This window comes from Nocardia sp. NPDC055165, from assembly GCF_053606985.1.
Map to the genome: position 1 here is coordinate 1 of NZ_JBSGSS010000024.1, position 57671 is coordinate 57671.

54 protein-coding genes and 2 tRNA genes (1 of these 56 running past the window's edge) are annotated in these 57671 nt (G+C 67.1%); 24 read left to right on the forward strand and 32 right to left on the reverse strand.

Going from position 1 to position 57671, the window contains the following annotated elements; genetic code table 11:
- Window positions 1-387: 387 nt before the first annotated feature.
- From murA to argS, 24 genes are all read right to left on the reverse strand, one after another.
- Window positions 388-1668: a UDP-N-acetylglucosamine 1-carboxyvinyltransferase gene (murA, locus tag ACWFRF_RS32545; RefSeq protein ID WP_452453939.1), complete on the reverse strand. Its 1281-nt coding sequence runs from the start codon at window positions 1666-1668 to the stop codon at window positions 388-390.
- A 91-nt stretch (window positions 1669-1759) separates the two neighbouring features.
- Window positions 1760-2338 carry a cob(I)yrinic acid a,c-diamide adenosyltransferase gene (locus tag ACWFRF_RS32550; protein ID WP_062984468.1) on the reverse strand — a complete coding sequence of 193 codons (579 nt, stop codon included), beginning with the start codon at window positions 2336-2338 and terminating at the stop codon, window positions 1760-1762.
- The gene (locus ACWFRF_RS32555) at window positions 2335-2763 is read right to left on the reverse strand and encodes a DUF2550 domain-containing protein (protein ID WP_378639396.1); all 429 of its coding nucleotides are present in this window, start codon (window positions 2761-2763) and stop codon (window positions 2335-2337) included. The genes ACWFRF_RS32550 and ACWFRF_RS32555 overlap by 4 nt, the downstream gene beginning before the upstream one ends.
- Before the next feature lie 186 nt (window positions 2764-2949).
- The gene (locus ACWFRF_RS32560; RefSeq protein ID WP_378963587.1) at window positions 2950-3327 is read right to left on the reverse strand and encodes a F0F1 ATP synthase subunit epsilon; all 378 of its coding nucleotides are present in this window, start codon (window positions 3325-3327) and stop codon (window positions 2950-2952) included.
- 6 nt (window positions 3328-3333) lie between these two features.
- Entirely contained in the window at window positions 3334-4782 is a 1449-nt protein-coding gene (gene atpD / locus ACWFRF_RS32565; protein ID WP_056817894.1) for a F0F1 ATP synthase subunit beta, read from the reverse strand.
- 25 nt (window positions 4783-4807) lie between these two features.
- On the reverse strand, window positions 4808-5779 hold the full coding sequence (locus ACWFRF_RS32570) for a F0F1 ATP synthase subunit gamma (RefSeq protein WP_379314655.1): 972 nt from the start codon (window positions 5777-5779) through the stop codon (window positions 4808-4810).
- A gap of 58 nt (window positions 5780-5837) precedes the next feature.
- Window positions 5838-7478: a F0F1 ATP synthase subunit alpha gene (atpA, locus tag ACWFRF_RS32575; protein ID WP_378996162.1), complete on the reverse strand. Its 1641-nt coding sequence runs from the start codon at window positions 7476-7478 to the stop codon at window positions 5838-5840.
- Window positions 7479-7545: 67 nt separating this feature from the next.
- Window positions 7546-8358, reverse strand: a complete 813-nt coding sequence (locus ACWFRF_RS32580; RefSeq protein WP_378996164.1) for a F0F1 ATP synthase subunit delta — start codon at window positions 8356-8358, stop codon at window positions 7546-7548.
- Window positions 8359-8377: 19 nt separating this feature from the next.
- Window positions 8378-8935 (reverse strand): F0F1 ATP synthase subunit B, encoded by a 558-nt coding sequence (locus ACWFRF_RS32585; protein ID WP_378996166.1) that lies wholly within the window; start codon window positions 8933-8935, stop codon window positions 8378-8380.
- 5 nt (window positions 8936-8940) lie between these two features.
- Window positions 8941-9189, reverse strand: a complete 249-nt coding sequence (locus ACWFRF_RS32590; RefSeq protein WP_056817903.1) for an ATP synthase F0 subunit C — start codon at window positions 9187-9189, stop codon at window positions 8941-8943.
- A gap of 72 nt (window positions 9190-9261) precedes the next feature.
- Entirely contained in the window at window positions 9262-10116 is an 855-nt protein-coding gene (gene atpB / locus ACWFRF_RS32595; RefSeq protein ID WP_452453943.1) for a F0F1 ATP synthase subunit A, read from the reverse strand.
- A 286-nt stretch (window positions 10117-10402) separates the two neighbouring features.
- Entirely contained in the window at window positions 10403-10861 is a 459-nt protein-coding gene (locus ACWFRF_RS32600; protein WP_378996170.1) for a hypothetical protein, read from the reverse strand.
- A 28-nt stretch (window positions 10862-10889) separates the two neighbouring features.
- Complete coding sequence (locus ACWFRF_RS32605) at window positions 10890-12023, reverse strand: MraY family glycosyltransferase (protein ID WP_452453945.1); 1134 nt, start codon at window positions 12021-12023, stop codon at window positions 10890-10892.
- A gap of 13 nt (window positions 12024-12036) precedes the next feature.
- Window positions 12037-12699 (reverse strand): L-threonylcarbamoyladenylate synthase, encoded by a 663-nt coding sequence (locus ACWFRF_RS32610; RefSeq protein ID WP_452453947.1) that lies wholly within the window; start codon window positions 12697-12699, stop codon window positions 12037-12039.
- A 252-nt stretch (window positions 12700-12951) separates the two neighbouring features.
- Window positions 12952-13386 carry a hypothetical protein gene (locus ACWFRF_RS32615; protein ID WP_452453949.1) on the reverse strand — a complete coding sequence of 145 codons (435 nt, stop codon included), beginning with the start codon at window positions 13384-13386 and terminating at the stop codon, window positions 12952-12954.
- 46 nt (window positions 13387-13432) lie between these two features.
- Window positions 13433-14305 carry a peptide chain release factor N(5)-glutamine methyltransferase gene (gene prmC, locus ACWFRF_RS32620; protein WP_452453951.1) on the reverse strand — a complete coding sequence of 291 codons (873 nt, stop codon included), beginning with the start codon at window positions 14303-14305 and terminating at the stop codon, window positions 13433-13435.
- Between the two features lie 4 nt (window positions 14306-14309).
- Window positions 14310-15380 (reverse strand): peptide chain release factor 1, encoded by a 1071-nt coding sequence (prfA, locus tag ACWFRF_RS32625; protein WP_062984459.1) that lies wholly within the window; start codon window positions 15378-15380, stop codon window positions 14310-14312.
- Window positions 15381-15475: 95 nt separating this feature from the next.
- Window positions 15476-15712: a 50S ribosomal protein L31 gene (gene rpmE, locus ACWFRF_RS32630; protein ID WP_067447685.1), complete on the reverse strand. Its 237-nt coding sequence runs from the start codon at window positions 15710-15712 to the stop codon at window positions 15476-15478.
- Window positions 15713-15966: 254 nt separating this feature from the next.
- On the reverse strand, window positions 15967-18108 hold the full coding sequence (gene rho, locus ACWFRF_RS32635; RefSeq protein WP_452453953.1) for a transcription termination factor Rho: 2142 nt from the start codon (window positions 18106-18108) through the stop codon (window positions 15967-15969).
- A 268-nt stretch (window positions 18109-18376) separates the two neighbouring features.
- Complete coding sequence (gene thrB, locus ACWFRF_RS32640) at window positions 18377-19303, reverse strand: homoserine kinase (protein WP_378996181.1); 927 nt, start codon at window positions 19301-19303, stop codon at window positions 18377-18379.
- Window positions 19304-19328: 25 nt separating this feature from the next.
- Entirely contained in the window at window positions 19329-20420 is a 1092-nt protein-coding gene (gene thrC / locus ACWFRF_RS32645) for a threonine synthase (protein WP_378635756.1), read from the reverse strand.
- On the reverse strand, window positions 20417-21757 hold the full coding sequence (locus ACWFRF_RS32650) for a homoserine dehydrogenase (protein ID WP_387447956.1): 1341 nt from the start codon (window positions 21755-21757) through the stop codon (window positions 20417-20419). Before ACWFRF_RS32650 ends, thrC begins: the two co-directional genes overlap by 4 nt.
- Entirely contained in the window at window positions 21754-23175 is a 1422-nt protein-coding gene (gene lysA, locus ACWFRF_RS32655; RefSeq protein WP_378996185.1) for a diaminopimelate decarboxylase, read from the reverse strand. The genes ACWFRF_RS32650 and lysA overlap by 4 nt, the downstream gene beginning before the upstream one ends.
- Before the next feature lie 34 nt (window positions 23176-23209).
- A complete protein-coding gene (gene argS, locus ACWFRF_RS32660) occupies window positions 23210-24871 on the reverse strand; it encodes an arginine--tRNA ligase (protein WP_379313086.1) in 1662 nt (553 codons plus the stop codon).
- A gap of 89 nt (window positions 24872-24960) precedes the next feature.
- On the opposite strand from argS, the gene ACWFRF_RS32665 reads away from it, so the two are divergent.
- The 3 genes from ACWFRF_RS32665 (at window position 24961) to ACWFRF_RS32675 (ending at window position 26756) form a co-directional block, all read left to right on the forward strand.
- The gene (locus tag ACWFRF_RS32665; protein ID WP_378996189.1) at window positions 24961-25848 is read left to right on the forward strand and encodes a DUF3105 domain-containing protein; all 888 of its coding nucleotides are present in this window, start codon (window positions 24961-24963) and stop codon (window positions 25846-25848) included.
- A complete protein-coding gene (locus tag ACWFRF_RS32670) occupies window positions 25848-26570 on the forward strand; it encodes a DUF305 domain-containing protein (protein WP_452453957.1) in 723 nt (240 codons plus the stop codon). The genes ACWFRF_RS32665 and ACWFRF_RS32670 overlap by 1 nt, the downstream gene beginning before the upstream one ends.
- 113 nt (window positions 26571-26683) lie before the next feature.
- Window positions 26684-26756, forward strand: a tRNA-Arg gene (locus ACWFRF_RS32675).
- An 84-nt stretch (window positions 26757-26840) separates the two neighbouring features.
- Here the strand turns inward: ACWFRF_RS32675 and ACWFRF_RS32680 are convergent.
- Window positions 26841-27170 carry an antibiotic biosynthesis monooxygenase family protein gene (locus ACWFRF_RS32680; protein WP_452453959.1) on the reverse strand — a complete coding sequence of 110 codons (330 nt, stop codon included), beginning with the start codon at window positions 27168-27170 and terminating at the stop codon, window positions 26841-26843.
- A 224-nt stretch (window positions 27171-27394) separates the two neighbouring features.
- On the opposite strand from ACWFRF_RS32680, the gene ACWFRF_RS32685 reads away from it, so the two are divergent.
- The 8 genes from ACWFRF_RS32685 (at window position 27395) to ACWFRF_RS32720 (ending at window position 34998) form a co-directional block, all read left to right on the forward strand.
- Window positions 27395-28021, forward strand: a complete 627-nt coding sequence (locus ACWFRF_RS32685; protein ID WP_378996193.1) for an Rv0361 family membrane protein — start codon at window positions 27395-27397, stop codon at window positions 28019-28021.
- A gap of 57 nt (window positions 28022-28078) precedes the next feature.
- Window positions 28079-29434, forward strand: a complete 1356-nt coding sequence (locus ACWFRF_RS32690) for a metallophosphoesterase (protein WP_452453961.1) — start codon at window positions 28079-28081, stop codon at window positions 29432-29434.
- 91 nt (window positions 29435-29525) lie between these two features.
- Complete coding sequence (locus ACWFRF_RS32695; protein ID WP_378663182.1) at window positions 29526-30548, forward strand: iron ABC transporter substrate-binding protein; 1023 nt, start codon at window positions 29526-29528, stop codon at window positions 30546-30548.
- 15 nt (window positions 30549-30563) lie between these two features.
- On the forward strand, window positions 30564-32102 hold the full coding sequence (locus tag ACWFRF_RS32700; protein ID WP_452453963.1) for an ABC transporter permease: 1539 nt from the start codon (window positions 30564-30566) through the stop codon (window positions 32100-32102).
- Complete coding sequence (locus ACWFRF_RS32705) at window positions 32099-33157, forward strand: ABC transporter ATP-binding protein (RefSeq protein WP_387447970.1); 1059 nt, start codon at window positions 32099-32101, stop codon at window positions 33155-33157. The genes ACWFRF_RS32700 and ACWFRF_RS32705 overlap by 4 nt, the downstream gene beginning before the upstream one ends.
- A 65-nt stretch (window positions 33158-33222) precedes the next feature.
- Window positions 33223-33294, forward strand: a tRNA-Cys gene (locus ACWFRF_RS32710).
- 38 nt (window positions 33295-33332) lie between these two features.
- Complete coding sequence (locus ACWFRF_RS32715; protein WP_379316391.1) at window positions 33333-33920, forward strand: MarR family winged helix-turn-helix transcriptional regulator; 588 nt, start codon at window positions 33333-33335, stop codon at window positions 33918-33920.
- A gap of 25 nt (window positions 33921-33945) precedes the next feature.
- Window positions 33946-34998, forward strand: coding sequence for a hypothetical protein (locus tag ACWFRF_RS32720; protein WP_452453966.1), 1053 nt, complete (start codon window positions 33946-33948; stop codon window positions 34996-34998).
- Here the strand turns inward: ACWFRF_RS32720 and ACWFRF_RS32725 are convergent.
- Entirely contained in the window at window positions 34995-35789 is a 795-nt protein-coding gene (locus ACWFRF_RS32725; protein ID WP_452453968.1) for an enoyl-CoA hydratase, read from the reverse strand. The genes ACWFRF_RS32720 and ACWFRF_RS32725 overlap by 4 nt on opposite strands.
- Window positions 35790-35929: 140 nt before the next feature.
- Between ACWFRF_RS32725 and ACWFRF_RS32730 the strand changes: the two genes are divergently transcribed.
- Entirely contained in the window at window positions 35930-36481 is a 552-nt protein-coding gene (locus tag ACWFRF_RS32730; RefSeq protein ID WP_378996206.1) for a hypothetical protein, read from the forward strand.
- 32 nt (window positions 36482-36513) lie between these two features.
- Here the strand turns inward: ACWFRF_RS32730 and ACWFRF_RS32735 are convergent, their stop codons facing one another.
- Window positions 36514-37473: a DUF2157 domain-containing protein gene (locus ACWFRF_RS32735; RefSeq protein WP_452453970.1), complete on the reverse strand. Its 960-nt coding sequence runs from the start codon at window positions 37471-37473 to the stop codon at window positions 36514-36516.
- Between the two features lie 135 nt (window positions 37474-37608).
- On the opposite strand from ACWFRF_RS32735, the gene icmF reads away from it, so the two are divergent.
- From icmF to ACWFRF_RS32750, 3 genes are all read left to right on the forward strand, one after another.
- A complete protein-coding gene (icmF, locus tag ACWFRF_RS32740) occupies window positions 37609-40818 on the forward strand; it encodes a fused isobutyryl-CoA mutase/GTPase IcmF (protein ID WP_452453972.1) in 3210 nt (1069 codons plus the stop codon).
- 81 nt (window positions 40819-40899) lie between these two features.
- Window positions 40900-41967, forward strand: a complete 1068-nt coding sequence (locus ACWFRF_RS32745; protein WP_452453974.1) for an amidohydrolase family protein — start codon at window positions 40900-40902, stop codon at window positions 41965-41967.
- A gap of 53 nt (window positions 41968-42020) precedes the next feature.
- Window positions 42021-42428: a DUF3224 domain-containing protein gene (locus ACWFRF_RS32750; RefSeq protein ID WP_378996216.1), complete on the forward strand. Its 408-nt coding sequence runs from the start codon at window positions 42021-42023 to the stop codon at window positions 42426-42428.
- Between the two features lie 37 nt (window positions 42429-42465).
- On the opposite strand, the gene ACWFRF_RS32755 is transcribed toward ACWFRF_RS32750, so the two are convergent.
- Together ACWFRF_RS32755 and ACWFRF_RS32760 are read right to left on the reverse strand one after the other, a co-directional pair.
- On the reverse strand, window positions 42466-43215 hold the full coding sequence (locus tag ACWFRF_RS32755) for an SWIM zinc finger family protein (RefSeq protein WP_378996218.1): 750 nt from the start codon (window positions 43213-43215) through the stop codon (window positions 42466-42468).
- Window positions 43216-46089: an SNF2-related protein gene (locus ACWFRF_RS32760; protein WP_452453977.1), complete on the reverse strand. Its 2874-nt coding sequence runs from the start codon at window positions 46087-46089 to the stop codon at window positions 43216-43218.
- Between the two features lie 198 nt (window positions 46090-46287).
- Between ACWFRF_RS32760 and ACWFRF_RS32765 the strand changes: the two genes are divergently transcribed.
- The 3 genes from ACWFRF_RS32765 to ACWFRF_RS32775 all read left to right on the forward strand — a co-directional run bounded on the left by ACWFRF_RS32765 (window position 46288) and on the right by ACWFRF_RS32775 (window position 48236).
- Window positions 46288-46650, forward strand: coding sequence for a hypothetical protein (locus ACWFRF_RS32765; protein ID WP_378996222.1), 363 nt, complete (start codon window positions 46288-46290; stop codon window positions 46648-46650).
- Window positions 46651-47104: 454 nt separating this feature from the next.
- Entirely contained in the window at window positions 47105-47521 is a 417-nt protein-coding gene (locus tag ACWFRF_RS32770; protein ID WP_452453979.1) for a thermonuclease family protein, read from the forward strand.
- 361 nt (window positions 47522-47882) lie between these two features.
- Window positions 47883-48236, forward strand: coding sequence for a hypothetical protein (locus ACWFRF_RS32775; protein ID WP_379312074.1), 354 nt, complete (start codon window positions 47883-47885; stop codon window positions 48234-48236).
- 242 nt (window positions 48237-48478) lie between these two features.
- Here the strand turns inward: ACWFRF_RS32775 and ACWFRF_RS32780 are convergent, their stop codons facing one another.
- Window positions 48479-49639 carry a hypothetical protein gene (locus ACWFRF_RS32780; RefSeq protein WP_452453982.1) on the reverse strand — a complete coding sequence of 387 codons (1161 nt, stop codon included), beginning with the start codon at window positions 49637-49639 and terminating at the stop codon, window positions 48479-48481.
- Between the two features lie 376 nt (window positions 49640-50015).
- Complete coding sequence (locus ACWFRF_RS32785; protein ID WP_452453984.1) at window positions 50016-50834, reverse strand: sulfurtransferase; 819 nt, start codon at window positions 50832-50834, stop codon at window positions 50016-50018.
- A gap of 276 nt (window positions 50835-51110) precedes the next feature.
- On the opposite strand from ACWFRF_RS32785, the gene ACWFRF_RS32790 reads away from it, so the two are divergent.
- The gene (locus ACWFRF_RS32790; RefSeq protein WP_452453986.1) at window positions 51111-52313 is read left to right on the forward strand and encodes a benzoate/H(+) symporter BenE family transporter; all 1203 of its coding nucleotides are present in this window, start codon (window positions 51111-51113) and stop codon (window positions 52311-52313) included.
- Between the two features lie 22 nt (window positions 52314-52335).
- Here ACWFRF_RS32790 and ACWFRF_RS32795 read toward each other — a convergent pair whose 3' ends face one another.
- Entirely contained in the window at window positions 52336-52827 is a 492-nt protein-coding gene (locus ACWFRF_RS32795) for an Lrp/AsnC family transcriptional regulator (protein WP_379312069.1), read from the reverse strand.
- Between the two features lie 171 nt (window positions 52828-52998).
- On the opposite strand from ACWFRF_RS32795, the gene pdhA reads away from it, so the two are divergent.
- The 5 genes from pdhA to ACWFRF_RS32820 all read left to right on the forward strand — a co-directional run.
- The gene (gene pdhA, locus ACWFRF_RS32800) at window positions 52999-54081 is read left to right on the forward strand and encodes a pyruvate dehydrogenase (acetyl-transferring) E1 component subunit alpha (RefSeq protein ID WP_452453988.1); all 1083 of its coding nucleotides are present in this window, start codon (window positions 52999-53001) and stop codon (window positions 54079-54081) included.
- On the forward strand, window positions 54078-55052 hold the full coding sequence (locus ACWFRF_RS32805; RefSeq protein WP_449972230.1) for an alpha-ketoacid dehydrogenase subunit beta: 975 nt from the start codon (window positions 54078-54080) through the stop codon (window positions 55050-55052). The genes pdhA and ACWFRF_RS32805 overlap by 4 nt, the downstream gene beginning before the upstream one ends.
- Window positions 55052-56386: a dihydrolipoamide acetyltransferase family protein gene (locus ACWFRF_RS32810; RefSeq protein WP_452453994.1), complete on the forward strand. Its 1335-nt coding sequence runs from the start codon at window positions 55052-55054 to the stop codon at window positions 56384-56386. Before ACWFRF_RS32805 ends, ACWFRF_RS32810 begins: the two co-directional genes overlap by 1 nt.
- A gap of 107 nt (window positions 56387-56493) precedes the next feature.
- A complete protein-coding gene (locus tag ACWFRF_RS32815) occupies window positions 56494-57192 on the forward strand; it encodes a hypothetical protein (RefSeq protein ID WP_452453990.1) in 699 nt (232 codons plus the stop codon).
- Window positions 57193-57277: 85 nt separating this feature from the next.
- On the forward strand, window positions 57278-57671 hold the 5' portion of the coding sequence (locus ACWFRF_RS32820; protein ID WP_452453992.1) for a nucleobase:cation symporter-2 family protein. The gene runs 998 nt beyond the window's last position; the window shows 394 of its 1392 coding nt (coding positions 1-394); the start codon lies at window positions 57278-57280; the stop codon falls past the right edge of the window.

Below are 57671 nucleotides of genomic sequence, written 5' to 3' on the forward strand. Positions count from 1 at the left end.
CCTAGCAAAGCGAACACCAGCAAAAAGATTCGCTGTTGTTCAATGTCCAACCTCCCACGACCGGGGGGTACATGAAAGATTGGAACCAATAATAATTATTGGCACTGACATTCATCGACACACTATTGAGTTCTCAAAGAACACACGCACACACTTCTACCCACAAATTCTCGAAGGGGTTTCGGTGAGGCAAGGGTTCAAACCTAGCTCAGACAACCGGCCGGAAGCAAATCCGTACCGAGACCCTCTGAACACGCAGTCAGTCAGGCGCTCATCGTCCTACCTCGTGTCTCGGCCGCTGGGCGGCTGAGTCGGTGTCCGTGTCGCTCTGACTGGAATAAAGTTACGTGCCGACAAACACGAAGTCAAATCGGCTGGTCAGGGGCCCTATTTCGGTGCATCTATCCGTTCGACCTGTCCGCCGAGCGCCTGCATCTGCTCGACGAATCGGGGGTAGCCGCGGTCGATGTGATAGACGTCGTGCACTTCGGTGACGCCATCAGCGACGAGGCCGGCGAGCACCAGGCCCGCACCCGCGCGGATGTCGGAGGACCAGACCGGTGCACTCGACAACCGCGGGATTCCACGGACCACCGCATGGTGACCGTCGGTCCGGGCGTCGGAGCCGAGCCGGATCATCTCCTCCACGAAACGGAACCGCGCCTCGAAGACGTTCTCGGTGATCATCGAGGTGCCGTCGGCGATAGCGGCCAGGCCGATGGCCATCGGCTGCAGGTCGGTCGGGAAACCGGGGAACGGCAGCGTCGCGAAGTTCACCGCACGCGGCCGCTCGGCCTGCACGACCCGGAAACCGTTGGGCTCGTAGGAGATTCGCGCGCCGGCCGAACGCAGCTTGTCCAGCACCAGCGCCAGGTGCTTGGGGTTGACGCCGGTGACCCGGACATCGCCGGTGGTCATCGCGGCGGCGATCCCCCAGGTGGCGGCGACGATACGGTCGCCGATCACCCGGTGTGTGGTGGGCGAGAGGCTCTTGACGCCCTGCACGGTGAGCACGGAGGAACCGGCACCGTCGATCTGCGCACCCATCTGTACGAGCATGGTGCACAGGTCGACGATGTCGGGCTCGCGCGCCGCATTGTCGATGACCGTCTCCCCCTCGGCCAGGACCGCGGCCATCAGGATGTTCTCGGTCGCGCCCACCGACGGGAAGTCGAGGCGGATCCGCGCGCCCTGTAACTGTTCGGCCGACGCCACGACGCAACCGTGCTCGATCGCACTGGTCGCACCGAGCAGGCGTAGGCCCGCCTGGTGCATGTCAAGGGGTCGCGAACCGATCGCATCGCCACCGGGCAGCGCCACCACGGCGCGTTTGCAGCGCGCCATCAGCGGACCGAGCACACACACCGAGGCGCGGAACTGGGTCACCGCGGGGAAGTCCGCGTGGTACTTGGGCTCGGCGGGGGTATCGATCGTCACCACCGAGTTGTCGCCGCCGACATCGTCGGAGATCGTCACATCGCAGCCGAGGCCGCGCAGCACCTCCGCCATCAAGGGGACATCGAGGATGTCCGGGCAGTTGGTGATGGTGGTCGTGCCCTCGGCCAGCAACGAGGCAGCCATCAGCTTCAGCACGCTGTTCTTCGCGCCGCCGACCGCGACCTCGCCGACGAGTCGATTGCCGCCGGAGACCAGAAACCGTTCGCTCACCACGCCAGCTTATCGACCGCCACGCGACGACACGCCCCCCTGCCACGAAAGAACAAGAAACCGACCGATTCTCCGCGTCGGAGAGTCGCTTTCAGCGTGGTAGCCCGCCGCCGGGCTGCCACAACACGTCACCGGAAGGATTGGTGGCGCGGCTGAGGATGAACAGCAGGTCCGAGAGTCGATTCAGATATTTCGCAGGCAGCACACTGGTGTCGTCAGGGTGCGTTTCGACAGCGGACCACGCGGATCGCTCGGCGCGCCGCACCACAGTACGGGCTGTGTGCAACAACGCAGCCAACGGCGTGCCGCCGGGCAGGATGAACGAATTCAGCGGTGCCAGACCGTCGTTGAACTCGTCGCACCACTTCTCGAGCCGGTCGATATAGGGCTGGGTGATGCGCAGCGGCGGATACTTCGGTTCGGCGACAACCGGGGTGGACAGATCGGCGCCCGCGTCGAACAGATCGTTCTGGATCTGGCGCAGCACCGTCAGCACAGCGGGTTCGGGCGCACCGAGGGCGACGGCGACACCGAGTGCGGCATTGGCCTCGTCGCAGTCGGCGTAGGCGATCAGCCGGGGATCGTTCTTGGCGACACGGGAGAAATCGCTGAGACCGGTCGTCCCGTCGTCGCCCGTGCGGGTATAGATCCGGGTCAAATGCACGCTCACGACGGGCCTCCACGAGTGCGGCGGGCGCGATCGGACGGTCGCGACTCCACCCAGGACAGAAAAGCCGCCATCGAACCGCGGTCGAGCGCGAGCTCGAATTTGCTGTGCGGATCGGTGACGGCTACCACCACGATGTCATCGCTCATGATGTCGAATTCGTCGCCCTGCGGCGCTCGGCGCTCGACGATCTCGAGGCCCTGCCGATGCACCGTGGAGTCGGGTCCGAATTTCAGGCTGGTCAATTTGAAGAAGACGAGGCGATCCTCGTCGTAGCGAATGAGCCCGTGCCGCCAGCCTTGGCCGCCGCGCGCGGGCAGTGAACGTAGGAGCGCGGCCGTGCCCCCGCGGCGCAACATCACCAGGCGATAGGTCGACGCACCGGCTACGAACACGAGCGTCAGCACCAGAATGATCAGGAGAACCATCCCGGTTTGCAATGCCGTACGCCCTTTCGCTCTAGCCGGTGTCAAAGACACCCCCGCCCAGACATTCAATCACGCCCACTACGCGGCGCTCCGGCCGGATCGTCTATCCCCACGAAAAGGCGGTGCAAACAACTCTGCCGGCGAGGAACCGAAGTTCCTCGCCGGCAGAGAGTCGTACTACTGCGATCAGTCGGTCACGGTCGCTTCGACCGCACGCACCTGGCCCTGGGCCGCGCGCAGCTCCACCTCGGTGGCGCTCGCATCGGCCAGCACCTTGCGTGCCGCGTCGACGTCGACCTCGCCCGCGAGATCCGCGGACTCGGCCAGCACCCGCACGGTGTCGGCGGTGACCGAGAAGAAGCCGCCGTGCACCGCCGCGACGATCCGCTCGCCGTCGGTCGACACGATGGAAACCGTGCCGCCCTCGACGAGCTGACCGAGCAGCGGCTCGTGGCCTGCCATGATGCCGATCTGACCCTCGGTGGTCTGCGCGCTGACGAACGAAGCCTGGCCGGACCAGATCTTGCGCTCGACAGCTACGAGATCAACTGTCATCTCCGCCATAGTGGACTACTTCCCGAGGATCTTCTTCGCGGCTGCCTCGACGTCGTCGAGACCACCGCAGGAGTTGAACGCCTGCTCCGGGTAGTGGTCGAACTCGCCCTTGCAGACACGGTCGAAGTCGTCGATGGTCTGCTCCAGCGGAACGACCGAGCCGACCTGGCCGGTGAACTTCTCGGCGACGATGAAGTTCTGACCGAGGAACTTCTCCAGGCGACGGGCGCGACCGACGAGGACCTTGTCCTCTTCGGAGAGCTCGTCCATGCCGAGGATGGCGATGATGTCCTGCAGTTCCTTGTACTTCTGCAGGATCCGCTTGACCTCGTTGGCAACCCGGAAGTGGCGCTCGCCGACGATCGAAGCCTCGAGGATACGAGAGGTCGAGGTCAGCGGGTCGACGGCCGGGTAGATGCCCTTCTGCGAGATCGGGCGCGAAAGCTCGGTCGTCGCATCCAGGTGGGCGAAGGTGGTCGCCGGCGCCGGGTCGGTGTAGTCGTCGGCGGGGACGTAGATCGCCTGCAGCGAGGTGATCGAGCGACCCTTGGTCGAGGTGATGCGCTCCTGGAGCTGACCCATCTCGTCCGCCAGCGTCGGCTGGTAACCCACGGCCGAAGGCATGCGACCCAGCAGGGTCGAGACCTCGGAACCGGCCTGGGTGAAACGGAAGATGTTGTCGATGAAGAGCAGCACGTCCTGGTGCTGGACATCGCGGAAGTACTCCGCCATGGTCAGCGCCGACAGGGCGACGCGCATACGCGTGCCCGGCGGCTCGTCCATCTGGCCGAAGACCAGGGCGGTATCCGGAAGGACGCCCATCTCTTCCATTTCCAGACGGAGGTCGGTGCCCTCACGAGTACGCTCACCGACGCCCGCGAACACCGAGGTGCCCGAGAACTCGCGAGCGATACGAGTGATCATCTCCTGGATCAGCACGGTCTTGCCGACACCGGCACCACCGAACAGACCGATCTTGCCGCCCTTGACGTACGGGGTCAGCAGGTCGATGACCTTGACGCCGGTCTCGAGGATCTCGGTCTTGCCCTCGAGCTGGTCGAAGCTCGGCGGCTGACGGTGGATGCCCCACTGCTCGCCGTCCCGGCCGAGGCCGGGGGTGTCGAGGCAGTCACCGAGGGCGTTGAACACGTGGCCCTTGACGATGTCGCCGACGGGCACCGAGATCGGCTTGCCGGTGTCGGTGACAGTCGCGCCACGGACCAGGCCGTCGGTCGGCTGCATCGAGATGGTGCGCACGATGTTGTCGCCGAGGTGCTGAGCGACCTCGAGGGTGAGGGTCTTGGCCACCGACGGGAGCTCGATGTCGGAGTTCAGAGCGTTGAACAGCTCGGGGATGGCGCCACGCGGGAACTCGACGTCCACGACGGGGCCGATGACACGGACGACGCGACCAGCGGTTTCGCCCGCCTTCTTCGCGTTGTCCTGAGTGACAGCTGCGGTCATTAGATTGGTTCTCTTCCTGCGCTTCTTAGTCGCGGTCCGAGCTCGACGCCAGCGCATTGACGCCGCCGACGATTTCGCTGATTTCCTGCGTGATCTGGGCCTGACGCACCGAGTTCGCCTCGCGCTGGAGCACATTGGCCAGCTCGTTGGCGTTATCGGTCGCCGCCTTCATTGCGGTGCGCCGAGCCGCGGACTCGGATGCCGCTGCCTCGAGCAACGATGCGTAGATACGCGTGTTGATGTACTTGGGCAGCAGAGCCCCGAGCAGCACATCGGCGTCCGGCTCGAACTCGTACTGCGCCGTGGCCACCGCGTTCGGCGAATCCGACATGATGTCGTCACCGAGCTCGTAGTTCTCGTCGACGTAGCTGACCTGGATCGGCGCCAGGCGGCGCACCTCCGGGTTCTGGGTCAGCATCGAGACGAACTTGGTGTACACGATGTGCAGCTCGTCGACACCCTCGATGGTTCCGGTGCCGTCGAGCGAGGGGACCTCGCTGTCGGAGCCGGCCATGAAGGCCTCGACCAGGTGCTGGCACGCGGCCGAGGCATCGGTGTACTTGGGCTGCTGGGAGAAGCCGAACCACGACGCCTGGAACGGACGGTTGCGGAACTTGTAGTACGTGATGCCCTTGCTGCCCATCACGTACAGAACGGGTTCCTTGCCGTCGCCACGCAGCGTGGTCATGAGCTCTTCGGCACGCTTGAGCACGTTCGAGTTGTAGCCACCGCACATACCGCTGTCACTGGTTATCACCAGGACAGCGGCCCGACGAGCGTTGGGGCGCTCGGTCAGCAGCGGGTGCGACAGGTTCTTCGAAGCGCTCGCCAGTTCGCCGAGGACCTTGGTGATCTCCTCGGCGTACGGCTTGGCAGCCGCAACCCTGGCCTGGGCCTTGGAAATTCGCGAGGTCGCGATCAGTTCCTGAGCCTTGGTGATCTTCTTGATCGAATTCACACCACGAATGCGGGAGCGCAATTCGCGCAAACTTGCCACTAGCGGTTCACACTCCCTTCATTCGCCAGATCGGAAATTGCCGACATCATGACCCGGCTTACTTGTCGACGTGCTTGCGGGTGACCGACAGCGACTCGACCTCTTCGTGGTCCAGCTCGCCCGCGGCAGCCTCGTTCACGATGCGATTGCCGTTCGAATCGAGGAAGCCCTGCTTGAACTTGTCGGTCTCGGCCTTGATCGCGTCGGCGGCCTCGCCGGCGAGCGGCTTCTTGCCACCCTCGAGCGCGTCGAACGAGCTCTGGGTCGCGCCGTGCAGGTACTCGAGCAGCTCGGCGGTGAAGCGACGCACGTCTTCGACGGGCACCGACTCGTAGTAACCGGCGTCGACCAGGAAGATCGAGACGACCTGATCCTCGACCGAGACCGGGGAGTACTGGTCCTGCTTGAGCAGCTCGACCCAGCGGGCGCCACGCTCGAGCTGCGCCAGCGACGCGGCGTCGAGGTCGGAGGCGAAGGCGGAGAACGCCTCCAGCTCGCGGTACTGCGCCATTTCCAGACGCAGCGAACCGGCGACCTTCTTCATGGCCTTGGTCTGGGCGGCGCCACCGACACGGGAGACCGAGGTACCGACGTTGATCGCCGGGCGGACGCCCTTGTTGAACAGGTCGGACTCGAGGAAGACCTGGCCGTCGGTGATGGAGATGACGTTGGTCGGGATGAACGCCGAGACGTCGTTGGCCTTGGTCTCGATGATCGGCAGACCGGTCATCGAGCCGGCGCCCATCTCGTCGGACAGCTTCGCGCAACGCTCCAGCAGACGGGAGTGCAGGTAGAAGACGTCACCGGGGTACGCCTCGCGGCCCGGCGGACGACGCAGCAGCAGCGAGATGGCGCGGTACGCCTCGGCCTGCTTGGTCAGGTCGTCGAACACGATGAGGACGTGCTTGCCCTGGTACATCCAGTGCTGGCCGATGGCCGAACCGGTGTACGGAGCCAGCCACTTGAAGCCGGCGGAATCGGAGGCCGGGGCAGCGACGATGGTGGTGTACTCCATCGCGCCGTGCTCCTCGAGCGCGGTCTTGACGCCCGCGATGGTGGAGCCCTTCTGGCCGATCGCGACGTAGATGCAGCGAACCTGCTTGTCGGCGTCGCCGGTCTCCCAGTTCGCCTTCTGGTTCAGGATCGCGTCGATCGCGACGGCGGTCTTGCCCGTCTTGCGGTCGCCGATGATCAGCTGACGCTGGCCGCGACCGATGGCGGTCAGCGCGTCGATCGCGGTGATGCCGGTGGCCAGCGGCTCCTCGACCGGCTGACGTTCCAGCACAGACGCGGCCTGCAGCTCCAGCACGCGGCGCTCGTCGGCCTCGATCTCGCCCAGGCCGTCGATCGGCTGGCCGAGCGGGTTGACGACGCGACCGAGGAACTTGTCACCCACGGGGACGGAGAGCACGTCGCCGGTGCGACGGACCTGCTGGCCCTCCTCGAGCGAGGCGTACTCGCCGAGGATGACGGCACCGATGTTGGTGTCCTCGAGGTTCAGCGCGACGCCGAGAACCCCGCCGGGGAACTCGAGCAGCTCGTTGGCCATCGCCGAAGGCAGGCCGCTGACGTGCGCGATACCGTCGCCGGTATCGGTCACGATGCCGACTTCTTCGATGGAGGTTTCCGGGGTGTAGCTCTGGGTGTAGCTCTCGATCGCGCTACGGATCTCGTCGGAGGAGATCGTCAGCTCCGCCATGTTGTTCCTGCTCTCGCTGTGGTCTCGAATGTCGGGGATGGGGGAAGTGGAGTCTGGGCCTTGTCGATTACGACAGAGCCCGACGCAGCTTCTCCAGTCGGCCGGTGGCGCTGCCGTCGATCACGTCGTCTCCGACGCGGACGACGACGCCGCTCAGCAGCGTCGGGTCGACCTGCACGTGCACGGTGACCGCCTTGCCGTAGATCCGCCGCAGGGAAGCCGACAGCTTCTCCTTCTGCTGATCGTTCAGCTCGACCGCCGAGTTCACGTGGGCGACGATCTGGTCACGACGGGCCGCCGCCAGATCGGACAGGGCGTCGAAGGCGACGCCGATGTTGTTGGTCCGCAGGCGGGTCACCGCCTGCTCGGCCAGCGCCAGGGTGACCGGCTCGACCTTGCCGTTGAGCAGCCGCTCGACCAGTTCGCGCCGCGCCGAGGCGGGCTTTCCCTGATCGGACAGTGCCTGCTCCAGCTTCGGGTTGTCGGCGATGATGCGTCCGAGCCGGAACAGCTCGTCCTCCACCGCGTCCTGTCGGCCACCGACGGCGGCAGACTCCAGCAGAGCCTCCTGCCCGAGCAGCACCAGGGTGTCGACCAGGTCGCGGGTGCGTGACCAGTCCTGCGCCACCGCGGTGGTCAGCACTGCCTGCGTGGCAATGCTGACCTTGCCGCCGAAGACCCGCTCACTGAGTTCAGCGCGCGCCGAACCCGGCACCGAGGCGTCCGCGAGCGCCACACGCAGCGAACGCTGGTCGTCCAGCACGGCGACAACGGCGAACAGTTCCGACCCCGTTGTGGCCGCAACAGTTTCGCTTCCGGTCAGAGCGACCCGAAGCGCCTCGCGAGACCGGGTACTGGCCTCGCGGCTCGCTGCGTACATGCTTCTCACTTTCGCGTCGCTACCTTCCGACCCCGATGGCGTCGGTGTCGTCGAGTTCACTGAGGAACTTGTCGATCGACGCCGCCTGCTTGGCTTCGTCCGAAACCGACTGACCGATGATCTTCTCGGCCAGGTCGACGGCCGTACGGCCGACCTCGGAACGCAGCTCCGTCAGGATCTGCTGGCGCTGGGCTTCCAGCTGGGAGTGACCGGCGGCGACGATACGGTCGCTTTCGGCCTGGGCATCCGTGCGCATCTGCGCGAGGATCTGCTGACCCTGGGTGCGTGCTTCCTCGCGGATGCGCGCGGCCTCGAGCCGGGCGTCGGCAAGCTGCTGCTGGTACTGCTCCAGCGTGTGCTGTGCCTCGGCCTGGGCTGCTTCGGCCCTGGCGATACCGCCTTCGATCTTGTCTGTGCGCTCTTCGAGTGTCTTGGTCACACGCGGGATCACGTATTTCCAGAAGAGCACGCCGATGATGACGACGCAGACGATCGACCAGACGATGTCGTACGTTTCGGGAACGAGAGGATTCACATCCTCTCCACCCTCAGCTGCGAGCGTGATGAGTTCGCGCATCGGAATCAGAAGATGAAGCCGGCGACGAGGCCGATCAGCGCCAGGGCCTCGGTGAACGCGATGCCGAGGAACATGGTGGTGCGGATCTGGCCGGACAGCTCGGGCTGACGAGCGATGCCCTCGATGGCCTTACCGACGACGATACCCACGCCGATGCCGGGGCCGATCGCGGCCAGACCGTAGCCGATGGCGCCGAAGCCCTTGAAGGTGCTCTCGGTGGTCGCGGCTTCCTGGGCCAGGTAAGCGAGGCTCATGAATCTTTCCCTTTCTGTTGCTCACCCGCCGGTCGGCGTGTGTAGCAGGTTTCCGGTCGTTGGTCAGTCAGGTCAGTGGTCGGCAGCGTGCTGCGACTGGCCGATGTACACGGCAGCCAGCAGCGCGAAAACGTAGGCCTGCAGGAAGATCACCAGCAGCTCGAAGAGCGTGAAGCCGATGCCGGCCAGCAGCGAGAACGGCGAGAAGACCTTCATCCACGCGGTGGCGTCGAACAGGAAGAACCAGGTCGCGCTGAAGAACAGCACCAGCATGATGTGGCCGGCCAGCATGTTGGCCATGAGACGCACGGTGAGCGTGAACGGGCGCAGGATGAACGTCGAGATGAACTCGATCGGGATCAGCAGCACGTGCAGCGCGACCGGCACATCGGGGACGACGATGCTGTGGCGGATGTAGGAGAAGAACCCGTACTTCCGGATACCGACGTAGTTGTACGCGATATAGACGATCGCGGCCAGCACCAGCGGCATGCCGATGCGCGCATTCGACGAGATGTTCAATCCGGGAATCACACCGGAGAAGTTCAGGAACAGAACCGTGAAGAAGATCGTCGCGATGAGCGGGAGGAACTTCTTGCCGGTTTCCTTACCGAGAACCTCGTCAGCGATCTGCTCCTTGACGAAAACCACACCGGCTTCCATCACGTTCTGCAGGCCGCGCGGCACGATCTTCGGCGAGCGGAATGCCAGCACGAAGACGGCCACCAATACGGCGGTCATCAGCAGCCGGACCAGCATCAGGCGATCGAGTTCGAACGGCGTCCCCGCGAACAGCACTGCTGGAGGGTAGAAGTCGGACAGCGATGGCGCGTGAAACTCGCCCGCCGCCAAAGTGATGACGCTCAGCGTTCTCTCCCGTGTTCGGGCCGCAGGTACGACTGTCATTCCCGCGGTTCGATCGGACATTGACGATCAATGGGGTCGACTCTGGTCGGCTCGAAATTCGACAGCGGCTCGTACGGTATAACCCGTATCGGCTGCTGTTCGGGCGTCGGCGACATCGTCGACATGCTTCAACCGGGCACATTCCACCCGGATCGGCAGTAAGCATAGCGGCACCGGGTGGGATCCCGATGATCCCCCCTGGTAACTCGAGGCATAGCCCCGAGTTTGTCGGGCCGGGCCTCTAGCTTGGGTGCTTGCTTACCAACACTTTACCAAGCTATCTACGACAGTGTGTAGCTGGGTGGGATTATTCCTGCTCGGAAGCCGTTTCGCTGTCTCCCGCGCGTGTCGTGACGTACGGAACCTTCTGGCTCACAACGCCGTACGTCTCCGCACCGAGGACGATCAGCAGGGCTCCTACCACCGTAAAGAACAGTGCGGGCCCGCTGTAGAAGTCGAACTGCTTGAGCACCACGATCACCAGCAGCGCCACCAGCAACTTGCCGACCCAGCTGACCAGCATCACCGCACCTGCCATGGTCGGCGGCAGCTTCGCGCCGAGCAGCACCGCGACGACCGTGGTGAGGATGAACCCACCACCGATCGCGGCGCCGAGCAGCGCCCCCCACAGACCGGGCATCCCGGCCACCGCGGAGGCGATCGCCACCGAGACGACGACGAGCACGCCGAGGCCGATCAGGCCGTAGCGCAGCGCGGCGCGCAGAGGGGCGTCAGGGCCTGGCACGGTTTCGGGTGTAAAGCTCACGGCCCGAACTTTACCTTGCGGGCCGAACTCAGTGCTGCGTCGACTCCGACCTGCGCACGGACGGGATCGCGGTCACTACCAGCGCGAACACCAATCCGCCTGCCACCAGCAGGACAACAAGGCGTCTATCCATCAGCGAAGTTCCCACCGCGCCGAACGCGAGAACACCGACCCATAAATAGATCAGCAAGACCACACGACGGTGCGAATGCCCGATCTGGAGCAATCGGTGGTGCAGATGCATTTTGTCCGGTGTGGAGAAACTCACGCCGGCGCGCACCCGGCGCACGATCGCCAGCAACAGGTCGAGCACCGGAATGAACATCACCGCGCCGACCAGCAACAGCGGCGACAGCAAACCGACAATGTCGCGGGGGCCGTAACCCTGGAGCGGAATTCGGCCGGAGGCGCCGGTGGATACCGCGGCCAAGATCAAGCCGATCATCATCGAGCCGGTATCGCCCATAAATATTCTGGCCGGCGAGAAATTGTGCGGCAGAAATCCGAGGCAAGCGCCTGCCAGCGCGGCGGCGAGCAACGCGGGCGGATAGGTGTCGACCGAACCGCCCTGGTCGTAGAGCAGACCCACGGAGAAGACGAAAACCGCCATGGCACAGATCAAACCAAGTCCTGCGGCCAAACCGTCGAGACCGTCGACAAAGTTCATCGCGTTGACCAGGGTTACGGTGATCCCGACGGTAACCAGCCCGCCCAGGAGCGTGTCCAGCACAACCGTGCTGTCATTGAATGGGTCGTAGATCACATACCAGCTCAGACCCATCACGGCCATGACACCCGCCGCCGTCACCTGACCCACGAATTTTGTGAGGGCATCCAAGCCCCACCGGTCGTCGATGATGCCAACCGCCACGATAACCGTCGCGGCGACCAGGACGGCTGGAATATCGGGGCGCGCGTAGTCGAATCCGAGGCGCAACGCCGGCAACTGGTGCGCGAAAAGAACTGCTGCGACCACGCCGACATACATGCCGACACCGCCCATTCGTGGGATCGGCCTCACATGGACGTCGCGCTCACGAGGCACCGCCACCGCGCCGAATCCGATGGCGAGTACCCGCACACCGCCCGTTGCAAGAAAGGTCACTGTGGCCGAGACGAGCAATACGAGCACCAGCTCGCGCAAGGGAACGATGGAACTCATCGGATTCTTGCGATCACCGGTGCACTGAGCTGATCAGCGCATCCGGCTCCATACCGAGCACATCCGCGATATCAGCCACCGACACAGCGCCCTCCCGCAAGACTCGCGGCTGATCGGCAGTGAGATCGATGATTGTCGAGGCGACAGCGCGCTCGGCCGGACCACCGTCGAGATACACGTTCGGCAACGAGCCCAACTGGTCGCGCGCCTGTGCGGCGGTCGTCGCCGGGGGCTGCCCCGACACATTGGCACTGGACACCGCCAGCGGCCCCACCTCACGCAACAGCTCCAGTGCCACCGGATGCAGCGGCATCCGGAGCATCACAGTGCCCCGCGTATCGCCGAGATCCCACGCGAGCGAAGGAGCTGCCTGCACAACAAGACTCAACGCACCAGGCCAGAAAGCGCGGATCAATTCGCGTGCCTGTGGTCGCACGGAGAACACCAGGCCCTCGATGGTGTGCCAGGAACCGACGAGTACCGGGACCGGCATATCGCGGCCGCGCCGCTTCGCCGCAAGCAGGTCACTCACCGCCGAAGAATTGAAGGCATCAGCCGCGAGGCCGTACAAAGTATCAGTCGGCATCACCACGAGCCGACCCGACTTGAGCGCGCTCGTCGCCGCAGTCAGCCCAGCTGCCCGCACATCTGCTCGAGCACAGTCATAGACGGTCAACGCTCTCCCGCCTTTCCGCGAGTGTTACCGGTCGATGGATGCTGGCAGAGTCTACTGCCCGAGCTGGTGTCCGCGTGCGCGGGGAGTTCCCGCACATCCAAGGCGCCGCCCGCCAGCATGTGCGCGGGCGTGACGAGATCTTGCGGCACGGTTATCGGATCCGACCTTCTGGATGCCATCTCGCGAGCATCCGACAGCTGCAAGCCGTATGGTCCGTCACACGATGACGGACCATACGGCTACTGAACTCCGTCAGATATCGACGCAGGCGGTTCCGCGGTTGACCCAGTCTTGCTGCGGCGCATTCTCGGCGTGATTCCACAGCGTCGCACAGACCTGGCCGCTACCACGGCCGAAGGCAGTCGCTACAGGACCATGAGACCAGGCGTTGGCCAGGCTCTCCATTTCTGGTCCGCTGATATCGACGTGCCCGTCCACCCCACCACCACATTGGACCGGAAGTCCAGCCTGTGCACTCCATCCATTTTGCCCACGCTCGGCGCGCAGATACAGGCAGCCATCCGAGGCTTCCTTTGGCCACGCATTCGCCACGCCTGCAGTCGCCACTGACATCACCGCGACCATCAAAGCCGTTGCCATCGCCCGATTCATGATCCCCCCTCGACAAAATTGGTTGAGGTTTAACGATATTCCAACCGTACCCGTCGACAACATGACTTCTGTCACATCGGAAACTGCGTGAAGTCGGACCGCGCCCCGGCTCGATTCGAGATCAGGTCCGGGCTGCAACGACAAACCGAGGCCTACCCGCGAGGTCGGTATGTTCGGTGACGGCAGTCAGGCCGGACGCGTAGACCAAGGCCGCTACTCCCCCGCCGTTGGTGTCGTCGTGTTCGATGCCGGTGGCGCCGCCTCGGCGTAGCAGGCGGGCGATGACCGGGATCATCGCGCGAATGACATCGAGGCCGTCCGGGCCGCCGAAGAGGGCGCGGTGGGGGTCGTGGTCGGCTACCTCGGGGTCGAGGATCGCGGCTTCGGGGATGTAGGGCGGGTTGGAGATGACCAGGTCGACGCGGCCCGTGAGCGGGGTGAGCAAGGTCGGGTCGGTGACGTCGCCGGCGTGCAGGGTGATCGGGGTATCGCCCTCGGCGATGCGGGTGCCGGCGTTGCGGCGGGCCCAGGTGAGGGCGTCGGGGTCGAGTTCGACGGCGTGGACCTCGGCGTCGGGGCGGGCTCGGGCGATAGCCAGGGCCAGGGCGCCCGAGCCGGTGCACAGGTCGACCACGATCGGTGTGTGGTCGCGCGGGAGCGTCTCCAGGTAGGCCAGCGCCCACGCGAACAGCAGTTCGGTCTCCGGGCGCGGGACGAAGACACCGGGGCCGACGGCGAGGTCGATCTCGCCCATCGCGGCCGTTCCGGTCAAGTGCTGCAAAGGAATTCGCGCGGCCCGCTGTTCGATCAACGCGCGGTACCGGTCGGCAACCTCGGGCTCGACCATCGGGATCAGCGCCAGCCGCATGCGCTCGGTGCCGAGCACATGAGCGGCCAGGTTCTCCGCGTCGGGCATCGGCGAACCGACGCCCGCCTCGGCCAGCCGCGCCGCGGCTTCGACGATCAGCGGACGCAACCGGAGCCGTTCGGTCACCGAATTACTCGGCAGCCATTCGGGCGTCGCGGTCGGCCTTGCCGAGCGCGTCGAGCAGCGGGTCGAGATCACCGTCGAGGACGGCATCCAGATTGTGCGATTTGAACCCGATGCGGTGGTCCGCGATCCGGTTCTCCGGGAAGTTATAGGTGCGGATCCGCTCGGAGCGGTCGACCGTGCGGATCTGGCTGGCGCGACCGGCCGCGGCTTCCTGGTCGGCCTGCTCCTCGGCCAGCGCTTGCAGCCGGGCGGCGAGCACCTGCATGGCGCGCGCCTTGTTCTGCAGCTGGGAGCGTTCGTTCTGGCAGGTCACCACGATGCCCGAGGGCAGGTGGGTGATGCGCACCGCGGAGTCGGTGGTGTTGACGCCCTGGCCGCCCTTGCCGGAGGACCGGTAGACGTCGATGCGCAGGTCGGTCTCGTCGATCTGCACCTGCTCGACCTCGTCGGGCTCGGGGTAGATCAGCACGCCCGCGGCCGAGGTGTGAATGCGGCCCTGCGATTCGGTCACCGGCACGCGCTGCACCCGGTGCACCCCGCCCTCGAACTTGAATCGCGACCACACCCCGTCGCGCGCGGCGTCCTTGCTCTTGATCGACAGCGTCGCGTCCTTGTATCCGCCCAGGTCGGAATAGGTGACATCGAGCGTCTCCACCTTCCAGCCGTGCCGCTCGGCGTACCGGATGTACATGCGCGCCAGATCGGCGGCGAACAGCGCGGATTCCTCGCCGCCCTCGCCGGACTTCACCTCGAGCACCACGTCGTCGCCGTCGTGCGGGTCGCGCGGGGCGAGCAAGTCGGCGAGAGCCTGTTCCAGCTCCACCAGCTGTGTCTCCAGCCCCGGCACCTCCGCGGCGAACGAGGCGTCGTCGGAGGCCAGCTCACGGGCGGCCTCCAGATCGTCGCGCACGGTCTCGAGCTTGCGATAGGTGCTCATCACCGGTGCCAGCTCGGCGAACCGCTTACCCACCCGTCGCGCCGCACCCGCGTCGTTGTGCAACGACGGATCGGCGAGCTGCATCTCCAGGCCGGCGTACTCGGCCAGGATGTCGTCGATAGCGGACGGCTGCGTCACAGAGAGTTCCTTATGTGTGGGAAAGCGATGACCTCGGGCAGAGAAACCACCGACGCCCGGCCTGCTGATGCAGTACCGGGCGTCGGGAGAGGTAACTAGGAGGCGTCTTCGGCCTTCTTGGCACCTGCGCGCTTGCCGTAGCGAGCCTCGAAGCGAGCCACGCGGCCGCCGGTGTCGAGGATCTTCTGCTTGCCCGTGTAGAACGGGTGGCACTGCGAGCAGACCTCGACCGAGATCTGGCCGGACTCCTTGGTGGAGCGAGTCTGGAAGGTGTTGCCGCAACCACACACAACGGTGGTCTCGACATACGTGGGGTGGATTCCTGCCTTCATGGGCGTCCTCTCGATAATGGTCGCCGGGTCGTAGCCCCATGGAGTGGAGTACGTGAACCGGAACCGACTAGGCGGGATGTCTGCGAACTCGCAGACACACAGTTGTCCAGTATGCCAGAGCAGACCGCACCCTCTCAGAACACCCCCCACCTCCGCTTTGTTCCCTGTGATATTGCGGCCGGCGCCGCGCGTTCTCGGCCGAGAACGAGCAAGGGCCCCGCCGAAGCGAGGCCCTTGCCGGTGGTTCTAGACGATCACTCGTCGAGAGCGCTCGGTGCGGTCTTGGAGACCGTCATCAAGAACTCGAGGTTGTTCTTGGACTTGCGCAGACGATCCATCAGCAGATCGATCGCCTGGTGCGAGTCCAGACCCGACAGCACGCGCCGCAGCTTGTGCACCACAGCCATCTCGTCGGGCGAGAGCAGCAGCTCGTCGTGGCGGGTGCTCGACGGGTTGATGTCCACCGCGGGGAACACGCGCCGCTCGGCGATCTTGCGGTCGAGCTTGAGCTCGGCGTTGCCGGTGCCCTTGAACTCTTCGAAGATCACCGTGTCGCCGGTGGAACCGGTCTCCACCATCGCCGTGGCGATGATGGTGAGCGAGCCACCGTTCTCGATGTTGCGGGCCGCGCCGAGGAAACGCTTCGGCGGGTACAGCGCGGTCGAGTCGACACCACCGGAGAGGATGCGGCCCGAGGCAGGCGAGGAGTTGTTGTACGCACGGCCCAATCGAGTGATCGAATCGAGCAGCACCACAACGTCTTTGCCCATTTCCACCAGACGCTTGGCACGCTCGATGGCGAGCTCGGCGACGGAGGTGTGGTCACCCGGCGGGCGGTCGAAGGTGGAGGCGATGACCTCACCCTTCACCGAACGCTGCATATCGGTGACCTCTTCGGGACGTTCGTCGACCAGGACAACCATGAGGTAGCACTCGGGGTTGTTGATCGCGATCGCGTTCGCGATGTCCTGCATGATCGTGGTCTTACCCGCCTTGGGCGGAGACACGATCAGCGCACGCTGACCCTTACCGATCGGCATGATCAGGTCGATCACACGCGTGGTGAGCTTGTTCTGCGCGGTTTCCAGGCGCAGCCGCTCGTTCGGGTACAGCGGGGTGAGCTTCTGGAAGTCCGGCCGACGGCGCGCCGCTTCGAGCTCGCCACCGTTCACAGTGTCCAGGCGAACCAGCGGGTCGAACTTCTGCCGCTGGTTGTTCTGCTCGCCGTCGCGCGGGGCGCGCACCGCACCGGTGATCGCGTCACCGCGGCGCAGGCCGTTCTTGCGCACCAGGTTCATCGACACGTACACGTCGTTGGGGCCGGCGAGGTAGCCGGAGGTCCGCACGAACGCGTAGTTGTCGAGGACATCGAGGATGCCCGCGACCGGCTGGAGCACATCGTCTTCGCGAATGTCGTAGTCGCGCGCCTCGGACTGGCCGCCACCGGCGGGACCACCATCGCGGTCACGACCACGACGACGCTCGCGGAATCGACGACCCCGGCGACCGCGGCCGCCTTCCTCGTCGTCACCACCGCGGTCGTCGCGGGGTCCGCGATTGCCGCCGCTGTTGCCGTTCTGGCTCTGGTTCTGGTTGCGCTCGTTCTGATTACGGTCGCCACCGGCGCGCTCGCCACGGTCGTTGCCGTTGCGGTCGCCACCGGTGCGCTCGCCACGCTCGGCGCCGTTGCGGTCGCCACGCTCGCGGCGACGCTCGCCCTGATCGCCACCTTCGGCCTTGTCGGCCTGCTTGGTCTCCTCGGCGCGGTTCTCGGCCGGGGCGCGGTTCTCGGCGGGAGCATTGTCGCCACCACCGGAACGGGCCTGGTCACGTCCACGACGCTGCCGACCGCGGCCACGCTGACCGCCGTCGCGACCGGAATCCTCGCCTGCGTCGGCGGGGGCGTCGGTCTTGACCTGCTCGGTCGCGGCCTGCTCGGCCGGAACCTCGACGGTCTTGGCCTCGGGGGCCTTGACCTCGACGGGAGCCTGCTTCTCGACGGGCGCGGCCTGCTTGTCGGCCTTGGCGGACTTGTCCACCTTCGCGGGCGCTTCGTTCTTGACGGGCGCTTCGGTCTTGACGGGCGCTTCGTTCTTCGCGGGCGCGTCGTTCGCGACGGGCGCGGCGGCGGGCTTGTCCCCCTTGGCGGGCGCTCCGGATTGATTTTCCTTGATAGCGGCGATGAGATCGCCCTTACGCATTCCGGAGGTACCTCGGATACCGAGCTCCCCCGCCAGTGCGCGCAACTGCGGCAACAGCATTCCAGTCAGCCCCGATCGTGCGACGTCGGTTTGTTCGCTCATTTTCGAAATCTGTCCGGATTCACTTTCGCGGCTGCCCGAGTTCGTAGGGTTGGAATCCACCCCGGGTGTCGCGAGCAGGTCCGTTTCTGTCACGGAAGTCCTTTCCTTCCCTCGAATGCCGTGTGCTGATTCGAGGGTTCCGTTCCGTAGACCCGGCAATATATGCCGAGCTCGGATTATGCGTCCATGTTCGACGCCTGTGCCGTACTACCCGCCGCGGGAGGACCGGAGGCCTTCGCCACCAGAAGACAGTGGTGAGGGGAGCGATTGCCCTGATGAAGCACCGGCGTCTGATGCGCACGATGTACGGACTTGCTCAGAATAGCTGCCTATTGCGAACAACGGCAAGGCAGGCACGCCGTCAGTCGATCGATACCCCGTCGGCAATGCCGGGTTCGACCACGCGCAGACCGTCCGATTCGGCCTGTTTGCGCAGGTCATCGGGGAATTCTTCGGTGGTCAGGGCAAGCACGGTCGGGCCGGCGCCCGAGACGGTCGCCGCGATACCCGCGGCGCGCAACAGCTCGATCCACTTCGTGGTGAGCGGTAGCGCGGGGGCACGCTGGGTCTGGTGCAACCGGTCGGCGGTGGCCGACATCAGCAGATCGGGACGTTCGGTCAGCGCGACAACGGCCAGCGCCGCCCGGCTGACGTTGAACGCCGCGTCACCGTGGGGCACCTGCTCGGGCAGCAGCCCGCGGGTGTGCGCCGTGGACGAGCGTTCCTGCGGGATCAGCACCACCGGACGAAGGGCCGATGCCGGAGTGAGCCGCACGGCCCGGTAGGCGCGGGTCTGCGCGGCATCGGTTTCGGTCCACGACACCACGATTGCCCCGAGCACGCTGGCAGCGGCATTGTCGGGGTGGCCTTCGAACTCGGAGGCGAGCTGCACCAGCCGGTCGTCGTCCATGCGCAGCGCGGGATCGAACTTCGCGGCCAGCCCGGCGCCCGCGGCCAGCCCGCCGACCACGGCCGACGCGCTGGAACCCAGCCCACGCGAGTGCGGAATCACGTTGCGGCACACCACGTCGAGACCGTCGGCCCACACACCCAGCGATTCCAGTCCACGCTCGATCGCGCGGACCACCAGATGTGTTGGGCCCCAAGGCACGTCGTCGGCGCCTTCACCCTCGACGCGGATGCCGAGTCCCGACTCGGTAGTGCGCACCACGATTTCGTCGTAGATGCCCAATGCCATTCCGAGACAATCGAATCCGGGACCGAGATTGGCCGTCGAGGCGGGAACACGCACGGTCACTTCGAGACCGGCGGGCAGCGTCGCTGTCATCAGCGTTGGCTCGGGTGCGGTCAACTCAGGCCAGCTCGAGTTCGCGGGCGATAGCGACCGGGTCGACCGCGATCGGCTTGACCTCCGGCATTCCGGCCAGCGCGTTGTCGGGGTCCTTGAGACCGTTGCCGGTCACGGTGCACACGACGGTCAGGCCCGAATCCAGCCAGCCTTCCTTGCGCGCGGCCAGCAGACCGGCCACGCTCGCGGCCGACGCGGGCTCCACGAAGACGCCCTCTTTCGCGGCGACGAGGCGGTAGGCGGCCAGGATCTCATCGTCGGTGGCCGCGCGGAACGCGCCACCGGACTGCTCCTTGGCTTCCATCGCACCGTTCCACGACGCCGGGGCGCCGATCCGGATGGCGGTCGCGATGGTCTCCGGGTCCTTCACCGGCGCACCGTTGACCAGCGGCGCGGCACCGGCGGCCTGTACACCGAGCATGCGCGGCAGCACCGAGGTGATGCCGTCGGCGTAGTACTCGCGGTATCCACGCCAGTAGGCGGTGATGTTGCCCGCGTTGCCGACCGGCAGCACGTGCACATCGGGCGCCTTGCCGAGTACATCGCAGATCTCGAACGAGGCGGTCTTCTGGCCTTCGATACGCGCCGGGTTCACCGAGTTCACGAGGCCCACCTGCGGGAACTCCGCGGTCACCTTGCGCGCGAGCTCGAGGCAGTCGTCGAAGTTGCCCTCGACCTGGATGATCTTGGCGCCGAGCATCACGGCCTGGGCCAGCTTGCCCATCGCGATCTTGCCCTGCGGGATCAGCACGGCGCATTCCATGCCCGCGCGGGTGGCGTACGCCGCGGCCGAGGCCGAGGTGTTGCCGGTCGACGCGCACAGCACGGCCTTCTGGCCGCGATACTTGGCGTCGGTCATCGCCATGGTCATGCCGCGGTCCTTGAACGAACCGGTCGGGTTGGCACCTTCGACCTTGAGATACACCTCGCACCCGGTGAGCGCGGACAGGTGCGGCGCGGGGACCAGCGGGGTACCGCCCTCGAACAGGGTCACCGGCTCCCAGTCGGCCGCGCCGGCCAAGCGGTCGCGGTAGGCAGCGATCAGACCGGGCCAGCGCGAGTGCACGCCGGTCTGGGGGGCGATGCCGTTCGTCATTCTTCGGTGCCTTCCAATCTGAGAACGCTGGTCACAGCGGTGACGGATTCCATGTCCGCCAATACGGCGACAGTATCTGCCAGCGACGACTCCACCGCATGGTGGGTGACGACCACGAGCCGGGCGCCGTCGCCGTGGCCCTGCTGACGCACGGTCGAGATGCTCACCCCGTGCTGGGCGAAGGTGTCGGCGACCGCGGCGAGCACGCCGGGACGGTCCTCCACCTGCAGGTTCACGTGGTAGCGGGTGGGGGTGTCGCCGATCGGCGCGATCGGCAGCTCAGCATAGACCGATTCGCCGGGCGCACGACCACCGTAGAACTTGTTACGCGCGGCCATCACCAGGTCACCGAGCACGGCCGACGCGGTGGGGGCGCCACCGGCGCCCTGCCCGTAGAACATCAGGCGACCGGCGTTGTCGGCTTCCACGACGACGGCGTTGAACGCGCCGTTCACCGAGGCCAGCGGGTGCTTGCGCGGGATGAGCGCCGGGTAGACGCGCACCGAGACGCGATCCTTGCCGCCCTCTTCCAGCGTCGGCTCGCCCGGACCGGCCGAGACGCGCTCGCAGATGGCGAGCAGCTTGACCGTGCAGCCGACGGCCGACGCGGTCTCGAGGTCTTCGGCGGTGATCTTGGAGATGCCCTCGCGATAGACATCGGCCGCGGTCACCCGGGTGTGGAACGCCAGCGAGGCCAGGATCGCGGCCTTGGCGGCAGCGTCGTAGCCCTCGACGTCGGCGGTGGGGTCGGCCTCGGCGTAGCCGAGCGCGGTGGCCTCGGCGAGCACGTCGTCGTAGGCCGCGCCGGTCTCGTCCATCGCGGAGAGGATGAAGTTGGTGGTGCCGTTGACGATGCCGACGACCTTGTTCACCCGGTCACCCGACAGCGACTGGATCAGCGGCCGGACCACCGGGATCGCACCGGCGACGGCGGCCTCGAAGTACAGGTCGGCGCGGCTGCCCTCGGCGGCGGCGGCGAGTTCGCCGGTGTAGTCGGCCAGCAGCGCCTTGTTGGCGGTGACGACGGACTTGCCCGCGTTGAGCGCGTCGCCGATCAGCTTGCGGGCGGGGTCGATGCCGCCCATGACCTCGACGACCAGGTCGACGTCGTCGCGAGCGACGAGCGCGGAGGCGTCGGTGGTGAGCAGCTCGGCGGGCAGACCGCGGTCCTTGCTGATGTCGCGCACCGCGACACCGCGCAGCACGAGCGGCGCTCCGACGCGCGAACGCAGGTCATCGGCGTGATCGCGCAGCACGCGAACCACCTCGGTGCCGACAGTGCCCATCCCGAGCACGGCTACGCCGAGCGGACGTCCCGCGTCATTGGTGCCGTTCATTCTTCCACCTCCAGGCTGAGCAGGTCCGCCACCGTTTCCCGGCGCAGAATCAGTCGCGCCGCACCGTCACGCACCGCGACCACGGCGGGCCGGGTGAGCAGGTTATAGCGGCTCGACATCGAGTAGCAGTACGCACCGGTCGCCGCCACGGCCACCAGGTCACCGGGGGCCGCATCGGCGGGCATCCACGTGTCACGAATGACGATATCGCCACTCTCGCAATGCTTTCCGACCACGCGCGCGACGACCGCATGGGCGTCCGAGGAGCGCGAGACCAGACGGCAATCGTAGTCGGCCTGGTACAGCGCGGGGCGGATATTGTCGCTCATCCCGCCGTCCACACTGACGTAGCGACGGCGCGCGCCACCGTCGAGTTCGACATCCTTGATAGTGCCGACCTCGTACAGGGTGACGGTGCCGGGACCCGCGATCGCGCGACCCGGTTCCACGGCGATGGTCGGCTCGGGCAGCCCGGCACGGGCGGCTTCGGCCGCGACCAGAGCGCGCAGGTTGGTGGCGAATTCACCCAGCGGCGGCGGGTTGTCGCTCGGCAGGTACGAAATGCCAAGACCACCGCCGAGATCCAGGGTCGAGATCTGGGCGGTGCGGTCGATGCCGAACTTGTCGATGGCCTCGCGCAGCAGGCCGAGCATGCGGCGCGCGGCGATCTCGAAGCCGTCGAGTTCGAAGATCTGCGAGCCGATGTGGCTGTGCAGACCGACCAGACGCAGGTTGTCGGCCTCGAAGACGCGCGCGAGGGCTTCCATGGCGTCGCCGCCCGCGATCGAGAAGCCGAACTTCTGGTCCTCGTGCGCGGTGGAGATGTACTCGTGGGTGTGTGCCTCGACGCCGACGGTCACGCGGACCAGCACGTCCTGCACCACGCCCGCCGCACCGGCGACCGCTTCGAGCCGCTCGATCTCGTAGAGCGAGTCGACGACCACGTGCCCCACACCGGCCGTGACGGCCGCTTCGAGCTCGGGCACCGACTTGTTGTTGCCGTGCAGCGCGATGCGCTCGGCCGGGAAACCGGCGTTCAGCGCCACCGCGAGCTCGCCGCCGGAGCACACGTCGAGGGAAAGGCCCTCGTCACGGATCCAGCGCGCGATCTCGCCACACAGGAACGCCTTGGACGCGTAGTGCACGCGGGCGTTCGGCCCGAACGCGGCGACCATGTCGCGGCAGCGCGAGCGGAAGTCGTCCTCGTCGATCACGAACAGCGGCGTGCCGTACTGCTCGGCGAGCTGGGTGACGGGCACGCCCGCCAGCGCGACCACACCGTCGTCACCGCGCGAGGCATTGCGCGGCCAGACGTTGTCGGGGAGGTCGATCATCTCCCTCGGGTCGGTCGGGCGCTCGGCCAGACTCGGCGCGTGCGGGATCTCTGCGTGCCGGGGACCGGCCGGGTGTGCACTCATCGCAGTGCGTCCTTCCTGAAAAGCTTGCCGGTGTTCACATGCGCTCCGGTGCGCTCACGCCGAGCAGGGCAAGGCCGTTGGCCAGCACCTGACGGGTCGCCTTGACCAGTTCGAGGCGAGCCGCGTTGAGCGGGGTGACGGCGTCGTCGCCCTTGGGCAGCACGCGCATGTCGTCGTCGGACTGGAACGGGTGGTACACACCGGCCAGTTCTTCGAGGTAGCGGGCGATGCGATGTGGTTCGCGGGTATCGGCGGCAGTCGCGACCACGCGCGGGAAGTCGCCGAGGGTGCGGATCAGATCGCCTTCGCGACCGGAGGTCATCAGCGCGAAATCCGGTTCGACAGAAGCGAATTCGGGGTACTTCGCGGCATTGCCGATGATGCTGTTGGTCCGCGAGTGCGCGTACTGGACGTAGTAGACCGGGTTCTCGCTGCTCGCCTTGGTCCACAGATCCAGGTCGATGTCGATGCTCGAGTTCACCGAGGAACGCACCAGCGAGTAGCGCGAGGCGTCGACGCCGATCTGTTCGACCAGGTCGTTGAGAGTCACCACGGTGCCCGCGCGCTTGCTCATCTTCACGGCGACGCCGTCGCGCACCAGGTTCACCATCTGCCCGATCAGCACCTCGACGGTGTCGGGGTTGTCGCCGAACGCGGCGGCGGCGGCCTTCAACCGGCCGATGTAGCCGTGGTGGTCGGCGCCGAGCATGTAGATGGCCAGGTCGAAACCGCGGCCACGCTTGTTCTGGAAGTAGGCGATGTCACCGGCGATGTAGGCGGCGTTGCCGTCGCTCTTGAGGACCACGCGGTCCTTGTCGTCGCCGTATTCGGTGCTGGCGATCCACCAGGCGCCGTCCTTCTCGTACAGGTTGCCCGAGTTCTTCAGCTGCTCGACGGCCTGTTCGACGGCGCCGGAGGCGAACAGTTCGCTCTCGTTGAAGTACACGTCGAAATCGGTGCCGAACTCGTGCAGATCCGCGCGGATCTGGGCGAACATCTGCTGCACGCCCTCGCTGCGGAACACCTCGTGCCGCTCGTCGGCGGGCAGGGTGAGCACATCGGGATGCGCGGCGACGATGCCCGCGCTGATCTCGGCGATGTACTCGCCCGCGTACCCGTCCTCCGGGGTCGGTTCGCCCAGTGCGGAGGCGACCAGCGACTTCGCGAAGCGGTCGATCTGCGCGCCGTGGTCGTTGAAGTAGTACTCCCGCGTCACGTCGGCGCCCTGAGCGGCCAGGATGCGACCCAGCGCGTCACCGACGGCGGCCCAGCGGGTACCGCCGAGGTGTACCGGACCGGTCGGGTTCGCGGAGACGAATTCGAGGTTGATCTTGGTGCCTGCCAGCGCGGACCCGGTGCCATAGATCTGCCCCGCGGTCAGGATCTGGCTGACGATGACGCCCTGCGCCGAAGCGGCGAGACGGATGTTCAGGAAGCCGGGCCCGGCGATCTCGGCCACATCGATCCCCTCGGTGGCCGACAGCGCCTCGGCGAGCCAGCCTGCCAGCTCGCGGGGGTTGGTTCCGACCCGCTTGGCCACCTGCATCGCTACATTCGTGGCATAGTCGCCGTGTTCGGGGTTGCGCGGACGCTCCACTGTGACCTGCTCGGGCAGGACCGACGAGTCCAGTCCGCGTTCGACAAGCACCTTCGCCGCGGTGGTACGAAGGAGATCTGCAAGGTCAGCTGGAGTCACGAGTCTCTATCCTATTGGCTGGGCCCCTTGCAACCACGACCGCCCGCCACGAACCCACCGATCCACACGTCGAAAGAGCACAACGAGCGATGCCTAGCAGGACCAGCGCCACATCAGCCAAGGCCGTGCGGGCCGCGGGGAAGTCGTCTCCGTCCCGCAAGACCCGCAAGGGCAACCTTCCGGGCAAGAAGCGCGACACCCCATGGGTGCTGCTCGGCGCGGGCGTCGCCATCGTCGCGCTGATCGGGCTGCTGGCCTACAGCCTGGTGCCCAAGTACATGGACCAGGCCGCGATCCGCGAGGCCCAGACCGACCTCAAGGAATGGGTCCCCTCCAAGGAGAACCAGGACCCGTCGGCGAAGATCGACGGCGTCGTGAAGTCGGAGTACCCGGCCGGTCTGCACGTGACCGCCAGCCAGCGCGTGGCCTACGACAAGGCCCCCGCCTTCGGTGGCCCGCACGACGGCGCGTGGGCGAACTGCACGGGCACCGTGTACGCCAAGCCGATCCGCATGGAGAACGCGGTGCACTCGCTCGAGCACGGCGCGGTCTGGATCGCCTACAACCCCGACAAGGTCGACGCGGCCGGTGTCGAGAAGCTGTCGAACTTCGTCAAGGGCCGTCAGTACTCGCTGATGTCGCCGTACCCGGGTCTGGACTCGGCGGTCTCGCTGCAGTCGTGGGGCCACCAGCTCAAGCTGGACAACGCCGACGACGCGCGGATCAAGCAGTTCATCTCCGCCCTGCGTGAGAATCCCTACGCCTACCCCGAGGTCGGCGCGAGCTGCTCGAACCCGATCTTCGACGCGAACAACCCGCCGCCGTTCGACTCCTCGCCCTACGGTCCCGAAGCGGTCCCGATGGACGGCAAGGGCCTGACGCAGGACCAGACCGAACTCGGTGGCGGCGGCACGGGCTCGGGCATCCCCGGCCTGCCGAACATCCCGATGCCGGGCGGCCTGCCCGCGGGTCAGTAGTGAGCGCGGACGAGAGCGCGGTCGAACCCGACGACACCGCGCCCGAGTCGAGCGCGCGTCGCCCGGCCGGGGCGGTGCTCGTTCTCGGCGCGATAGGTCTGCTGCTGCTCGGCGCGGTGGCGGGTGTGTTGTTGCGGATGCCGCTGGAGAAGAACGCCGAACCGGAGCCGAGCGCGGTCGACATCGGTTTCAGTCAGGACATGTCGGCGCATCACGCGCAGGCCGTCGACATGGCCGGAGTGGCCCTGATCGCCTCCACCGACAACGATGTGCGTCGCCTCGCCTACGACATCCTGACCACCCAGCAGAACCAGATCGGCCGCATGCAGGCGTGGTTGCAGCTGTGGGGCGAGTCCAACCAGAACGTCGACGGCTACATGGGCTGGATGAGCGACGACCACGGCAGCACCGGCCACCACGGTGGTTCCACCGCCGAGCCTGCGATGTCGGGCCCGATGCAGTCCATGCCCGGCATGGCGAGCCAGGAGGAGATGACCGCGCTGCGCCGGTCCACCGGCCCCGCACTGGACACGATGTTCCTGCAACTGATGCTGCGCCATCACCAGGGCGGCGTCCCGATGCTCGACTACGCCGCCGAGCACGCCGACACCACCGCGGTCCGCACCCTGGCCGCCACGATGTCGAAAACCCAAGAGGGCGAATCGCAGCTGATGACCACCATGCTCGCCGCCCGCAACGCCACCCCCCTCCCCCTCGGCTGACAACCGCGGCCGGACCGGCCCCAACCCCCGGTCCGGCACAGTTTTTGGCGCACCGCACTCGATGCGATACGCTGTCGCTGCCCGATCGCCTCACCGCGACCGGCATCTATCCCGCCCTCGTAGCTCAGGGGATAGAGCGTCTGCCTCCGGAGCAGAAGGCCGCAGGTTCGATTCCTGCCGAGGGCACAGAAGAAGGCCCCGACCACTTGGTCGGGGCCTTTCTCGTTCGCGAGCCAGGACCAGGTTCTGATCGGCCACTCAGCTACCTTTTCAGCACTCGCGGTCATCGTGAACGGGCGCACCGAGTTCCGCCGGGCGCGTCCATTCGTATTCGCGTTCGACGTGGCATATCCGCGCGCGGTACCCCAGGTAGAACCGTTCGCGGCCCAGGCGTTGGACTGCGACATGCTCGACGTTGTCACGCCAGGTCCATAGCGCGCCCAGATCCCTCCAGTACGACACAGTGATGCCACAACCCGCGTCTCGAGCGAACTCCATGCCAAGGTAACCGTCGATCCGCGCTGCAAGATCGGCCATTTCCACCGCCGCCTCCGCGTATCCAGCCAAGTCCGCAGCGTCCGTCGACAAGGCGGTGGTCAAGATCGCGGCATAGTAGGGCGGAGTAGTTCCGCGGACGAAGGGCAAGTCCCCACTCGACGCCGTCATGGCTTCATCTTGCCTTCACGGAGGCATCCAGCCCCGGGTGAGGTCGAGTGGAGCGCGGAGGTTATGGTTCGCCTCGTTTGTTCGATATTCAGGTTTGATCTCGCACGGTTCCATAGGTTTTGGGGGTCGACGCCCCCGATGACATCAGGAGCGTTGCCATGACGAATCCGCCCGAGGGACAACAGCCTCCCTTCGGTCAGCAGCCGCCCGGCGATCCGGGGATGCCGTCCGGGCCGCCGGGGTATCCGCATGCGGGGTTCGGGGCCGGGGGGCCGCCGGGGCCCGAGTATCCGGGTGGGCCCGATGTGTTCGTGCCGCCGCCCGCGCCGAAGAAGAAGCGGACCGGGTTGTTCGTGGCGTTGGGGATCGTCGCGTTGGTGGTCGTCGGTGTGCTGGTGACGGGGGTCGTGCTCACGTTGCAGGGGCGTACGCCGTTGTCGTCGGACGAGAAGCAGATCGACGTCGCGGTGCGCGACTTCTACGACACGCTCGATGCCGACGGTTTCATCGCCGCCGCGCAGCTGGCCTGCCAGGCGGATCGCACGGAGATCGATAATCTCACCCCCGAGCAGCGGGCGCAGTTCGAGCGGGCGACGGTGCAGGTGACGATCGACGAGGTCAAGGACATCGTCATCACCGGCGACGACGCGAAAGCGACGGTCACCGGTCAGCTGACGCTGTCGGTGGAGGGCGAGGAGCCCGATACCGAGTCGAGTACCGAGGAGCACCTCACCAAGGAAGACGGCACCTGGAAGATCTGCTCGGCACCGGCCAACAAACACTGACCGAACACCCGGTGACGCTTCCCGGTATCGCCTGGAACCGCCGTTACGCTCGACAGCATGGGCTGCTGCGGAGCGTCGCGCCGAACCGTACTGGCCGCCGCGGCGGGCGCGGCGCTCGCCGCGGCGATACCGGGTTCCGGTGCGGCGCAATTCGATCCGCTGATCGCGCTCGATCTGGAAATCGTCACCGTGACCGATCGTGGCGCGGTGCTGACCTGGACCACGTTCGGTCTCGATCCGGCAGGCCGGCCCTTTCCGGTCCCCGCCGATACCGAAGTGCGCCTGGCCCCGGCGGATTCGCCCCGCGAGCCGTTCACCGTCTACCACGACGACTCCAGAACCCCGTTCCACTACGCCGAGATCGACGACCTCGAGCCCGGCCGCCCGTACCGATTCCAGGCCCTGTCCAACGGAATTCGCGCGCTCCCTGCCCCGGCGCTCACCACGGCGGCACCCGGCGCTCCCGAAGCCCGTGGCGAATTCACCACGCTCACAACACCTCCCGGACGTCTGCTACACACCATCGCCCTGGCCAACGACGTGCACTACGGCGAGACGGTGAGCGGCATCGTGATCGCGGGTTTCCCACCCGGATACCAGAGCGACCCGCCCTATCCGCGGTTCATGCTCGACGGCCTCCTCGCTGATATCAGCGCCCGCGACGCCTCGCTCCTGCTGCTGGCAGGCGACCTCACGAACGAAGCCACCGACGACGAATCACGTTCTGTCCGAACACATCTGGACACATGGGGAATCCTCGGCACCGACTACCTGGTCGCCCGCGGCAATCACGACCGCCCGCACAACTATCCGGACTGCGCCGACTGCTGGGGCGATCAGTTCCTGCCCCGTCAGCAATTGACCGAACACCACCTCGGTGACCTGCGCATCCTCGGCCTCGACACCAGCGCCCCGGATGCCGCGGGCGGCACCATGGACCGCCCGCAACTCGACGCCCTCACCGAAACGCTGCGCGCCGACCCGGACCGGCCGACCATCGTGTTCGGACACCACCCCGTCACCGCCGAGGCGGGCTTCACCAATATCGGCGGCCCCGGCTTCATCCTCGACCGCGCGACCGCCCTCGAACTACAGAGCCTCTACCAGCAGGCGCCGGGCGTCTTCCTGCACCACAGCGGTCACACCCACCGAACCAGACGCACCCGGCCCGACCTGCCCTGCGCGGTGGAATTCCTGGAAGTCGGTGCGGTGAAGGAGTATCCGGGCGGTTACTGCCTGCTCCACGTCTACGAGGGCGGCTACCGGGTGAACTTCTACAAGACCCGATCCGAGGACGCCCGCCGCTGGAGCAGCCTGACTCGCGGCCAGTATTTCGGCACCGCACCGGACTATCTCCTCGGCACGATCGAGGACCGCAATCACGCCGTCACCCGCGATCTGTCCGGACTCTGATTCGCCGGTCGTCCGCATCTGTGCATGTCACGCGGGGTATCTTCCTTAGGCAAGCCTCATCATAGGATGGACCCTTGGTGGAAGGACGCGAATGACCTCGCGCAGTTGGAAACCTCTGGCCGGACTGATGGCGGTCGCCGTGGCGACCCTCGGCCTCAGCGCCTGCTCCTCGTCCTCGGGCAGCGCCGACGAGATCACCGTCTACAACGCCCAGCACGAGTCGCTCACCAAGGAGTGGGTCGCGGCGTTCACCGAGGAGACCGGCATCAAGGTCACCCTGCGCCAGGGTGGTGACACCGCGCTGGGCAATCAGCTCGTCGCCGAGGGCGCCAACTCCCCCGCCGACGCCTTCCTCACCGAGAACTCCCCGGCCATGGCACTGGTGGAGAACGCGGGCCTGTTCGCCGATGTCGACAAGGCCACCCTCGACCAGGTGCCGGAACGGTACCGTCCGTCGACCGGTAAGTGGACCGGAGTCGCCGCTCGCGCAACGGTTTTCGTCTACAACAAGGACAAGCTCAACACCGCGGGGCTGCCCGCCTCGCTGCTGGATCTCGCGCAGCCGCAGTGGCAGGGCCGCTGGGCGGCGGGCACGTCCGGCGCCGACTTCCAGGCGATCGTGGCCGGTTTGCTCGCCCTGAAGGGCGAGGACGTCACTCGCGCCTGGCTGCGCGGCATGAAGGCCAACGCGACCAGTCTTCAGAACAATGTCGCGACCATGAAGGCGGTCAACGCGGGCAATCCCGACGGCGGCGTGATCTACCACTACTACTGGTACCGCGACCAGGCCAAGACCAAGGAGGGCAGCGCGAACACGGCGCTGCACTACTTCAAGAACCAGGACCCCGGCGCCTTCGTCAGCGTGTCGGGTGGCGGGGTGCTGAAGTCGAGCAAGAAGCAGGAGTCCGCGCAGAAGTTCCTGGCCTTCATCACCGCGAAGAAGGGCCAGGAGGTGCTGCGCGACGGCGATTCGATGGAGTACCCGGTGGCGAGCGATGTCGCCGCGAACCCCGCGCTGCCGCCGCTGGCCGACCTGCAGGCACCCGCGATCGACCCGAGCAAGCTCGACGCGAAGAAGGTCACCCAGCTGATGACCGAGGCCGGGCTGCTCTAGGTGCGCACTACCCTCGTGAGGTCGACACCCCGGGTCGGTCGGCCCGGGGTGTTCAGCACGCTCGTCGCGCTGGTACTCACGGCGGCGACGTTCGTGCCGCTGGGCTATATCGTCTCGGTGCTGTTCGACACCGGGCTGAGTGAGGCCGGCGCGCTGGTGTTCCGGCCGCGGGTGGGCGAGCTGCTGACGAACACCGCGCTGCTGGTGGTGTGCACGGTGCCGGTCTGTGTGGTGCTCGGCATCGGGTCGGCCTGGCTGGTCGAGCGCACCGATGTGCCGGGACGGGCGTGGTGGGGGCCGGTGCTGGTCGCCCCGCTCGCGGTGCCCGCGTTCGTCAACAGTTATGGGTGGGTGAGCGTTTTCCCGTCGATGCACGGGCTGTCGGCCGCGGTGATCGTGGCGACGATGTCGTATTTTCCGCTGGTGTACCTGCCGGTCGCGGCCACGCTGCGCCGACTCGACCCGGCGATCGAGGAGTCGGCGCGTGCGCTGGGCTCGGGGCCGGTAGCGGTGTTCTGGCGGATCACGCTGCCACAGTTGCGATTAGCGATTCTCGGTGGCGGCCTGGTGATCGGGCTGCATCTGCTCGCCGAATACGGCGCGTTCGTGATGTTGCGCTTCGACACGTTCACCACGGCGATCTTCGAGCAGTACCAGAGCAGTTTCGCCGGTCCGGCGGGCAGCATGCTCGCGGGGGTGCTGGTGCTGTGCTGCCTGGCGCTGCTCGGTGGCGAGTCGCTGCTGCGCGGCGACGCGCGCTACGCCCGGCTGGGTGGTGGTGCGGCGCGGGCGGCGCGGCCGATCGCGCTGGGTGGGCTGCGGGTGCCGCTGTTCGGGGTACTCGTGGCGGTGGTCGCCGGGTCGCTCGGCGTGCCGCTGTGGACGATCGGGCGCTGGCTGTGGCTGGGTGGTGCAGCGGTGTGGGACTCCGCGGAAATCGGTGCGGCACTGGGCCAGACGATCAGCCTGGCGGCCGCGGCCGCGCTGGTCACCACGCTGTGCGCGTTCCCCGTCGCCTGGATCGCGGTGCGTTCCACGAGCGCGTTCGCCCGGCTGATCGAGGGCGCCAACTACATCACCAGTTCGCTGCCCGGCATCGTGATCGCGCTCGCCCTGGTAACCGTCACTATTCGCTGGACACCGCCGCTGTACCAAACGGTGTCGCTGGTGGTGATCGCCTACGCGCTGATGTTCCTGCCCCGCGCGTTGGTGAGCGTGCGTGCCGGGCTGGCGCAGGTCCCGGTCGGCCTCGAAGAGGTGTCGCGGTCGCTGGGCGAATCGGCCTCGACCACCTTCTTCCGGGTCACCCTGCGCATGACTGCGCCCGCCGCCGCGTCGGCCGCCGCGCTCGTCTTCGTCGCGGTATCAACAGAACTCACCGCGACGCTGCTGCTGGCACCCACCGGCACGCGCACTCTGGCCATGCAGTTCTGGGCGAAGTCGGGCGAACTCGACTACGCGGCCGCGGCACCGTACGCGTTGATCATGATCATCGCCGCCGTCCCGGTGACATATCTACTGTTCACCCAGTCACGAAAGGCGGCCGGGATATGAGTCGGCTTGTTGTCGAAGGGGTTTCGAAGAGTTTCGGTGGCACCACGGTGCTCGATCACATCGACCTCGACGTACCGAACGGCACGGCCACGGCGGTGGTCGGCGCGTCGGGCTGCGGCAAGACCACCCTGCTGCGGGTGATCGCCGGATTCGAGGGCCCGGATACAGGTTCGGTGCGACTCGGCTCGGAAACTGTTGTGCACCAAGATATTTGCGTACCACCACAGCGCAGGAGAATCGGTTACGTCGCCCAGGACGGCGCCCTGTTCCCGCACCTGAGCGTCGCCGACAATATCGCCTACGGCCTGCACACCGGGCTGCGCGGCGCCGTAGACCGCCTGCGCCCACACCGCGACCGCCCCCGTGTCATCGAACTCCTGGCCATGGTCTCCCTCGACCCTGACTACGCCGACCGTAAACCCCATCAACTCTCCGGCGGCCAGCAACAGCGTGTCGCCCTGGCCCGCGCCCTGGCCCGCAAGCCGGATCTCATGCTGCTCGACGAGCCGTTCAGCGCCCTCGACACGGGCCTGCGCGCCACCACCCGTCAGGCTGTGGCCGACACGCTGCGCGCCGCGGGCATGACCAGCATCCTGGTCACCCACGATCAAGAGGAAGCGCTCAGCTTCGCCGAACAGGTCGCCGTCATGCGCGCGGGGCGGTTCACCCAGGTCGGGCCGCCGCAGCAGGTCTACCACCGGCCCGCCGACCTGTTCACCGCCCGCTTCCTCGGCGACTGTGTGCTCCTCGACGCCCTCTGCGAAGCCGACACCGCCAAGTCGGTCCTGGGGCCCGTCCCGGTGCAGCCGGGCGCCCCCACCGGCGAAGTGACCCTGATGATCCGCCCCGAACAGCTCGCCGCCCAGGTGATCGGCGACGACGAACCGCACTCCGGTCACGTCACCGCCGTCGACTTCCGCGGCCCCGATGTGATCGTCACCATCGACCTCGCCGAGGGCGCGGGCACCGTCCGTGTCCGCCGCACCGGCATCGACGCCCCCACCACCGGCAACCGCGTCCGCCTCACCGTCCACGGCCCCGCCGTGGCCTACTGACGTTGCGATCACGCTGATCCCAACCCTCGCCGGGAGCGCCGGAGCACGGCACTATCAATGGCGAGGCGGGCGTGGCTGAGTGGTTTAGGCAACGGTCTGCAAAGCCGTTAACGCGGGTTCAATTCCCGCCGCTCGCTCTGTGGGAAAGCGGCTGGGTCGTGGAATGATCGTTTTCATGTCACGGCCCAGACCGCTTTCCGAGGACCCGATCGCCGAGGCTTACCGGCAGTGGGTCGCCCACGGCTGGGAGTCGGTCGCCGACGGGATGGCCCTGGTGACATCGCTGGTTCGGGCGCAGCAGATTGTGATGGCGCGCGTCGACGAGGCGCTCAAACCGTCCGGGCTGACGTTCTCCCGCTACGAACTCCTGCAGCTGCTCAGTTTCAGCCGCACCGGCGCGCTGCCGATGGCCAAGGCGAGTGCGCGCCTGCAGGTGCATCCGACGAGCGTGACCAATACCGTCGATCGGCTCGAAGCCGCCGGGCTGGTGGTCCGCGTCCCGCACCCCAGCGACCGACGGGCAACTCTCATCGAAATCACCAGCGCGGGAAGGAAATCCGTGGCCGAAGCCACGGCAGCACTGAACGCCGAGGTGTTCGCCGAACCCGGCCTGCCCGCCGACCAGGGCCGCGACCTGTTACGACTGCTGGCACAATTCCGTCACGACGCGGGCGATTTCGAGGTCGACGACCCGGAAAACCTCGCATTCCACGCGACCTGGCAATCGACCGGAGAATCTTCGGCCGATTCCCTTGGCAGCTAGCCCGAAAAGGTTCACGATGTAGCCCATGGTGCTGATCCTCGGGGTGTCGGCGGGCGCGGGTGGAGCCCGTGCGCTGCTGACCCATTCCGATCAGCCCCACATGCCGCCCATCGACCGGATCCAGGTACCGCGCAGGCCGGGCGGATCGGTGGAGGAATCGGTACTCACCGCGATCCATCGCATGCGCGCCGCGGCCGCCGACCGTGAGGAGTACATTTCGGGCACCGCGGTCACCTGCCGCAGCGAGTTACAGGCCGATGCGATCAGAGCGGCAGCGGGCCAGGCCGACTTCGCGATCGTCGACGAGCCACTGGCCCAGTTGCGCTATCTGCGTTTCAGCGGCCTGCTGCCCGCCATCGACTCGGTGATGCTCTACGACCTGGGCAGTTCCGGTTTGACCATCACCCACGCCGACTGCCGTACCGAAACCATCCTCGCGGGCAAACGCAGCACCGTCATCAGCGGCAACGGCTACGACGCGCTGCTGCGCTGGCAACTCGCGCGCAGTGGCGTCTCGGCCGACGCGCACGCCAGCCGCGAACATCGGGAATCGTTGAGCCGCACCAGAGTTGTCACCGCCGCCGATGCCGACACCGGCGGCCGCGCCGTGCTCACCCGCAGCGATCTGGCCGCCCTCTGCGAAGCGGGACTGCATCATTCGGCGTCGTTCGTGCGCCTGCTGATCCAGGAGACAGGGGTGCAGCCGGGAGCGCTGGCACTACTGGGCGGCTGCGCGCGCAACCCGAGCCTGCGTGCGGATCTGGCCCAGCTGATCGGCCTGCCGATCGTGTACGACCCTGAGCCGGAATATGTTTCGGCGCGCGGTGCGGTGCTGCTGTGTGCCCGCCGTCCCTCGGCACGGTTACGGATGCCGCGTCGAGGTGCGGGGGTCATCGGAGTGCCGCCGCGCCAGGGTCGCCGAAAACTTCTCGCCGCGGTCGCGGTGACGGCCACCCTCGGTGGCACGGTCGCCGGCCTGCTCAGCAACGACAACCCCTCGGCGCGGTCCCCTGAACAGGGCACCGCGCCGAGCACCGCGCATTTCATCGACGGTGCGCCGCGCTGGAAACCGAACTAGCGGTTGATGAAGTTCGGCGGCCGCTTCTCGACGAAGGCGGCCATGCCTTCCTTCTGATCCTCGGTCGCGAACAGCGAATGGAACACCCGGCGTTCGAACAGCAGCCCCTCGGCGAGCGTGCTCTCGAACGAGCGGTTCACCGCCTCCTTGGCGATCATCGCGACCGGCAGCGACATCGACGCGATGGTCTGCGCGGCCTCCAGCGCGGTGTCGAGCAGTTCGTCGGCGGGCACGACCCGCGAGACGAGCCCGGAGCGCTCGGCTTCCTCGGCACCGATCATCCGGCCGGTCAGGATCAGATCCATCGCTTTGGCCTTGCCGATCGCGCGGGTGAGACGCTGCGAGCCGCCGATGCCGGGGATGACGCCGAGGGTGATCTCGGGCTGGCCGAACTTGGCGTTGTCGGCGGCGATCAGGATGTCGCACAGCATCGCCAGCTCACAGCCGCCACCGAGCGCGTACCCGGAGACGGCGGCGATGGTGGGCTTGCGGAAGTTGGCCAGGCGGTCCCAGCGGGCGAAGTAGTCGGCCAGGAACATGTCCATGTACGACTTGGGCGCCATCTCCTTGATGTCGGCGCCCGCCGCGAAGGCCTTCGCCGAGCCGGTGATCACGACGGCGCCGATGGAATCATCGCGGTCGAGCTCGTCGAGCGCGGCGATGACGTCGTCGAGGACCTGGGCATTGAGAGCATTGAGTGCCTTGGGCCGGTTCAGGGTGATCCAGCCGACCCCGCCCTTACCGTCGGTGCCGCCCTTGCGCTCCAGCAGAATCGTCTCGAATTCGGTCACAGCCACCCTCTTGTCAATCAACGGTCACGGATGGTGCAGACCATACCGAGCCGCGCCGCTCTCCGGTGACCTGGATCTGAACTGTGCCACGCCGTCTGTGACGCATTCCACCGCGCCCGATTTGCGGCACAATCGTCGCCATGGGCAGCGACCACTTCGTGCGGATCACCCGCCTGCGCGCACTGATCGACCACGAGAACACCGGCGCGGGCGAGCGCGCCACCGCCGAGCGGATGCTGGACCGATTGCTCCGAAAATCCGCGGACCACACTGCTTCGGGCGCCGCGCCGGACCGCGTCTACGGTTCGCGGCACCACCGTGCGGGCAGGCACGCGAGCACCGCCTCGATCGTGGAATCGGTCCGCGAGGACATCGCCTTCGCCCGCACTTTCGTCGCCGCGGGCGCGCCCGGCGAGGTCACCGTCCACAGCCCACTCGCCGCGGCTCCCGCCCAGCTCACCGTGGCCGTGACGACCCCGTTCGCCGACCAGATCGTCGTCACCATCACCGACATACCCCCCGCGTGGGGGTGGGAACCCGACGAATTCGACCGCATCACCGCCACCGCGGACCTGCGTCGGCTCGCCGATGAACTCGCCGAGATCATCGACAGCTACAACCACGACGGCGCCGATGTGGGTCCCCGCTTCTTCCGGACGATTCGCGCCCAGGAAACCACCCTGATCCGCTGACCTGAACCGATCCTCCCGAGGCCCACAGCAGGTCATCCCTGCTTGCCGACCACGACCACCACCCCCGCGGTGAGTACCAGCGCGCCGATCCCCAACACCACGCACGCGACGACCGGCCCTCCCGCGGTGTAGTCGGCCACCGCCTGCACGACCGCGACCGCGATCCCCGCCGCCCCACCGAGCACCAGCACGGCGTCGCGACGCAGCACGTACAGCACGAAGCAGAGCACCCCGATCAGCGCGGTCAGGCAGGGTCGCCACAGCGATTCGCCGAACGTCACCGATTGCGCGCCGATCACCGCGATCACCCCGCCGAGGAGATAGCCGGCCCATTCGGCCACCAGCAGGCGAGCCGACGCGAGTCCGAACCACAGCGCACCGAACGCCATCAGCGCGATCCCCTGCCACGGCGACCGGACCTCGAACAGCTCCGAGGTGACATTGAGAATGCTCGCGACACCGAAGCAGGCCACGGCGACCATTCCGAGCACGCTCGGCACCAGCAGATATCCGAGAACGGCGACGAACAGCCCCGCGATCGAGGCCGCGATGGCCGTCGCGTCGCCATGATGCCCGTCGAACGCCGTCGCCACCGCACCGGTCACCGCCACCGCCGCCAGCACGAGCAGCACCGCCGCCAGCCGCACCCGCCCCGCCGACGCGATCGGCACCCGGCGGAACACGCCCACGCATCCTTCGGCCAGTACCACCGCTCCCCACATCGCGCACCCGGCCACCACCACCAGCAACACCACCCGGCCCGATTGCGCCACCTGTGCCCACGCCTTGTCGATGAACAGTCCCAAACCCGCGGCCACCAGCGCGGCCCCCAGGTACGCCACGATCTCGGCGGCCACCCGTCCCCCGCTCGCGCGCCCGGCCCGCTCCTGCTCGTCGACCGCCCGCAGCACCGCTCCCCGCTGCTCGCCACTGATCACCCCGGACGCCACCAGTCGCTCCAACGCCACATCCACCCGGTGCTCGCGAACCATCCGTCGAGTATGTCGACCTGCGGTGATGATTCCGCCGCAAGCTGGGCGGGGCGTTTCGCGGCCAAGTGACGCGGTTCACAGTAGAATTACTTTGATGTCCTAGTATCGGGCGCTCTATCAATGGCGGAGGCAGTCATGAGCCTGCATGTTCCGGTGAATCCCGTGCGATTCGTGACCTCGGCGGCACTGTTCGACGGGCACGACGCGGCGATCAACATCATGCGGCGGATTCTGCAGGCCCAGGGCGCCGAGGTGATCCATCTCGGGCACAACCGGTCGGTGCGCGAGATCGTCGACGCGGTGATCGAGGAAGACGTGCAGGGCGTCGCGGTGAGCTCGTATCAGGGTGGGCACATCGAGTTCTTCGAATACCTGGCGCGGGCACTGCGCGAGGCGGGCGCCGGTGAGGTGCGGATCTTCGGCGGTGGCGGCGGGGTGATCGTCGCCGAGGAGATCGAGCGGCTCGCGGCGAGCGGCGTGCGGATCTTCTCCCCCGAGGACGGCCAGCGCCTCGGCCTGCCCGGCATGATCAACGAACTGATCCAGCTCTGCGATGTCGACCCCGCGCGCACCGCCCCCGATCTCGACGCGCTCTATACCGGGGATCGAAACGCCTTGGCGCGCACCATTACCTGCCTGCAGCAGGGCTCGCTGCCCGAATCCGATCGAGCGGCGATCCTCGCGGCCGCGACCACACGGCGTGTTCCCGTTCTCGGCATCACCGGCACCGGCGGGTCCGGAAAGTCCTCCCTCACCGATGAATTGGTGCGCAGGCTCCGCACCGACCAGCAGGACAAGCTGCGCATCGCCGTGCTCGCGGTGGACCCGACCCGCAGGCGAGCCGGTGGCGCCCTGCTCGGTGACCGGATCCGGATGAACGCCCTCGACGGTGATCACGTGTATTTCCGGTCACTGGCCACCCGCGGCAATCACGAACTGCCCGACGATATCGACGCCATGATCGCCGCCTGCCGGGCCGCCGGTCACGACCTGGTCATCCTCGAGACCCCCGGCATCGGCCAGGGCGACGCGGGCATCGTCGACCACGTGGATGTGGCGCTGTATGTGATGACGCCGGAGTTCGGCGCCGCGTCCCAGCTCGAGAAGATCGACATGCTCGACTACGCCGATGTCGTCGCGATCAACAAGTACGAGCGCCGTGGCGCGGCCGACGCGGTGCGTGATGTGGCGCGCCAATTGATCCGCAACCGTGCGGAATTCGGCGCGAGCCCCGCTGACATGCCGGTCTTCGGCACCAGTGCGGCGACGTTCGACGACGACGGCGTCACCGCCCTGTACCAGCACCTCACCGGCCTGCTCACCGAACACGGCCTGACGCTGGAGCCCGGCGCCCTGCCCCGCGTCGACACCTCGGTCTCCACCCGCTTCGCCCAGCTCGTGCCCCCGTCACGGGTCCGGTATCTGGCCGACATCGCCGACACGGTCCGCGGCTACCACGCCGACACCCGGCGCGAAGCCACTGCCGCCCAACGGATTCAACGGCTGGCACTGGTACACGCGGAGCTCCCCGACGACGCGGCGGTCGCCGACCTGCTCACGCAGGCCCGTCCCGCCCTCTCCGCGGCCTCGACCGCGGCACTGGCCGACTGGCCGACGGTCGCCGAGAGCTATCGCGGCGACGAACAGGTGGTGCGCATCCGCGACCGCGAACTGCGCACGCCGCTGCGCCGCGAATCCCTGTCCGGGACCAGCATTCCCCGGGTGGCCCTGCCCCGCTGCACCGACGACGGCGACCTCCTGCGTTTTCTGCGAGCCGAGAACCTGCCCGGCCGATTTCCGTTCACCGCAGGCGTTTTCCCGTTCAAACGCGAGAACGAGGACCCCGCCAGGATGTTCGCGGGCGAGGGTGATCCGGCCCGCACCAACCGCCGCTTCAAGGTCCTCAGCGCCCACGCCGAAGCCACCCGCCTGTCCACCGCGTTCGACTCCGTCACCCTCTACGGCCACGACCCGGCCGAACGCCCCGACATCTACGGCAAGGTCGGCACCTCAGGTGTCTCGGTGGCCACCGTCGAGGACATGCGCACCCTCTTCGACGGTTTCGACCTCGGCGCCCCGACCACCTCGGTCTCGATGACCATCAACGGCCCCGCCCCGACCATCCTCGCCTTCTTCCTCAACACCGCGATCGATCAAGCGCTGCAGCGCTTCTCCGATGCCGAAGGGCGCGAGCCGACATCGGCGGAAGCCGCCGATATCCGGGCACGCACGCTGTCGACCGTGCGCGGCACGGTGCAGGCCGACATCCTCAAGGAGGACCAGGGCCAGAACACCTGCCTGTTCTCCACCGAATTCAGCCTGCGCATGATGGCCGACGTCCAGGAATGGTTCGTGCGCAACAACGTCCGGAACTTCTATTCGGTCTCGATTTCGGGATATCACATCGCCGAGGCAGGCGCGAATCCCATCAGCCAGCTCGCTTTCACCCTCGCCAACGGATTCACCTATGTGGAGACCTACCTGGCGCGCGGGCTGGCGATCGACGACTTCGCCCCGAATCTGTCGTTCTTCTTCTCCAATGGCATGGATCCCGAATACACGGTGATCGGCCGGGTGGCCCGCCGGATCTGGGCGATCGCGATGCGCGACCGGTACGGTGCGGGCGAACGCGCCCAGAAACTCAAGTACCACGTGCAGACCTCCGGGCGTTCGCTACACGCCCAGGAAATGCAGTTCAACGACATTCGCACCACTCTGCAGGCGCTGATCGCCGTCTACGACAATTGCAACAGCCTGCACACCAATGCCTTCGACGAGGCGGTGACCACCCCGACCGAGGATTCGGTGCGCCGCGCGCTGGCGATTCAGCTCATCATCGCCAAAGAATGGGGGCCGGCGGTCAACGAGAATCCGCTCCAGGGCAGTTTCGTCGTCGACGAACTCACCGATCTCGTCGAAGAGGCCGTGCTGGTCGAATTCGAGCGGATCAGCGAACGCGGCGGAGTGCTCGGCGCGATGGAGACCGGCTATCAGCGCGGCCGCATCCAGGACGAGTCCATGCGCTACGAGCAGCGCAAACACGACGGATCGCTGCCGATCGTGGGGGTGAACACCTTCCGCGGCCGCGACGACGACACCGAACACGCCCCGCTGGAACTGGCTCGCGGCACCGAAACCGAACGCCGCTCCCAACTGGACCGGCTGCACGGTTTCCAGGCTGATCACGCCGAAGAATCCCATCGCGCGCTGGCCCGGCTGACCGAGGTAGCGCACACCGACGGAAATATTTTCGATGTGCTCATGGACGCGGCGCGGGTGTGCACATTGCAGCAGGTCACCGATGCCTTCTTCGCGGTGGGCGGACAGTATCGGCGCACTGTGTGAGCCGCGTAATCCGTCGCGACACGCCGTTGGCGTGTGACAATCGCCGTGAGCTCTGCCAGCGGCGGCGATGGGACGCACAGCATGGATCTGACCGACTTCGACATCATCGATGCCCATATTCACCAGTGGGATCCGCATGCCACCCCACGCGAGTTCAGCAAGCTCGCGAAATTGATGCGCTATCTGCCTCTGCCGGTCGGTACCGCGGCGAAGCTGGCCCCGCTGCGTGACCGCCAATTCGTCGGCGAGCCCAGCGCCTACCTCCAGCCTTATCTGCCCGCCGACTACCGCGCGGACCGGGGAAATACGCCGGTCGAATCCGTGGTGGAAATCGAGGTGCAGTGGACGGGCTGGAAGCCCGACGAGACGCGCTGGGTGGCGAGCCTGCCGTTCGGTGTCGACACGCCCGCCTTGGCTACGATCATCGGCTCGGCCGACCCCGCCGGCGCGGACTTCGGCGCAGTGCTCGATGCGCATCAGTCCGCGTCGCCGCTGTTCCGTGGCATCCGGTCGATGGTCGCCTACCACCCCGATCCCGGCGTGAAGTCCTTCGCCGCCCACGACGGCGCACTCACCGCCCCGGCGTTCCTGAACGGCTTCGGGCAGCTCGCCGAGCGGGGGCTCTCGTTCGACGCGTGGGTGTATTCGGGGCAGCTACCCGAGGTGACGGCGCTGGCCGAACGGTTCCCCGAGGTACCGATCGTGCTCGATCACCTGGGGACGCCCGCGGGCGTCTTCGGGCCGGTCGGCAAGGACACCGGGCACACCGGCGGACAGCGGGAGCTCCTGTTCGATCGGTGGCGCGAGGACCTCACCGATCTGGCCGCGCAGCCCAACGTGGTGGCCAAGGTGAGCGGGCTGATGATGCCGGTGCTCGGGCACCCGGTGCCACGACGCGGTACTGCGACACCTGTCCCCGCTCTGCTGAGACGGGTGGCGCCGCTGCTGGCCCACGCGCTGGCGGTGTTCGGCGCCGACCGGCTGATCTGGGGGTCGAACTTTCCGGTCGACAAGCCGATCACCAGCCTCGGCGGCGCGGCCGAGACCGTGGCCACCGCGCTGAGCGACGCGGGCGCGAGCACCGACGACCTGCGGAAGGTGTTCGGCGCCAATGCCGTCCGGTTCTACCGGATCGAGCCGACCGCGTGAATCGCCGCGTCCGCGAGCCGGTTTCTGTCGGTGGACGGGTTTAGCATCGGCGCATGAAAGCCATCGGCACCTTCGAGGTCACCGCGTTCGATCCCACCGAACTGACGCCGCAGCCCCCCATCGTCACCGGGATGCCGGTCGGCATCTCGACCATGACGAAGGCCTACGCGGGCGAGATCGAAGGGCTCTCGGCCACGCTGTTCACCGCCGCCTTCGACATGAGCACCGGCGCGGGCACCTATCTCGCGATGGAGTCCTTCGAGGGTGCGCTGCACGGCAAAGCCGGTGCCTTCAACTTCGTCCACTCCGCCACCACCGGCGGTACCGACCGCACCGACGAATTCTTCCACATCGTCCCCCGTAGCGGCACCGGGGAATTGACCGGCATCACCGGTACCGGCGCGCTGTACGTGGATGCCGAAGGCGGGCACCACATCTGGTTCGAGTACGAGCTGGGCTGATGCCAGGTCGAACAGCAGACCGGGCCGAACCGTCGACTCAGTCGTCGAATTCGGTATAGAGCGAGCGCAATTCGCGTAAGCCGGTTGCCGCGGTCGGTTCGTCCTCGGCCGACATCCGTAGCGCGCGACGCAGCGGAATCGCGTCGAGGTCGTCGATGACGGCGTGGAATTCGACGCGGGGCAGCTCGGGTAGGACCAGTTCGTCGCCGTAGGGGTCGTCGGAATCTGCGGTGCGCGCGGACTTCTCGACGCCGCCGATGAGGGTGTCGAGGTCGAGGCCGCGCAGGGTGAGGATCTCGCTGGGCTGCTCGTCGAGGCGTTCGGCGAGCAGATAGCAGACCGCCGCCACGTGCTTGCACGGCCAGCCCATGTCCGGGCAGCTGCAGGTGAAGTCCAGTTCGGAGGCCGTGGTCGGCAGCAGGTGCGGGCCGAGCGCGGGTGGGAGCGCGCCCGAGGCGATCTCGGCGAGCATGCCGGGCGCCTCCCTGATCTCGGCGAGCAGCAGGTCCACCTCGTCCTCGCGCAGCGGCCGGATCGACAGCACCGAGGTGAACGGGCTCGGTTGGCTGCCCTGCACCTCCGCGGTCACCGCGCCCCGTTCGATCCGGTAGTTCACCACCTGCCCGACCCTGGCGTAGGTGCGTCCGCGCGAGAGCCTGCCCGCATCGGCGACCTTCTCCACCGAGTCGAGCAGCGACTTGCCCCACCAGGTCCGGCCGAAACCGCCGCGAGCCTGGGCGCCGCCGCGCACCGGTTTGCGCGGACCGAACTGGCTGAAGTCGGCCATCTACTCACCCACCGCCTCGGCGCCGAGGGTGAACAGCTCGCGCAGTTCGTCGGTGCTCATCTCGGTGATCCAGTTCTCGCCCGCGCCGACCGCCAGATCGGCCAATTGCTTCTTCCCGTTGATCATTTCGTCGATCCGCTCTTCGATGGTGTCGACGCACACCAGCTTGCGGACCTGCACCGCGCGCTGCTGGCCGATCCGGAACGCGCGATCGGTGGCCTGGTTCTCGACGGCCGGATTCCACCAGCGGTCCAGGTGGATCACGTGATTGGCGGCGGTGAGGTTCAGCCCGGTGCCGCCCGCTTTGAGCGAGAGCACCATCAGCGGCGGGCCGTTCTCCCCCTGGAAGCCGGTCACCATATCGTCGCGGCGCTGCTTGGCCACGCCGCCGTGCAGGAACGGGATCGGGGTGCCGAACCGTTCGGTGAGGTAGGGCAGGATCAGGTCGCCGAACTCACGGAACTGGGTGAAGAGCAGGGCCTTCTCGCCGTCGGCGAGCACCGCGTCGAGCACGTCCTCGACCAGCGCCAGCTTGCCGGAGCGGTGGCCGCCGCGTCGCAGGATCGGCGAACCGTCACCCAGGTAATGCGCGGGATGGTTGCAGACCTGTTTGAGCCGGGTCAGCGCGCCGAGCACAGCGCCCTTGCGCGCCATGCCTTTCGCGTCTTTGAGCTTCTCCAGCATGTCGTCGACGACGGCCTGGTAGAGGGCGGCCTGTTCGACGGTGAGGTTGGCCCGCACCGTCATCTCCAGCTTCTCCGGCAGGTCGCTGATCACCGCCGGATCGGTTTTGAGCCTGCGCAGCACGAACGGATCGGTGATCAGCCGCAGCCGGTCGATGGCCTGCTGGTCGCGTTCGCGCTCGATCGGCACCGCGAACTTGGCGCGGAACGACTGCGGGCTGCCGAGCAGTTTCGGCATGGCGAAGTCGAACAGCGCGCGCAGTTCTTCCAGCCGGTTCTCCACCGGAGTTCCGGTGAGCGCCAGCCGATGTCGCGCGGTGAGTGCCCTGGCCGCACGCGCCTGCCTGGTCACCGCGTTCTTGATGTGCTGTGCTTCGTCGAGCACGATCCGCTCCCACTGCTGTTCGTTCAGCAGCGTGATATCGCGGGCGAGCAGTGCGTAGGTGGTGATCACCAGATCCGAATCAGCCACCGCCGCAGCGAATTCCGTGCCCTGGAGCCGACCGGGGCCGTGATGCACGAGCACCCGGAGGTCAGGTGCGAACCGTTGGGTCTCCCGCTGCCAGTTACCGACCACCGACATCGGACACACCAGCAGCGTCGGTCCGACCTGCGCCCCAGCGTCGAAGCTCGCGAGGGCGGCGTGTTCGTCGACCACCGCGGGCTGTGTCTTCTCACCCGCCGCGGCAGCCGTGCCGACCTCGCGCTCGTGCACGAGCAGCGCCAGCACCTGCACAGTCTTGCCCAGCCCCATGTCGTCGGCCAGGATCGCGCCGCAGTTCAGCCGGCTCATCGTGGCCAGCCAGCTCAGGCCACGTTCCTGGTAGGGCCGTAGCTGGGCTTTCAGGCCGACCGGAACCGGAACCGGCTCGGGTTCGCTTTCCCTGGCGAACAATTCGGCCGCCCAGCCGTCGGCGGTGACCTCGGTGACCGGGACATTGTCGACCCGCTCGGCGGCGAGTTCACCGATCATGTCGGCCAGGGTGATCGGACTGTCGTCGACATGCTGCGCGACGTAGCGGGCAGCGGCGGCCAGTGCTCGATGGTCGGCCTGCACCCACTCGCCGCGCAACTGGACCAGGTCGGATTTGCTGCTGATCAGCCGTTCCATCTCGGCCTGGGTGAGCACCAGATCGCCGAGCGCCAACTCCCACCGGTAGGAGAGCAGGCCACTGAGGCCGACGGTGGATTCGGCGGCGGCGGGGCTGCTCACGCGCAATCGCATGCTCGGTTCGGCGATGTTCCAGGCCCGTGGCAGGAGCAGCCGAATACCGGCTTCCTGCAGGGCATGTGCGCCGTGGGCCACCAGGTCGGCTACCACCTCGGTGGGGAGCAGCAGGTCGAGGCCGCGCGGATCGGTGGGGAGGTCGCGCAGGCGCGGGTAGGCCTTGCGCGCCTGGCCGAGTTTCTCCGCCGCCGTCCGTACGAGCACCGGATCATCTTCGAAGACAACGGGTTTGGGTGCGTCGTCGACCGGGCGCAGGCACACCTGCAGTCGCCACAGCGCCACCGATTCGTCGGCCGTGCCGAATTCGCCGTCGGGTTCGCACAGGCGCAACACCAGTTCCGGCTCATCGGCGGCATAGCCTTCCCGCCACTGCGTCAGCGTTTCCGACAGGCGGTAGGAGCCGGCGTCCAACGGGGTGTCGGCAACCAGCGCGGCCAGCAGCGGGTGCGTCATCGTGCGGTGCGCGAGATATTCGCGGGCGATCGGGTCGGTGAGGTGTGTGCACAGGTCGTCGAGCACGGCGGCGGGCGGGCCCGCCACCCGCAGCGCCGGTGGCATCGCGGCGGCCAGCTCGGCCAGCCATGCCCGTTGACGTTGTCCGCCGACGAGCCGCCAGCGCACCCACCACTGACCGTCGGCCCGCTCGATCTGAGGCACCACCCGACCGGCTCGCACCCACCGTTCGATGCCGCGCGCGACGTGCGCGAGGAACCGCAGGTCGCCGGAGATGTGCTCGCGCGGCAGTCGGCTGCGCAGCACAACGGCCGCCGTCGGTGGGGCGAGCGCGTGTGCGCGAACCTCGGCGGTCCCGGACTGTCCCCCGGCATCGACGACGAGCACCTGGGCCCGGTGCCGGAACCTCGCACGATCCAGGATGTCGCCGAGCACCGACCCCACGGCGACCGGCTCCGCGTCGTGCCACAGCAGTAGGCCCGATTCGGGGGACCACAGACCGTGCAGCATGGACTCCATCCAAGCAGGCGGCACCGACACCGATCACGGCCGCCATACCCCTGGATTTCTCGCCGCAACGAGAACATACTGAAATAACCCCAGGTCACGGGCCGGAACACCCACCGGCGACAACTCCATATGGACCCAGGCGGACCGGACCGATCCGGTTCGACCGATGACCCCTTGTAATTCGTGCGGAGGGCAGCGATGACGATTCTGCTCCAGGTTCTCGAGCAGAGCTACACACCCAACACCCCTTGGGAACGGCGCAAATTCACCTTCATCGACACCACGAAGATCCTCGGCATGCGGCTGGACGGTCAGGCAGGCGTCTGGCTCGATCTGTCGCGGCCAGGCGAATCCCAGCGCCTGGCGCACACCATCGACCCCAGTGAATCCATCACCTTCCTGCTCACCGTCTTCGCCAAGATCGCCGAATGCGAAGACCGTGGCGGTTCGTGGCTGGTCGGCCATGACGGCGCCCACGTCTCCTCGATAGCAGCCACCCGATTCCCGCCCAACCCGGCCGCGCAGGCCGCGGACGACCTGCTGGCCCGAGCCTGGTTGTAGGCCGCATCGTCGACTGACGCGGCCTTCCCCTCGCCCAGCGCCGCTCGAAGCGCGGTTGTTGTCGGTACCACCGGCTACAACATGCGGGTATGGGGAAACCGGCGTGGTTGCTCGTCACAGTGCTCGCGGTTGCCGGGTGCGCGGTGATCGGACCGGATGGGCCGGTCACACCCGCACCCGGCAGTCCGGCGCGCGCCGGGCAGTCACGACGGCTGCGACACCCGCATTATCTGGACTGTTGAGGGCGATGTTGCGTGATTCCCTGGTTGTGCGGCAGCGCTCCGTTCGGCATGGCCTGAGGGACGTGAGTCACGGCGTCGCAGCTGTCGGCGCCGTGGTGATGGTTCTATTGGCTGTGGCATGTGGTCAGGTGCCTGGAGTCGAGTCGGCGTCACCGCCCAGTGAGGTGCCGAGTCCAATTCCGGTTCCGGCTGATGCAGCGGGGCCGTTTCCGGTGTTGCAGGTGATCGACGGTGACACGGTGTCGATCCTGAAGGACAGCAGACAGGTGAGGGTCCGGATGTTGGGTCTGGACACACCTGAGACCCAGGATCCGCGCAAGTCGGTGCAGTGTTTCGGTACCGAGGCGGCTGACCGTGCCAAGCGGGTGCTGGTCGGCAAACAAGTAGTCGTGAGGCCCGATCCGTCGCAGGACAGCACCGACAAATACGGTCGGCTCCTGGCGTATGTCTGGGTGGATGGGGTGCTGTTCAACCTCAACCAGATCGCGCAGGGGTTTGGACACGAATACACATATTCACACTCACACCCCTACCAGTATCAGCGCGAGTTCCGCGCCGCAGCGCGGTATGCGCAGGTCCACCACCTGGGGCTGTGGAACCCGGCGACATGCAACGGCGTCACGAACTAGTACTGCAACGGCATCCGTGTGATTCGGGCGTCTGCTTGTCGCGCTCGTGTTGACCCGGCTCGATACCGCCGACCACGACTGGTACCGGTCGCACCGGCGACGACGCCGCCAGATCACGCCCGGCTATCGCACGACCGGCGGCAGGGCACCCGCTCGACTGACCACCGAGTGCAGTTGCAGTACTGGCTCGCCCTGCGCGGATTGCGATGGGGCAGACCGCCGATAACCCGGATGCATTGCACCACAACAGATTCGGTGCCACCGAAATTGACCATCGAACCCGCGGCGAAGTAGAGTCCGAGTGGCCCGACCAGCATCGGACCGCGCAGGAATATCGTAGACCTGCGAGTTGGAGAATGTGATGTACGAGGAAGTTCAAGGTGGCGAGAACGGACAGGCGCCGCCGATCAAGAGTTACGACACTTCTATTCATCCAAATTTTCCGGTAGTCGACTCGAGCAAATTCAAGACAATTCGCGATTTCACCGGTGAATTGATTCAAGCCAATGCCACCCAGGCGGCAGCCGTGGGGATCTACTTCAGCTCGAGAGATCGCCCCGTCGCCAAAGAATTGTTCGATCATTACTATCGCGTGACCGGCGACGACTACGTGCTGGAGGAATCGGCGATCCGCCTCGACCACCGTTGTGGTCGCCCATCCAGGTGCGGCCGGATCACATCAGATCGAATTGAAGCAGCAGTCCCACATCTGTGATGTCTACAATTTCCATACCGACGACGACTACGGCAACATGGCTCAGTCCGCTGTGAACACCATGGCGCAGAGCGAGGAACTCGGCCTCGCCAAGTCGTTCCTGGTATACGGTTCCGGTGCGGTGCACTCCTGGTCGGGTTCGAAATAGGTGGGGATATGACTGATAGGAACAGCAGGACCGATGATGTACTGGTCCCGGCGATCTTCGGAGTCATCATCGGCGGCTTACTGGCGGTGATCGCCTATTTCCCCTTGGTCGTGCTACTGCAGAACGTCTTCGACGTGCCCGAGCCCACTGCGACTCCCAAGAAATACCGAGGCGACACGGAACCAATCTCGCCGTGGTATTGGATAACGTGGATGATTCCGGCGCTCGTCGCGATTGCCGCCGGATTGGGATTGTCCTGGTGGCGGCGCATCCGGGTTTTCGCACTGGCGTCTACGGTGACGTTCGTCCTCGGCGCTGCCGCGGTCGCCGCTGTCGTGATTTCCTTCGAGATCAACGGATTCGCACCCGACTGACCTGACCGGAGTAGCCGGGTCAGACGGAGACAGCGTGTTCGAACCACACGTTGTCTCCGTATCCGTACCGAATGGCACCCAGGTCGACAATCACCTTCTCCGGGAGTTCGAATTCGCTCGCGTTGTAGACCGGGGTGGCCCGGCCGGACTCGTAGCCCAAAGCGCCGGAGATCCGCTGGATCGTGGTCGTTCGACTGTCCGAGGGTGGTCGCGGTAGCTCCGAACGCGGTCGCGGCTGCACCGGTCCAGTCGGCCTGTATCCACCCGGTGCCCGCGGACAGGTTCTGCGAGTGGGCGAAGTCGTTGATGCCGAGCAGGCCGATCCGCTTACCCACTCCCTGCAGCGCCTCCCAGTCCGCTTCCACCGGCGCCAGGTAATCGGCGACGGGCTTGATGCCGATGGTCCGGCCGAGCGGCTCGTCGTAGGAGGTGAGCAGCCCGACGCAGCCGGTGACGACCTGGCGGACCGTGTATTGGGCTTCCTCCACGTTCTGCAGGCTGGGCTGCTGCAGGCCGGTGAATCGGCGGACGTCCCCGGCCTGGCTTGTCGCCGCGACACCCTGCCCGTCGGTCAAGCTCGCCGCGGCCTGGTTGATCGAGACAGCGTGCTGCTCATCGGAATTCTTGTACGCGGTGGCCGCGGTCCCCAGTCCGGAACCCAGTGTGCCGAGGGCGCTCGTGTCCTTCTGATGGTCGCCGGACAGTGTGGTTTGCAGCTTCTGGATCGACACCGACAGCTGTGCCAGCTGTCCGGCTGTTCCGGCTGGTAGCGCTAAACCCGGTAGTAAACGGCCCGCGTTCTCGGTGAAATTGGCGCCGATGTCCTGGAGATCCAGTGTGAAGCCGGACAGCTTCGACACATCAACAGTAAAGTCGACCATTCGATCCCTCCGAGACAAACGCTGCGCACATGGTGACCCGGGACAACCGCAGCCGGGTCACCGAGGCTCGGGCCGGGCGAACCGGCAACCAATCCTGGCAACCAGCGAATCCAACTCGGCCACATCATGATCCAACACCACACACTACGACACCCCGGCCGAATCGCTGCCGCCCGCGCGCCCCAGCCACTGCTTCTACGCCGCCGAGTACCTCACCGTGGCGGTCGACTACGACCTACCCGTCACCGCTGCGGACAACGCCACCCTCCACGACATCGCCCGCGGCTGCCCGTGAGCTCGGGTGGGTCCGCAGCCGGTCCGAGCCAGTGCTGTCACACCACCGAACCCCGCGGTCGCCAGGCACTCCCAGCAGCGCCTACTCTCCGGTCGCCACCGCCCGTTTCGGATCGTTCGACCACTGCGAGTACGAGCCCGGGTAGAGGGCGGCGTCGATGCCCGCGATCGCCAGCGCCGCGATCTGGTGGGCAGCGGTGACGCCGGAGCCGCAGTACACCGCGACCGGGCCGTCGCCGAATCCCGCGAAGCGTGCGCGCAGTTCTTCGGCATTCCGGAAATGCCCTGTGCCATCCAGGTTTTCAGCGGTCGGTGCGCTCACCGCGCCGGGGATGTGTCCGGGACGCGGATCGACCGGTTCGACCTCGCCGCGATACCGCTCGCCCGCGCGCGCGTCGAGCAGCACACCCGGCCATTTCGCGACGGCGTCGGCATCGACCATCGGCAAACCGCCGGGGCGCACCACCAGGTCACCACCCACCGGATCCGGTTCGGCGCCGGTCGCGACTTCCCCACCGGCCGCGATCCACGCGGGCAGCCCGCCGTCGAGGATGCGCACGTTGTCCACACCGGCCCAGCGCAGCAGCCACCACGCCCTCGCGGCCGCCATGCCGCCGGTCGCGTCGTAGACCACCACCGGGTCGCCCGAGCTCAATCCCCAACTGCGCGCGCATTTCTCGAAGGTGCCGGGATCGGGCAGCGGATGCCTGCCGCGCGGGGGCGCCGGCGCGGCGGCCAATTCGGTCGGCAGATCGACGAACACCGCGCCCGGAACATGCCCGTCGAGATAGTGCTGCGGGCCATCGGGATCGCCCAGCGCCCACCGCACATCGAGCAGGTGAATCGGCTTGTCCGCCAGCTCTTCCCGAAGCTCAGCCGAGGAAATCAATACCGCGCCCACTCCCACTCCTCCTCCAAGCCCCCGCCTGCGAAACCGTTCCCGACACCCTACGCATCGAACCGGCTCCGCGGCACCTATCGACGCACGACTTCACCCGGCAACGCCGACCGTGCCGGTGACTCCGGCGCGGCAACGCACGACGCCGGGCCCGCGAACCCGGTCGCATCGTTCACAGGCCGGTCGCGAAACTGGACCCACCATCGGCACGCACGAATCAGGCCACTTTCGCGAGACTGGCAGGCGACGGCCCCCACCGCGTCGGGCAGTATCGGCACAATGTCGCAGGTCTCCACCACTTCGCCCGATATCGCCGACAAACCGACGGGCATCGCACAGCCGCTCGGTGCGGGCGCCATCACGGCACTGGTCGGCTTCACGAGTTCGTTCGCGGTAGTGCTGAGTGGTTTGCGCGCGGTGGGGGCGAGTCCGGCGCAGGCCGCGTCGGGCCTGCTGATCCTGTGCTTCACCCAGGGCATCGGCATTCTGCTGCTGAGTGTGCGGTACCGGATCCCGATCACGCTGGCTTGGTCCACGCCGGGTGCCGCCCTGCTCGCGAGCACCGGACTGGTCGCGGGCGGCTGGCCGGGCGCGGTCGCGGCCTTCGCGGTGACCGGCGTACTGATCGTGATCACCGGGTTGTGGCAGCGGCTCGGCTCGCTGGTGGCCGCGATCCCCGTGCCGATCGCGCAGGCGATGCTGGCCGGTGTCCTCGTTCCGCTGTGCCTGGCCCCGGTGCAGGCGCTGCGCACCTCGCCCGCCGTGGTGGTCCCAGTCATCGTGGTGTGGCTGGTCCTGCAACGGTTCGCACCCAAGTGGGCCGTGCTCGTCGCCTTCGCCACGGCGGCCGTCGGTACGGGCATCGACATCGTGGTGAACAACCGGCACCTGGAATTGTCGGCCATGATTCCGACTGTGGAATGGACTGTCCCCCAGTGGCATTGGCAGGCCGTCGTCGGCATCGCCATCCCGCTCTATATCGTCACCATGGCCTCGCAGAACATTCCGGGCGTCGCGGTGATGCGCTCGTTCGACTTCCAGGTCCCGTGGCGTCCCGCCATGCTCGTCACCGGTATCGGCACCATCCTCGGCGCGTCAGCGGGCGGCCACGCGATCAACCTCGCCGCGATCAGCGCCGCCCTCGCCGCCGCACCGTCGGCGAGCCCCGACCCCAAACGCCGGTGGATCGCCGCGGCGACAGCGGGCGCCGGCTACCTCGTCCTCGGCCTCGCCTCCGCCGCCCTGGTCACTCTGATCGCCGCCGCGCCGGCGGGCACCATCGAAACCGTCGCGGGCCTTGCCCTCCTCGCCACCCTCGCCGCCGCCCTGACCGGCGCCCTCAGCGACCCCGCCCATCGCATGGCAGCCCTGGTCACCTTCCTCGTCGCCGCCTCCGGCACCACCCTCTTCGGCATCGGCGGCGCCTTCTGGGCGCTGGTAGCCGGACTCGTCGTGCGCCGCTTCCTGCCCACCGGCACCTGAGGGTCCGGCGGCAGGGCCGAGTTCAGTTCGGTCCTGCCAGCCGGTCGAGCAACGGGCCGGTCCGCGGTCCCACCAGCTCACGCATGACCAGGGCCATATTGGTGCGCTCCACGCCGGGGATCTTCAGGATTCGGCCCGCGATGCGGTAGAGGTCGTCGGCGTCGCGGGCGACGATGCGGACGGTGAGATCGGTGGCGCCGGTCATCCCGCAGACCTCGGTGACCTCGGGGACATCGGCCAGCTCGTCCACCACGCTGTCGAGTCGGTGCTGGTCGACCACGACCGCGACGAACGCTGCCAGTGGGTAGCCGAGGGCGCGCGGTTCCACCCGGCGTTCGAAGCTGCCGAGCACCCCACCGCTGTCCCAGCGCGCCAGACGCGCCTGCACCGTGTTGCGCGACAGGCCGAGGCGCGCCGCGAGCTCCACCCCGGTGGCACGGGGATTGGCGTTCAGCTCGCGCAGCAAACGCGCGTCGGTGGCGTCGAGTGTCACGTCCGGTTCGCGACTGGTCATACAACGCAGTATGACAGCGCACCACCCCCGTAGACCATGCATTCTGCTCATGTGCGCGTGTACCGCTTGCGCACACCGCGTTATGGTGGATGCTGAGTGATACACATCGCACTCAGCGGAGTGGCGTACCTGCATCGGCCCACAAGGCGCGGTGGCGAGGAGGCGATCACGATGTCGCAGAAGCAGACCTACCCGGTCCAGCTGGTTCAGCCCGACGGCCGCCGGGTGTTCGACAGGGAGCACGGCGCGCTCGTCGCCGACATCGATGCCGAGCGGTTGCGGCAGCTGTATCGGGACATGGTGATCACCCGCCGGATCGACATCGAGGCGACCGCGTTGCAACGCCAGGGCCAGCTCGGATTGTGGCCGCCGCTGCTCGGCCAGGAAGCCGCACAGGTCGGCTCGGCGCACGCGCTGCACCCCGACGACTACGTGTTCTGCTCCTACCGCGAAACCGCCGTCGCCTACTGCCGTGGCGTCGCGCCCGAGCAGCTCACCGCCCTCTGGCGCGGCGTCTCACACCACTGCTGGGACCCCGGCGAGGTCAAGATGACCAATGCCAATATCGTCGTCGGATCCCAGGGGCTGCACGCGACCGGTTACGCCTTCGCCGCCCATCTCGACGGCGCCGATATCGCCACCATCGCCTACTTCGGCGATGGTGCGACGAGCCAGGGCGACCTCGCCGAGGCACTCGGATTCGCCGCGGCGTGGAGCGCGCCGGTCGTGTTCTTCTGCCAGAACAACCAGTGGGCGATCAGCGAACCGGTGGCCGTGCAGAGCCATACCCCGCTGGTCCACCGAGCCGATGGTTACGGGATTCCGGGCGTGCAGGTCGACGGCAACGATGTGCTCGCCGTCCTCGCGGTCACCCGCCAGGCCGTCGAACGCGCGCGCACCGGCGGCGGCCCCACCTTCATCGAGGCGATGACCTACCGGATGGGCCCGCACACCACCGCCGACGACCCGACCCGCTACCGCACCGCCGCCGACACCGAGTACTGGGCCCAGCGCGACCCCATCGAGCGCGTGCGTCTGCTCCTCGACCGCGATGGCGACCTCTCCCCCGAATTCACCCAGCAGGTCACCGACGAGGCCGACGAGGTCGCCCGCCGGCTGCGCACCGCGACAATCGAGATGCCCGACCCCGATCCCGTGCGGATGTTCGACAACGTCTACGCGACCGAGCATCCACTGATGACCGAAGAGCGCCAACAGCTCTCGGCCTACCTCGCCGAAGGAGCGCAGTCATGATCACCACCTTCGCCGGCGCCCTCAACGTCGGCCTGCGCAGCGCGATGGAAGACGACGCCAAAGTCGTCCTGCTCGGCGAGGACATCGGCCGGCTCGGTGGTGTGTTCCGCGTAACCGACACCTTGCAGAAGGATTTCGGCGACAATCGCGTCATCGACACACCACTGGCCGAATCCGGCATCGTCGGAACGGCTTTCGGGATGGCGTTGCGCGGATACCGCCCCGTGGTGGAGATCCAGTTCGACGGTTTCGTCTATCCGGCATTCGACCAGATCGTGTCGCAGGTGGCCAAGATCCACAACCGTACCAGCGGAAAAGTGAAGGCACCGTTGACGATCCGCATTCCGTTCGGCGGTGGCATCGGCGCGGTCGAGCACCATTCGGAATCACCCGAGGTGTATTTCGCGCATACCGCGGGCCTTCGCGTTGTATCACCGAGTACGCCCGCCGACGCGTATTCGATGATTCGCCAGGCGATCTCACTGGACGACCCGGTGATCTTCTTCGAACCGAAACGTCGCTATTGGGACAAGGCCGACGTAGATTTCGAAGGCGAACCGGATCTGCCCCTGCACAGGGCCAGGGTCTGCACCCGCGGTGCCGACGCCACCGTCGTCGCCTACGGCGGTACCGTCGCCACCGCGCTCACCGCGGCGAAGATCGCCGCCGAGGAAGGACATTCGCTCGAGGTGATCGACCTGCGCAGTCTCTCGCCGATCGACGTCGACACGATCGCGGAATCGGTGGACAAGACCGGCAGGCTGGTCATCGTGCACGAGGCGCCCGTGTTCGCCGGGCTCGGCGCCGAGATCGCGGCCCGCGTCACCGAACGCTGCTTCTATCACCTCGAGGCGCCGGTGCTGCGCGTCGGTGGCTACGACATCCCCTACCCCCCGGCTAAGCTCGAAAAGCACCACCTGCCCGACCCCGACCGCATTCTGGCGGCGGTCGACCGCTGTCTAGCCGCGTGATGAAAGGTGCCCTCGTGCCGGAACCAGCCGCCGATGACGACGGTCATGTTCTCGAGTTCCGCCTTCCCGACCTGGGTGAAGGCCTCGCCGACGGCGACCTGGTGTCCTGGGCCGTCGCGGTCGGCGACACGGTGGAACTGAACCAGACCATCGCCGAGGTGGAGACCGCGAAGGCGGTGGTGGCGCTGCCGTCGCCGTTCTCCGGGGTCGTGGTCGAACTGCTCGCTCAGCCCGGTGACACCGTCCCGGTCGGCGCGCCGCTGATCCGGGTGCGCAACGATCTCGAGGTGTCGGCCCCACCGACCGCGGAGCCCCGCACGAACGTGCTGGTGGGTTATGGGCCCGAGGCCGAATCGACCTCGCGGAGAAGGAAGGCCACGCCGTCCATGGCCTCGAGCACGCCGAGCACCCATCGCGCCGCCGCGACTCCCGCGGCCCGCAAACTGGCCAAGGAACTCGGCATCGACCTGTGGTTCGTCGCGGGGTCGGGGCCGGAGGGCGCGGTCACCGTCGACGATGTGCGCTCGGCCGTGCCGGTGACCCAGCCGCGCACCCCCGCCCGCCTCGGCGATGTCGTGCGCGCTCCGTCCAACGGCCACATCACCGACGGGGACGGCCTGATCGAGCCGACCGCCCGGGAAGAACGCACTCCCGTCACGGGCATCCGAAAGCGCACCGCCGCCGCGATGCAGGCCAGTTCGCGCACGATTCCCCAGGCCAGCACCTTCGTCACCGTCGACTGCACCGCCTCGATGGAACTGCTCGATCACCTGCGCACCACCAAGTCCTTCGAAGGTCTCACGCTCACGCCACTGGCGCTGGTCGCCAAGGCCACGCTGGCGGCGATCGCGGAGTATCCGGGGATCAATACCGCGTGGGACGAGCAGAACCAGGAGATCGTCACCAAGCACTATGTGAACCTGGGGATCGCGGTCGCCTCGGATCGCGGCCTGATGGTGCCCAATCTCAAGGAGGCTCAGTCACTGAGCCTGCGCGAGCTGTGCCGCGAGATCAGCTGGGCGGCCGACACCGCCCGCTCCGGCAACGCCACCCCGAACGACCTGCGCGGCGGCACCTTCACCCTCACCAACGTGGGCGTCTTCGGTGTCGACAGCGGAGTCCCGCTGGTGAATCCGGGCGAGGCCGCGATCCTGTGCCTCGGCTCGATCCGCAAGCGCCCCTGGGTCTTCCGTGACGAACTGGCCGTGCGCTGGGTCACCACCCTCGGCCTCAGCTTCGACCACCGCATGGTCGACGGCGAACTCGGCGCCCGCTTCCTCGCCACCACAGCGGGTTTCCTGGAGGACCCGTTGACGCTGCTCAGCCGCATCTGAGCACGCGTCGGGACCCGGCCGTATAGTTCGGGCCGGTGCGCGTCCGACCGGACCGCGCACCGTGCGAACGAATTTCGGCAGGTGTATCCGAGGAAAAAGGGGGCGTCATGGGGTATCCGTATGGGCAGCAGCAAGGTCAGGGCTATCCGCCGAACGGCCAGCAGGGCTACAACCCGTACGGCCAAGCCGTTCCCGGGTACGGAGCACCGGGCCCCGGCGTTCCCGGGTACGGCGCCCCTGTGCCCGGCTATGGCGCTCCCGGATACGCGACGCCCGGCCCCGGCGCGCCCGCATACGGCTATCCCCAGCCTGCAGCCTCGGGCGCTACCGGGATCATCGCTGCCGTTCTAGCCCTTCTGCTTTCGCTGGTTTCCCTTGTTGGTGCGGTGGTCAGCTATAACGCCACACGCGCTTACGAATGCTCCGGCGAATTCGTCCAGAAGCCGGACGGCAGCTTCGAGTGTTCGAGCACGTCCGTCTCGCCGCTGGTGATGACCTTCGTCGTCACCGGCGCCGCGCTGGGCCTGTTGCTCCTCACCGGCTCTATCCTGCTGTTCCTCCGCAAGACAGCGGGCCGGGTGATCGTCATTTCCGTGGCGGCGCTCAGCGCACTCGGCAGCCTCGTCTCCCTCGCGACCTCCGCGTCATCCTCGGTGACATCCGGCGCGAGTGTGGCCATCGGGCTCGTCCAAGCCGCGGTCGCGGTCTTGATGCTCAGCCTTGCCGCGGCATCGTCGACCGGGCGCTGGATCCGGGCAGCACAGCAGCAACCGAACTACCCACAGGGCGGCTACCAGCAGTATTGAACCCACCGGGTGATATATCCGACCCGCAACGCCGACGAAACACGGCGCTCACTCACGGTAAAAAACGGGGACTACAACCTGTTACATGAGTGAGGCGCATCCCGTCGACACCAGGTTGCCGTTCGCTCGGCAACTGGCTTTCGGCATCCAGCACGTCCTGATCATGTACACCGGCTGTATCACCGTGCCGCTGGTCTTCGGCGCGGCCGCGGGGCTGGACCGGGCGACGATCGCGCTGTTGATCAGTGCGGACCTGCTGGTCGCGGGCATCATCACGCTGGTGCAGAGCCTCGGCGTCGGCAAGCTGGCCGGTGCGCGGTTGCCGATCGTCTGCGGCGCAACGTTCGTCGGGCTCAACCCGATGATCCTGATCGCCAAGGAGTACGGCCTCGACGCCGTGTACGGGTCGATGCTGGTCGGCGGTGTGGTCGGGGTGGCGCTGGCGTGGCCGTTCGCGCGGGTGGTGCGGTTCTTCCCGC

Excerpts from the sequence above, each read along its gene's own strand:
- ACWFRF_RS32555 (WP_378639396.1), bottom strand. The coding sequence starts at position 2,763 with ATGGTTCTCCTGATCATTCTGGTGCTGACGCTCGTGTTCGTAGCCGGT.
- ACWFRF_RS32560 (WP_378963587.1), bottom strand. The coding sequence starts at position 3,327 with ATGGCGGAGATGACAGTTGATCTCGTAGCTGTCGAGCGCAAGATCTGG.
- atpD (WP_056817894.1), bottom strand. The coding sequence starts at position 4,782 with ATGACCGCAGCTGTCACTCAGGACAACGCGAAGAAGGCGGGCGAAACC.
- atpA (WP_378996162.1), bottom strand. The coding sequence starts at position 7,478 with ATGGCGGAGCTGACGATCTCCTCCGACGAGATCCGTAGCGCGATCGAG.
- ACWFRF_RS32580 (WP_378996164.1), bottom strand. The coding sequence starts at position 8,358 with ATGTACGCAGCGAGCCGCGAGGCCAGTACCCGGTCTCGCGAGGCGCTT.
- ACWFRF_RS32585 (WP_378996166.1), bottom strand. The coding sequence starts at position 8,935 with ATGCGCGAACTCATCACGCTCGCAGCTGAGGGTGGAGAGGATGTGAAT.
- ACWFRF_RS32590 (WP_056817903.1), bottom strand. The coding sequence starts at position 9,189 with ATGAGCCTCGCTTACCTGGCCCAGGAAGCCGCGACCACCGAGAGCACC.
- atpB (WP_452453943.1), bottom strand. The coding sequence starts at position 10,116 with ATGTCCGATCGAACCGCGGGAATGACAGTCGTACCTGCGGCCCGAACA.
- ACWFRF_RS32605 (WP_452453945.1), bottom strand. The coding sequence starts at position 12,023 with ATGAGTTCCATCGTTCCCTTGCGCGAGCTGGTGCTCGTATTGCTCGTC.
- rpmE (WP_067447685.1), bottom strand. The coding sequence starts at position 15,712 with ATGAAGGCAGGAATCCACCCCACGTATGTCGAGACCACCGTTGTGTGT.
- thrB (WP_378996181.1), bottom strand. The coding sequence starts at position 19,303 with ATGACAGCGACGCTGCCCGCCGGTCTCGAAGTGACCGTGCGTGTTCCC.
- thrC (WP_378635756.1), bottom strand. The coding sequence starts at position 20,420 with ATGACGAACGGCATCGCCCCCCAGACCGGCGTGCACTCGCGCTGGCCC.
- ACWFRF_RS32650 (WP_387447956.1), bottom strand. The coding sequence starts at position 21,757 with ATGAACGGCACCAATGACGCGGGACGTCCGCTCGGCGTAGCCGTGCTC.
- lysA (WP_378996185.1), bottom strand. The coding sequence starts at position 23,175 with ATGAGTGCACACCCGGCCGGTCCCCGGCACGCAGAGATCCCGCACGCG.
- ACWFRF_RS32665 (WP_378996189.1), top strand. The coding sequence starts at position 24,961 with ATGCCTAGCAGGACCAGCGCCACATCAGCCAAGGCCGTGCGGGCCGCG.
- ACWFRF_RS32685 (WP_378996193.1), top strand. The coding sequence starts at position 27,395 with ATGACGAATCCGCCCGAGGGACAACAGCCTCCCTTCGGTCAGCAGCCG.
- ACWFRF_RS32690 (WP_452453961.1), top strand. The coding sequence starts at position 28,079 with ATGGGCTGCTGCGGAGCGTCGCGCCGAACCGTACTGGCCGCCGCGGCG.
- ACWFRF_RS32695 (WP_378663182.1), top strand. The coding sequence starts at position 29,526 with ATGACCTCGCGCAGTTGGAAACCTCTGGCCGGACTGATGGCGGTCGCC.
- ACWFRF_RS32705 (WP_387447970.1), top strand. The coding sequence starts at position 32,099 with ATGAGTCGGCTTGTTGTCGAAGGGGTTTCGAAGAGTTTCGGTGGCACC.
- ACWFRF_RS32715 (WP_379316391.1), top strand. The coding sequence starts at position 33,333 with ATGTCACGGCCCAGACCGCTTTCCGAGGACCCGATCGCCGAGGCTTAC.
- ACWFRF_RS32720 (WP_452453966.1), top strand. The coding sequence starts at position 33,946 with ATGGTGCTGATCCTCGGGGTGTCGGCGGGCGCGGGTGGAGCCCGTGCG.
- ACWFRF_RS32730 (WP_378996206.1), top strand. The coding sequence starts at position 35,930 with ATGGGCAGCGACCACTTCGTGCGGATCACCCGCCTGCGCGCACTGATC.
- ACWFRF_RS32735 (WP_452453970.1), bottom strand. The coding sequence starts at position 37,473 with ATGGTTCGCGAGCACCGGGTGGATGTGGCGTTGGAGCGACTGGTGGCG.
- icmF (WP_452453972.1), top strand. The coding sequence starts at position 37,609 with ATGAGCCTGCATGTTCCGGTGAATCCCGTGCGATTCGTGACCTCGGCG.
- ACWFRF_RS32745 (WP_452453974.1), top strand. The coding sequence starts at position 40,900 with ATGGATCTGACCGACTTCGACATCATCGATGCCCATATTCACCAGTGG.
- ACWFRF_RS32750 (WP_378996216.1), top strand. The coding sequence starts at position 42,021 with ATGAAAGCCATCGGCACCTTCGAGGTCACCGCGTTCGATCCCACCGAA.
- ACWFRF_RS32755 (WP_378996218.1), bottom strand. The coding sequence starts at position 43,215 with ATGGCCGACTTCAGCCAGTTCGGTCCGCGCAAACCGGTGCGCGGCGGC.
- ACWFRF_RS32760 (WP_452453977.1), bottom strand. The coding sequence starts at position 46,089 with ATGCTGCACGGTCTGTGGTCCCCCGAATCGGGCCTACTGCTGTGGCAC.
- ACWFRF_RS32765 (WP_378996222.1), top strand. The coding sequence starts at position 46,288 with ATGACGATTCTGCTCCAGGTTCTCGAGCAGAGCTACACACCCAACACC.
- ACWFRF_RS32775 (WP_379312074.1), top strand. The coding sequence starts at position 47,883 with ATGTACGAGGAAGTTCAAGGTGGCGAGAACGGACAGGCGCCGCCGATC.
- ACWFRF_RS32780 (WP_452453982.1), bottom strand. The coding sequence starts at position 49,639 with ATGGTCGACTTTACTGTTGATGTGTCGAAGCTGTCCGGCTTCACACTG.
- ACWFRF_RS32790 (WP_452453986.1), top strand. The coding sequence starts at position 51,111 with ATGTCGCAGGTCTCCACCACTTCGCCCGATATCGCCGACAAACCGACG.
- ACWFRF_RS32795 (WP_379312069.1), bottom strand. The coding sequence starts at position 52,827 with ATGACCAGTCGCGAACCGGACGTGACACTCGACGCCACCGACGCGCGT.
- pdhA (WP_452453988.1), top strand. The coding sequence starts at position 52,999 with ATGTCGCAGAAGCAGACCTACCCGGTCCAGCTGGTTCAGCCCGACGGC.
- ACWFRF_RS32805 (WP_449972230.1), top strand. The coding sequence starts at position 54,078 with ATGATCACCACCTTCGCCGGCGCCCTCAACGTCGGCCTGCGCAGCGCG.
- ACWFRF_RS32810 (WP_452453994.1), top strand. The coding sequence starts at position 55,052 with ATGAAAGGTGCCCTCGTGCCGGAACCAGCCGCCGATGACGACGGTCAT.
- ACWFRF_RS32815 (WP_452453990.1), top strand. The coding sequence starts at position 56,494 with ATGGGGTATCCGTATGGGCAGCAGCAAGGTCAGGGCTATCCGCCGAAC.